The organism is Ornithinibacillus sp. 4-3 (assembly GCF_040958695.1).
Taxonomy (GTDB): domain Bacteria; phylum Bacillota; class Bacilli; order Bacillales; family Amphibacillaceae; genus CALAMD01.
On record NZ_CP162599.1, the window covers coordinates 57,672 to 115,342 of the forward strand.

Genomic DNA, 57,671 nt, shown 5'->3' on the forward strand with positions numbered 1-57,671 from the left:
AGCTTTATTTCAAGCTTTACAGCATGTTTCGAATGATAATGCACAAGGTGAATACTATTTGCCTGATGTAATTGAAATTTTAAAGGATGCATCAGAATCTGTATCCGCATATTTAACACCAGATTTCGAAGAGACATTAGGTGTAAATGATCGAGTTGCATTAGCGCAAGCAGAAAAAACAATGAAGAAGCGCATTAATGAATCTCATATGCGTAATGGCGTAACGATTATTGATCCAGATAATACATACATTGGTTTAGATGTAATCATTGAATCGGATGTTGTAATACACCCTGGAACTGTACTTCATGGAAAAACAACGATTCATGCAGATGCAGAGATAGGTCCATATGCTGAAATTACAAATAGTACAATTGGTGAAGGGTCTGTGATTAAGCAAAGTGTGATTACAGATAGTCAGATTGGAGAGCAAGCAGAGATAGGTCCATATGCTCGTATTCGTCCTGAATCTATACTCGGCAATAATGTGAAGATAGGACATTTTGTAGAAGTAAAAAAATCAACTATTGGAAATGATAGTAAGGTACCACATTTAAGTTACATAGGCGATGCAAAAATTGGTACAGGAGTTAATATTGGCTGTGGAGCAATTACAGTAAATTATGATGGTATGAATAAGTTTGAAACAAAAATAGAAGATAATGTATTTGTTGGCTGCAACTCAAATTTAATTGCACCCGTAACTATTGGAAAAGATTCGTATATAGCTGCAGGTTCAACAATTAATCAAGATGTACCAGAAGAATCTTTATCTATTGCTCGTGCAAGACAATTGAATAAAGAAGGCTACGCATCAAAAATAAAGAAAAGAAAATAAATCTATTGGAGGTCTTTTACTCATGACATCTGTTTGTAAAGATGACAAATTAAAAGTAATTACATTAAATTCTAACCGTAAGTTAGCTGAAGAAATCGCTGCTCACATCGGTGCACCATTAAGTAAGTCTATCGTCACGGCATTTAGTGATGGAGAAATTCGAATTAATTTAGAAGAAAGTGTTCGTGGATATGATGTATATGTTGTACAATCCACTAGTGATCCAGTGAATCAGCATACAATGGAACTCCTAATTATGATTGATGCGTTAAAGCGAGCTTCTGCAAGATCAATTAATATAGTAATGCCATATTATGGTTATGCTAGACAAGATCGAAAAGCGCGAGCGCGTGAGCCAATTACAGCGAAACTAATTGCAAACTTATTAGAAACAGCTGGAGCAACTCGTGTTATTGCACTTGATTTACATGCACCACAAATTCAAGGATTCTTCGATATGCCAATTGACCATTTACAAGGTGTGCCAATTATAGCAGACTATTTAAAAACAAAAGAACTAGAAGATGTTGTTGTAGTTTCTCCTGATCATGGTGGAGTAACGCGTGCACGTCGTTTAGCAGAGCGATTAAAAGCACCAATTGGAATTATTGATAAAAGAAGACCACGTCCAAATGTAGCAGAAATAATGAATATTATTGGTAATATTGAAGGTAAAACAGCAATTTTAATTGATGATATTATTGATACAGCTGGAACAATTACATTAGCTGCTAATGCATTGATAGAGAATGGTGCTACAGCGGTATATGCATGCTGCACACATCCTGTATTATCAGGACCAGCTATAGAGCGTATTGCTGATTCGGCAATCAAAGAATTAATTGTTACTAATACAATTCCATTACCAGAAGAAAAGAATATTGATAAAGTGACACAGCTCTCTGTTGCACCATTAATTGGTGAAGCAATTATGCGTGTTCACAATAAAGAGTCAGTTAGTAGTTTATTCGATTAAGAAAAAGGGTATAGTACTTTATTATAATCGAAGAATGGTGCGATAAAGTGGAATCTTCCATTTTATTATCCATCGTCAAATGAGAGTAATACATGGCAATGGTAGAACTGTTCTCAGAAATGAGTTGGAGGTATTTATGATGTCATTAAAACTGAAAGCGTCATTGAGAGAAGATCTAAGAAGTTCAGCAACAAAGGAATTAAGAAATAGTGGACTAGTACCAGCAGTAGTATATGGAAAAGGTGAAGAAGCGAAGGCTGTATCTGTCGATAGTATTGAGCTAGTGAAATTGATTCGCGATCAAGGTAGAAACGCAATTTTTTCATTAGATATCGAGGGAGGTAAACCTTTACAGGTAATGTTGCATGATTATCAAGCTCATGCTTTGCGTGATCATTTAGTACACGTTGACTTTTTCAAGGTGAATCTGACTGAAGAGATGGATGTTCAAGTGCCAGTACAATTAGATGGAGAGCCAGAAGGAGCTAGAGAAGGCGGAATTCTGCAGCAATCATTATACGAATTACAAGTACGTGCTATGCCAAATGATATTCCAGAGGAAATTAGCATAGATATTTCTGCACTAAATATTGGTGATAGTATCAGCGTCGAAGATTTACCAAAAGCAGATCTTTACACAGTGTTAGATGAACCTGATGCAACCATAGCAAGCGTTCTTCCACCAGCATTAGAAGAAGAGGAAGAAGAAGCTCCAGAAGCAGGGACTGCGGAACCAGAGCTTGTAGATGCAGAATCTGAAGAAAATGAAGAAGGATAATCCTTTTCAAAAGTGAATCCTTACTATATACAGAAACCCTCCTTACAAGATGCTTTATCTTAAAGGAGGGGTTATTGTATTGTTTACAGAAAAATTTTCGATGTGCTAGTATTGGTGTTGCAATAGGATGTTGCGAACTTAACCGATGATAGTCCTTTTATCGAACTTTTTGAACATATACTTAAATATAAATAATAGAGGAAGAATACTATGAAATGTATTATTGGTCTAGGCAATCCAGGTAAAAAATATGAAAATACTCGTCATAATATTGGGTTTATGGTGATGGATGCATTAGCAAAGCGTCATCAATGGGACTTCAATCAATCTAAATTTAATGGAGTTTATGCATTAGAACACTTCAATCAAGAAAAGGTTGTTTTATTAAAGCCACAAACATATATGAATCTATCGGGAGAATCTGTACGACCATTAATCGATTTTTATCAGATTGACGTAGAAGATATCCTTGTTATTTATGATGATCTTGATTTACCATTAGGGAAAATTCGCTTGCGTCAAAAGGGTGGTCATGGTGGACATAATGGAATTCGTTCTCTGATTGATCATTTAGGGACAAAGGATTTTAAACGAATTCGTATTGGTGTAGGCAGACCAACTAGCTCTATCCCTGTTGTAAAGTATGTATTAAATCCATTTGCTAAAGAAGAACAAGAAGATGTAGAGATTAGTATTCAACAATCGGCAGATGCGTGTGAAGCATGGTTAGAAAGAAGCTTTGTTGATGTTATGAATGATTTTAATAAATAAAGGTCTCTCACTAATATTCATGTTCTTTATATACATATGCGCATATAATAGATAAAGCAGATGATAAAGTATAAAAGAATTTTTTTAGGTTAAACTGAAGGATACTTCGCATGCTTTAGCTTAAGGAGGATTCTATAAAATGCTTATCTATCAATGTGTTCATTGTCAGCATGTTCTTGCTGAAATAAATCAATTATATTGTGATATGAGTGATTTGGGGATCAAACAGCTATCTGAATCAGAGAGAAAAACAATGGTAAAACAGCGTGATAATGGTGATATTATTGTTCAGACGATTTGTGAGAGTTGTGAAGAGACATTGTCAAAAAATCCAGAGTATCATGGATTAGATTATTTTATACATTAACAATTAAATAGCCTAAATGATTTACTATGCCAATTCTAAAGGTAGAATGCTTAGAGTAGGCAAGCTTTGGTTTGAACAACCAAGGCGTTTTTTGGCGTATAAGGAATTATCTTTATTTAGTAGAATACTCCCATCCCTCTAGGTGATGAGATGACTATTTTCCCTGTTTGTTTTAAACTCATGGAATACTGAAAATAGAAAGAAGCCTGAAGTTGGTATACAAAAGATGAATTTGAAGAGACTGAGACAAAAGGAAAAACTAAGTTTGAAATCGAACAATATTCAAATGAAGCGTAGGAAATATGCGTAGACCTCGTTGGCTAAAGTCGGTCACGTCCTGTGACCAACGCTGACACTAGGACATCGTGTCCGTCGTGGGAGGAAGGCCTAGGTGAGACCCCGCAGTGCGTAGCACGAGGCAGACAAGTACGCCACGTCACGAGAGCAACGTCTGCATTAGGACGTCCTGTCCGTCGAGGCTCTCCAGCTACCCATGGAAAGCGAAGTATATTTACGAAGCGGTTATTTGCACAATTTATGTTTGGAATTAGCCAAGTAATAAATCCTTTTGTTCCAATCTCATAGCTGTAATAATGACAAAGAAAATGTGTTCGATACGTACACATGGGGGTTTTTTTAGATGAAGGGTATTCATAATTTTTTGAAATCACAGGAAGATGTGCAATCTATAATTAGTGGCTTTACAAATGGGATGCAGGAACAGCTTGCATCAGGGTTATCAGGATCTGCAAGAAGTCTGCTTATTTCTGTTATCAATGAATCAATCCGCAGGCCAATATTGCTTGTTACGCATCAGCTTATTCAGGCGCAACAGTTATATGATGATCTAACAGAATTTTCGACGGATGTATATTTATATCCAGTAAATGAGTTAATTTCATCAGAAATGGCTGCACAGAGTCCAGAATTAAGAGGTCAACGAATTGATGCGTTAACAGAATGGTCAAATAGAGAAAAAGGTATTTTAATCGCTCCAGTAGCGGCATTACGGCGTATCCTACCGCCAAGGCATTATTGGAATAAATATCAATTGCCATTTACAGTCGGTGAAGAAATAAATATTAAACAGTATTTAACTGCACTTGTTGATATGGGCTATGAGCGTGCAACAATGGTTACATCTCCTGGAGAGTTTAGTCAACGTGGTGGAATCATAGATATATACCCAGTAACAGAGGAGCATCCTATTCGAGTGGAGTTGTTTGATGAAGAAGTAGATTCCATTCGTTATTTTGATGCGAATACACAGAGATCATTAGATCAAAAAGAGCAGATTTCTATTGGACCAGCAAAGGAGTTATTATTAACCTCTGAGGATATGATGGCTGGAGCCAATCGTATAGATACAGCATTAGCAGAAGCACTGAGTAAGATGAAAGATGATGAAGCAAAAGAACAATTATTACAATCGAGTCAATATGATCTAGATCGTCTAAAGCGTTTAGAGCATTTTCAAGAAATGAACAAATATATCGGTTATTTTTATGAACAACCTGCTAGTTTATTAGATTACTTACCAAAAGACGGATTAATTATTTTTGACGAGATGAGTAGGATTCAAGAAACAGCATTGCATTTGGATAAGGAAGAAGGCGAATGGTATAGCGACTTGCTTCTTGCTAACCAGGTGATTCGTGATAGTAAGTTTTCATTTGACTGGCATACTGTCTGGGGAAATATGGAACATGCACGTCTTTACCTATCTGTCTTCTTAAGGCATATTCCAAATACACAGCCTCAAAATATCGTTAATTTTTCTACACGTGATATGCAGGAATTTCATGGACAAATGAACTTGTTTCAAAATGAATTACAGCGCTGGGAGAAAAGTGGTTTTTCTGTCATTCTTCTAGCTCCTAATGCGGAACGTGCGGAGAAAATCCAATCTATTTTGGCAGATTACCATATGGGGGCTAACGTTACTACAGAGCTTCAATTACCTGTGCAGCAACCAACAATTGTTGTTGGTAATTTACAAAATGGTACAGAGTGGCCAATGCATAAACTGGCTATTTTGACAGAAAAGGAATTATTTAAGAAAAGCGCAGCTCGGGCTCGCAAGGGAAGGCAAAAGCTATCTAATGCGGAACGGATTAAAAATTACCAAGAGTTAAAAGTTGGTGATTATGTTGTGCATGCAAGTCATGGAATTGGAAAATACCTCGGCATTGAGACAGTCTCTGTAAATAATTTGCATAAAGATTACATGCTGATCAAATATGCTGGTGATGATAAATTATTTGTACCTATTGATCAAATTGATTTAGTACAAAAATATGTAGGCTCTGAAGGCAAAGAACCTAAGTTATATAAGCTTGGTGGAACAGAGTGGACAAAGGTTAAAAGAAAAGTACAGTCCTCTGTGGAGGATATTGCAGATGATTTAATTAAGCTATATGCAGAGCGGGAAGCAAGAAAAGGATATGCTTTCTCAAAAGATACAGAGTTACAGCAAGAATTCGAAGCGACTTTCCCGTATCAGGAAACAGACGATCAATTACGCTGTATTGAAGAAATTAAGCAAGATATGGAAAGAGAACGTCCTATGGATCGTCTCTTATGTGGAGACGTAGGATATGGGAAAACAGAAGTTGCCATTCGTGCAGCATTTAAAGCAGTAGCAGATGGGAAGCAGGTTGCAGTACTAGTACCGACAACTATACTGGCACAGCAGCATTTTCAAACCTTCCAAGAGCGTTTTCAAGATCAGGCGGTGGAAATTGGCTTGTTAAGCCGTTTCCGAACAAGAAAGCAACAAACGGAAACGATTGAAAGAATAAGAAAAGGTCAGGTAGATATTGTTATTGGTACACATCGCTTATTATCTAAGGATGTTCAATATTATGATCTAGGATTACTTGTTGTCGATGAGGAGCAACGTTTTGGTGTAAAGCATAAGGAAAAGGTAAAACAGATCAAAACAAATGTAGATGTATTAACCTTAACAGCAACACCAATCCCAAGAACGCTACATATGTCTATGCTTGGAGTTCGTGATTTATCTGTAATTGAAACACCACCAGAAAATCGCTTTCCGATTCAAACCTATGTACTTGACTATAATCCTATGTTTATGCGTGAAGTTATTGAACGAGAAATGGCAAGATCAGGGCAAGTATTTTTCCTTTATAATCGTGTTCATGATATTGATAAAATGGCTCGAGAATTACATGCACTTGTTCCAGAGGCTCGAGTGGCAATAGCACATGGACGTATGAGTGAGGTAGAGCTGGAAAATATTATGCTCGGATTCTTAGAAGGTGAATACGATGTTTTAGTAAGCACGACGATTATTGAGACAGGTGTAGATATTCCTAATGTTAACACGTTAATTGTGTACGATGCAGATCATATGGGACTTAGTCAATTATATCAATTACGTGGTCGTGTAGGCCGTTCTAATCGTGTGGCTTACGCATATTTTACGTATAAAAAAGATAAGGTACTTACAGAGGTATCCGAAAAACGTTTACAAGCAATTAAAGAATTTACAGAGCTTGGATCTGGATTTAAGATTGCAATGCGTGATTTGTCCATTCGTGGCGCAGGAAATTTACTAGGATCGCAGCAGCACGGATTTATTGACTCTGTTGGTTATGATATGTATACACAAATGTTAAAAGATGCTATTGAAGCAAAACAAGCAGGTAAGGATATAGAAGAGACAGAACGATTTGAGCCGAAACTTGGCTTAGATGTAGATGCCTATATTCCAGAAACGTATATTAAAGATGAGAAGCAAAAAATTGATATGTATAAGCAATTCCATTCTTTAAGGTCAGAGGAAGATATGCAGGAGTTACAGGATGAATTAATCGATCGTTTTAGTGATTATCCAAAAGAAGTAGAAGCATTATTCTCCGTTTCCATGATGCGTATGTATGCAGTGCGTGAACGCGTAGAATCGATTCAGGAAGATAAACAAAAAATAGAATTATTGCTTGATGAAAAGCGTAGTTCAGCAGTAGACGGATCAAAATTATTTGATTTAGCTACTTCTTTTGGCCGAGCTGTCCAGCTTGGCACAGAACAAAGCAAATTAAAAATTACATTTCGTAAATCAGAATTAAAGAGTGCGAAGTACAAAGCGGTAGAAACGTTCCTAAGTAAACTGCATGCAGTAAATCGTACAGAATAAAATACGTCTTTTATGTATAGTTCTTTCATGATGATTCATACTAATCGATAACTTGGTGATTTTTACAGGAAAAGTAAAAAGAGGAAAGAAATTTCTTTTTTCTTTTAAAATAAGAGAGCATATTTTTGATTGAATCAATTCTCAAGCAGAGGATAGTGCTGTCTAGTTTTGATCTAAGTGCTAAAACGGAAGAGATTTGATGTTTTAAACAGGCACTCCGTACTTTTCCTTGAAATAACCAATGGTTAAATCATCAAAGGAAAGAGAGGATTTATAGAGATGAAAGCAACAGGAATTGTACGTCGTATTGATGATTTAGGTAGGGTTGTAATACCGAAAGAAATAAGACGAACACTACGGATTCGTGAAGGGGACCCATTAGAAATATTTGTTGCCCGCGATGGAGAGGTTATTTTGAAAAAATATTCTCCTATTAGTGAACTCGGTCATTTTGCAACTGATTATGCAGAGGCGCTGTTCACTTCTTTGCAAATTCCAGTTCTCATTTGTGATCGTGATGAAGTGATTGCAGTAGCTGGAGGTTCTAAAAAGGATTATCTAAATAAACAAATTAGTGCATTCATCAGTGAGGTTATTGAAAAAAGAAATGTAACATTAGTTGATGAGCCTGGTGAAATAGCAATTATTGCTGACCATGAGGAAGAATTTAGCTCCTACTGTATCAGCCCAATTATTGCTAATGGTGATCCAATAGGTTGTGTCATGGTTTTATCCAAAGATGGTACACAAATCAGTGAAGTAGAACAGAAGGTAGCTGAATCAGCAGCAAATTTTTTAGCAAAACAAATGGAATAAAACAAAGGATTAAGAAGGATGGGGCTAGGACAAAACTAGTCCCATCCTTTTTTTGAATATATTACTTGAGGTTATTTATCACCTAGCGAGCAATCAATGAACGCATATATTAAAATGGTGAAATAAACCCTAACCTCACGCATGTAGAGGGATGTAACGTAGTAAAAACAGCAGTAGGACTGGAGATTGCCGGATGGATATATTCATTTGACAATCTTTTTTAATTGCTTTTAATCATGAATCCTATTTTATCAATATAAATTTTCGTTTTTATCGCTGAGTTTAATGAGGAACGGGAAAATAGCTATAAATGCTAGGCTAAGGAACCCTAATGTTAGCCATTTTTGTGTATCGAGAGAAATATATTGCTTTGTATGACAATAGGGACATGTTTTCCCTTTATTTGAAAAGCCGACAGCCATTACTTCCTTCCATGACCATTTATAGTTGCACATGCTACATCTTACCATAATGAATTGCCTTCCTTCGTTTGATATGAATGTTGAACATAGTCGTCTTAGTAGCTAGAAACCAAGAATCTCCTTCCACTTATTATTTTTCATTGTAACTAATTCGTATTTTTACTGTCTATTAAAAGGAGAGGACTAGAAGACAATTGCTATAGATAAGAGGGAATTACTAAAAAAGAAATAGCGATATCCATCATGCTCATGTAGTATGATTATTGTATATGTTATGGGGTAGAGGGGTTTATGCGAGTGAAAGATAATCAATTCATAAAGGGTGCGATGCTACTTACATTAGCTGGTTTGCTAAGTAAGATATTGGGGGCAGCCTACCGTATTCCCTTGCAAAATATTACTGGGGATTTGGGTTATTATATTTATCAGCAAATTTATCCATTTATTGGATTTGTAATGATTTTGTCTTTATATGGGTTTCCAACAGCTATATCCAATTTAACAGCAGCAATGCAGAAAAAGGGATTAGGAATTTCTCTTCGCAGTTTTTATATTCCGATTTTTATCATTTTATTAGGAATCAATGGCTTCTTATTTGTGGGATTATATGTCAGTGCAGGTTTTATCGCGAATTTTATTGGGGACCCACAGCTAGTATTTGCTTATCGAATGGTCGCATTTACTTTCTTGCTTATTCCATTCACTGTTTTATTGCGTGGCGTTTTTCAAGGTATACAGGATATGAAGCCAACTGCCTATTCTCAGCTTGGGGATCAATTCATACGAGTTGGAATGATTATTTTTATGGCATATTTCATTGTCACAAAAGGAATGGATATGTATTTAATTGGTGAGGCAGCAGCACTTGCTTCTATATGTGGAGCAATTTTTGCAATTATTATTCTTAGTATTTTTCTGATGCGAAGAAAGCTATGGACATATGAAGCTTATCCTGTTCCATGGAAGCATTATGTTATGACATTGCTCACTTTTGGTATCGTAGCTTCTTTAAATCATTTGGTGCTAATCATACTTCAATTTGCAGATGTATTTTCATTGGTTCCAAACTTGAAAACATATGGCCTCAACACATTAGCGGCGATGGAGGAAAAGGGGATTTTTGATCGTGGCCAACCATTGATTCAGCTTGGCTCTGTTCTTGGTTCATCCCTTGCAATTGCAGTTATACCAGCAATTTCAAAGATAAGCGGTAGACAGAATATCCAGGAATTAAAATCGCATGTAGAAAGCGCCTTAAAGGTATGCTTCTATTTATCTGCAGGAGCTACCATTGGTTTAATCGGGATTTTTCCAGAAGCAAATATTTTATTATTCCAAAATGATAAAGGTACAATCAGCTTACAAGTTTTAGCTGTGGCTATTTTATTTAGTTCTTTGGCGATTACAGGAATGTCCATCCTACAAAGCTTAGGAAAATACTTCATAACGATTGTTTACCTGTTTATTGTATTTATGGTGAAGCTACTTGCTAATCATTTACTTGTTCCAATGTTTGGAATTACAGGGAGTTCTATAGCGACAATATTTGCTTTATTCATACTGTGTTTACTTATTTATGTTGCATTGAAGCGTAATATTCCAGCTTTACAATTAGGAAGGCATATGAAGATCCGCTCGTTTCTGTTTGCTGGGGGATTGATGCTTGGCTATTTATTACTTGTGCGCTATGTGTACTTATTGCTCCCTGCATTTTCGCGATCCGGTCTTTTGTTTTATATCCTATTTGTTGTTGGGACAGGCGCAATGCTATATATTTATATGTTAATAAGGAGAAAAGCTTTTACAGAAGAAGAATTACATACTTTACCGCTGGCTTCGCTTTGGCTGCGAATCTATCGGTATTAAGAGATAGAAAAGGTGATTTTATTGGTAAATAAGATAGAGATAATTGGCTTAGGGGCAGGCGATCTGGACCAGCTTCCTTTAGGTATTTATCGAAAGTTAATACAAGCGGAAAATAAGCTGTTTTTACGAACAGCAGACCATCCAGTTGTTCCTGCATTAGAAGCAGAGGGAGTAACATATACTTCTTTTGATGCGCTATATGAGCAGGAAGAACAATTTGGCGATGTGTACGTGAAAATTGTGGATAAGTTATTGAACCATGCAGAAGAGCAATCAATTATTTACGCAGTACCCGGCCATCCGATGTTAGCAGAACAAACGGTGCAATATTTATTGAATCAGAATAAGGTAGAAGTAAAAGTACTTGGTGGGCAAAGCTATTTAGATGATTTATTCACGGCTTTGAAAATAGATCCCATTGAAGGTTTTCAATTTGTAGATGCAACATCCTTCAAGCGAAACGAACTACAATATCGTCAGCATCTTATTTTCTGCCAGGTATATGATCGTTTTATTGCTTCAGAGGTCAAGTTAGCTCTACTCGAGGATTTGCCTCCTGAGCATTTAGTGACCATTGTAGAGGCAGCAGGAAGTACAGAAGAGAAGATTACCACTGTTCCACTAGCAGAGCTTGATTTCGACTTGCAAATTGGTAATTTAACAAGTGTATACATCCCGCCAGTTGAGGAAGAACAACTAAATCACACTTTTAATCGTCTACGTGAGGTGGTAGCAACATTACGTGGCCCAGAAGGATGTGAATGGGATAAAAAACAAACACATGAATCACTGCGGCCATACTTAATTGAGGAAATATATGAATTAATCGATGCCATTGATACAGAAGATGATGAAGGAATAATTGAAGAATTAGGTGATGTATTGCTGCAGGTGATGCTGCATAGTCAGATTGGAGAAGATGAAGGGTATTTCTCCGTTGATGATGTGATCAGGAGCATTACAGAAAAAATGATTCGACGTCATCCTCATGTGTTTATGCAACAGGAAGTTGATTCTGTAGATGAAATTATGATGAACTGGGAAGCGATTAAACAGAAAGAAAAAGGGGCAGAACGTCCATCTATTCTTTCTGGAGTTGCGGCTAGTTTACCAGCATTGGCAAAAGCATATACTTTGCAGAAAAAGGCAGATAAAGTAGGGTTTGGCTGGGAAAATGCAGATGGAATTTGGGAAAAGCTAGAAGAAGAACTAACGGAATTGAAGGAAGCTATTAAGGAGGATGTTACTACTTCGATGGAGCAGGAGCTTGGAGATGTATTATTTGTCATCGCTAATCTTGCCCGTTTCTATCATATTCAACCAGAGACAGCTTTACATCAAACAAATCGAAAATTTATAACAAGATTTCAATATGTAGAGGAACAAATTCGTAAGGAACAAAAAGATTTTTCCAAAATGGACTTAGCTGAAATGGATGTCTATTGGAATGAAGCAAAACAAAGGGAGGAATTATAATGCGTTTAGATAAATTTTTGAAGAATGCTCGAATTATTAAGCGACGTACTTTAGCAAAGCAAGTCGCTGAGCAAGGGCGTATTAAATTGAACGGCAATGTTGCAAAAGCATCGACTGTTGTTGGAGTTGGAGATGAATTAGAAATTCAATTTGGTCAGAAGATTTTAGGTGTGAAAGTGAATGCTATTCGAGATATTGTGAAAAAAGAAGAAGCAGAAACATTATATACGGTTGTTCGTGAGGAAAGAATCGAACAAGAAAAATAGCTGGTAAGTTCTAAACTTGTCCTTCGTCACATAAACTAGCTGTGAAGAAGGAGGGTGATGGAAATTATACCATATAAAAATGAGCAACCAATACGCACAACAGAACAAGAACATCATTTGAAAATTATTAATCGGAATCAAATAGAAATTACTGGAGTAAAAGAAGTTGATAGCTTTGATAATGAAGAGTTTTTATTAGAAACAACACTAGGATATTTAATTGTCCGTGGACAAAACCTCCAATTGAAAAATTTAGATGTGACAGAAGGGCTTGTGTCTATAAAAGGGAGGATTTATGAGCTTTCTTATGTAGACGAACATCATCAGGAGAAGGCTAAAGGGTTCTTTAGCAAGTTATTCCGATGACACTTCATGTACAGTTACTTACAATGATCACGATGATCTGTGGCGGTTTTTATATTGGTATCGCATATGATACTTTTCAGCGATTTTCAAGCTATTGGAAGCGGATCAGTATCCTTTCCTATACGCTGGAAATCGCTTTTTGGTTGATCCAGACATTTATTTTATTTTTTGTATTAGTACAAGTAAATAATGGGCAATTAAGAATATATGTATTTGCAGCTTGTTTACTTGGTGTTAGTCTATATCACTTTTTTATTGCAAATACGTATCGAAAAATATTAAATTGGGTAGTTCGATTATTCACCACTTTGCTGCGTTGGATCTGGTATATCATCATGAAGCCGTTAGCGTTAATTATCCATATACTACGAACTATCATTATATATTTAGTTAAGTTATTGTATGGGATATTACGATTCTGCTTACGTCTGATTTGGTTTCCCATTTATTGGTTTCTCCGTCTGCTTTATCATTGTTTACCGCAAAAAATACAAAACTATCTGCACACACTAGCAGGCTTTTATTGTATAATAGAGAATAAATGTAGAACATGGCTGATTTGGTTCAGGACATTTTTGCAAAGGAGGAAATAGCCTTGTCGAGGAAAAAGACGGTTACGAAAATCCAATCTGATTATGTGAAGAAGTATGATGCCCAACAGCAAAGACAACAGAAAAAGAAGCAGCGGTTGATTCGTCGTCTCGTGCTATTTTCAATTGTTGTAGTTGTTGCAGTTGGAGTAATGACGATGTATCATATGAAACAGCGCGCACAATACGCAAGTAAACAAGAAGAATATAATCAACTAGAAGAACAATTAACAGTACTTCAGGAAGAAAAGAATAGCTTCTTAGAAGAAATTGAATTATTGAATAACGAGGATTATGTGTTGGAAATTGCTCGCACAAATTATTTTTTCTCGAAAAAGGGAGAACTTATTTTTAAAATTCTCGATGAAATTCCATCCTATTGACACTTTTCAGTTTTCTTAGCTATACTATAGAAAGGAAATAGTGTATTATTTTTTAAACTTTTAAGGAGGAGCATTGTTTTTATGGCAATCGAAGTAGGCAGCAAGGTTAAAGGAAAGGTAACAGGTATCACTAATTTTGGAGCTTTTGTTGAGTTAGACGAAAAAACGACAGGACTTGTTCATATTAGTGAAGTTGCTGATACCTATGTAAAAGACATTAATGAGCATTTAACAGTAGGGGATGAAGTTACTGTTAAAATTATTAATGTTGAAGATGATGGCAAAATTGGCTTATCAATAAAAAAAGCGATTGAGAAAAAGCCAGAGCGTCAACAAAGAAATCCAAAAGAGCGTACAGAAACGTTTGAAGCGAAAATGAATCGATTTTTAAAAGATTCTGAAGACCGCTTAGCCTCGTTAAAGAAGCACACGGAATCTAGACGCGGAGGTAGAGGTGCTAAACGAGGATAGCAATTGCTGTCTACGGAGAAGAGAAATGCTCGTAATGAGAATATAATGAAAGAGGCTATAGAAAGAGTAGCCCCAAAAATGGTTTCGATTATTAAAAATTAATCGAAACCATTTTTATTTGAATGGTGCAGGAGGGCGTCTAATGAAATCTAAAAAGGCTATAATTTCATTTTTATTAATAATCTTGCTACTATTTGCTTGTTCTACAGACTCAAATTTTGATATTGATGAGAATGAGATTGATCAAGTTAAGATTTCATACTTTGAGGACTTTGGCTTTTTAAATGAAGATTTCCATAGGACTATTGAAAAAGAAGTAGAGGTTAAAGATTTTGTCTATGCTATCAGCACTGCTAAACGGCAACCTGGTTCCGTAGATATGCCTGAAGCTGACTTTAATTTACATTTTATTTCTAGTAATGGTGATTCAGAAGCTTTTCACCTTTGGATCTCCGAAGCGTATGCAACTGCAACTATAGTGAAAATAAATGAGACAGATATTGCGTATGAGTTAACAGAGAAAAGCAGAAATAAAATTAAATCCATGCTAAGATAGCTTACATAAAGCAAAAAACGGCTATGTTTATCGAAAAAGGATAAACATAGCCGTTTTACTTCATTTTAGGATAGCGGCGGAGGGGATCGAACCCCCGACCTTACGGGTATGAACCGTACGCTCTCGCCAGCTGAGCTACACCGCCACGATATATGTATAAGTACTTCTAAATGAAGTACAGAAATCATCATACAACAGGAAAATTAATCTGTCAATAAGATTTCAGAAGCCGATTTTATGCTAAGTATTTTATAGTTAAGCTGTTTCCTTTTGTAGAATAGTGTAAATTGTCTCAAAAGTCGTCGAACGATTCATCTATTTACTTACTTTCTTTTGACAAAAAGCAAAAAGCATTTGTGCTTTAATGGTACAAAGAAGGGATGGATGATGATGAGCATGTCACTAGATAAGCATCAAAAAAAATTAATGAATGCAGATATTTCTTTAATCACTAGATTACAGCAACGTATATTTCATCAAGCACAATACTGGCTTATTGTAAAAGGTTGGCTCTTTATTTTAATAGGCTTTTTATTAGGACGAGCAGTAATTTTGACGATGGTTTCCCCATTTGCCGTTGCCTTCCTAGCAACAATGTGGATGATGGATAAAGGAAAAGGGAAGAAAGTTCTGTTTGCAACGGTTCTCGGTGGGCTCACATATTCTGTTGAGCAGGGCCTATGGCTATCACTTGTTATGGTTATTTTCCTGTTCTTATTCCATACTTTACAAAGCTTGCGTGTGCAATGGAAATTACCAATGATTGTTTTTGCCTCTACGATAACTTCTCGAATTATTCAATATACACTCACTTCTGAACTGACTACTTATGAATGGATGCTGCTCGGTGTTGAAGGTGTCCTTGCGGTTATTCTTGTATTATTATTTATGCAAAGTATTCCTATTATAGAACCAGATCGTTATCGACCCGCTTTAAAAAATGAAGAAATTATTTGTATGATTATCCTGATTGCTTCAATATTAACGGGAACAATAGGTTGGGCTATTTTTAATGCTTCTATGGAACAAATATTAGCCAGATATTTTGTGTTAATCTTTTCTTATGTTGGCGGAGCGGCAATTGGATCAACAGTAGGTGTCGTAGTTGGATTAATTTTATCACTCGCCAATGTGGCTAATATTTATCAAATGGGCTTGCTTGCATTTTCTGGTTTACTCGGTGGTTTGTTAAAAGAGGGGAAAAAGGTAGGAGTTAGTGTAGGTTTAATTGTTGGAACCTTTCTTGTTGATATGTATGGAGGATCTTCAACATGGCTACAATCTATGACAGAATCCATTTTAGCAATTGGGTTGTTTTGGATAACACCTGTCACATTCCTTCAACAGCTTGCTAAATATATTCCTGGAACAGAAGCATATATGAAAGATCAGCGGCAATATTTACAAAAGGTTCGCGATGTTACAGCAAGGCGAGTAGAACAATTTTCTCAAGTATTCGGTGCACTTTCTAAGAGTTTTTCAGAAACCGAAATCGTTCCACTTGGCGAGGAACAACAAAGACAGGAGACGGATTTCTTCTTAAGTCAGGTAACAGAACGGACATGCCAACGGTGCTTTATGAAGGAACATTGCTGGAAAAATAATTTTCAGCGCACATACAGTACGATGGAAGAAATGAAGGATCAATTGGCGAGTCGTAAACAAATCAATCTCCAATTAAAGCGTGAGTTTGAAAATATTTGTGTTCGCTCGAATAAAGTTATCGACGTAATGAAAGAAGAAATGTCCTTTTTTGATATAAACCAAAAGCTTAAGCAACAGATGATAGAAAGCAAACAAATAGTAGCAGACCAATTACAAGGTGTCTCAGATATTATGGATGATTTTGCAAAGGAAATTGTACAAGAGCGTAAATATCATGAAAAACAGGAAATTGAAATTCTCCTTGCACTAGAGAAACTAGGCTTAGAAATTATTAAATTAGATATTTTCCGTTTGGACAAGGGAAATGTAGATATTGATTTAACCTTATCTGTTTATGATTATCATGGTGAAGGTCCGAAACTAATTGCTCCTTTGTTATCAGATTTATTAAATGAGTTAATTGTTGTTCATGAGGAAAAATTATCACCATATCCAAATGGCTATTGTTATTTATCTTTTCGTTCAGCAAAAGAATATGTCATTAAAACAGGTATTGCAACAGCTGCAAAGGATGGTGGTTTTATATCTGGTGATAGTTTTACGATGATGGAGCTAGGAACAGGGAAATTTGCTATGGCTATTAGTGATGGAATGGGGAATGGCGAACGTGCACGAGAGGAAAGTGAAGAAACATTACGACTGCTTCAACAAATTTTACAAACTGGAATTGCAGAAAAAGTAGCTATTAAAACAATTAATTCTATATTAGCATTGCGTTCAACAGATGAAATTTTTGCGACGCTTGATTTAGTGGTGGTCAACCTACATAATGCCTATGCTCGCTTCCTGAAAATAGGTTCATCACCTAGCATCGTAAAACGTGGTAACGAGATATTCCAAGTAGAAGGACATAATTTGCCAATCGGTATTATTCAAGAAGTAGATGTAGACATCGTAACAAAACAATTAAAAGTCGGAGATTTACTTATCATGATGAGTGATGGCCTGCTAGATGGTTTGATTTATGTTACAAATGCTGATCTTTGGATAAGAAGAAAGCTCCGTGAAATCCAAACAGATCACCCACAAGAAATTGCAGACCTTTTATTAGAAGAAGTGATTAGAGAACGTTCTGGTGTCATTGAAGATGATATGACAGTATTAGTAGCTAAAGTAATGAAAAACACTCCAGAATGGGCAACTATCCCCTTTTATGGAGAAAGGGCACAATAAAATTCCCACAAGAAGAAAGTTTTCCATGAATTACCTCATAATATTTGGCGAGTGACTTTATTTCACATAAAATAGAAGATAAATAAATAAGTGATGAAGAAAGGGGGTTAATAGTGAGACAGAAGGTGCTGCAATTTATGAAACAACACCAGCTACTCAAAAAAGATACAACAGTACTTGTCGGTGTTTCTGGAGGACCAGATTCCATGGCATTGTTACATTTATATAAAAGCTTCAGCAAAGCATGGAATATTCGTCTTATCGCACTTTCTATTGACCATCAGCTTCGGGGGGAAGATTCCATTGCTGATGTAGCATATGTTCGTGCTATTTGTGCAGACTGGGATATCCCATTTGAGGCAGGGACTTTGGATGTTCCTGCTTATCATAAAATGTATAAAGTTAGTACACAAGTAGCAGCACGAACACTGCGCTATCAATTTTTTCTAGAAAAGATGCAGGAATATGATGCAGACTATTTGGCATTAGGGCACCATGGGGATGATCAAGTGGAGACGATTTTGATGAATTTAACTCGCTCATCTAATCCAGCAGCACTTGCAGGAATCCCTGTGAAACGAAGCTTTGCTGATGGAGAAATTGTACGTCCATTATTATGTGTTGAGCGAAAGGAAATTGAGGAATACTGTGCGGCACATCAAATTATACCAAGATTGGATGCTTCGAATGAAGAGGTGACTTATACAAGAAATTATTTTCGGAAATATATATTACCACTATTAAAAGAGAAAAATGAGCGTATACATGTAACAACCCAGCGATTAAGTGAAGCGCTCCAAGAAGATGAAAGCTTTCTAGAAGCAGAAGCAAAAAAGGCAGCAGAAAAGATTATATCAGAGAAAATAAAGGGTGAAAAAGTAACGATAGATAGCATGGAACTGAAAAGTTTTCCCCGTGCTTTACAAAGGCGAATCTATCATCTAATATTAAGCTATCTATATAAAAAAACACCTAAAACTTTGTCTTCTGCGCACGAAGCATCCTTTTTGGATTTATTAACTAAATCAGGTTATCGACAGCTTGATTTCCCTCATGGTTTAAAAATCGAAAAATCATATGATTTTATTCGCTTTTCTTTTAAAAATTCAATGCAGGAAGAAAATGCTTTCCAACAAAAGCTTTTGATTCCAACAGATATCACTCTTCCAGATGGGGCGACATTACAGGTAAAGTATGTAAATGAAATAGATAAGTTAGGGAAACATATTATTTATATTCATCCTGAAGATGTTAGCCTTCCTTTACAGGTCCGTTTCAGACAAACAGGCGACGCAATGAGCTGGAAAGGTTTAAATGGTAGTAGAAAGCTAAAGGATATTTTTATTGATGAAAAAATACCTTTAAAAGAACGCGATAATTGGCCAATTATTACAGATGATTCTGATGAAATTATTTGGTTAGTAGGGATTAAAAAAGGGAAAAAGGCTATAGAGCAGCAAGATAAGAGAACTTTATTTGTTCAGCTAAGATATGAACAAGCGGCATGTAGGAGGAAGAATGATGCATAATGATATTGAAAAAGTTCTAGTTACAGAAGAAGAAATTGCGAAAAAATGTGCAGAAATCGGCAAGCTATTAACGAGTGAATATGCTGGGAAGTTTCCACTTGTCATTGGAGTATTAAAAGGTGCGACACCTTTTATGTCTGATCTTATCCGCCATATCGATACACATGTTGAAGTAGATTTCATGGATGTATCTAGCTATGGAAGTGGCACAAAATCTTCTGGAGAAGTAAAAATTGTGAAGGACTTAGATACAAAGGTAGAGGATCGTGATCTTCTTATTATCGAAGATATTATTGATAGTGGGTTAACCCTTAGTTATTTAGTTGATCTTTTCAAATATCGTAAGGCAAAGTCGATAAAAATTGTTACATTATTAGATAAACCCGCAAGACGTACAGCGAAGATTAAAGCAGATCTAGTTGGTTTTGAAATACCAGATGCTTTTGTTGTAGGATATGGATTAGACTATAATGAAAGATATCGGAATTTACCTTATATCGGGATTTTAAAACCAGAAGTATATGGTGGATAATTAGACTAGAAATTCATTCTTGTTTTAACTTTGTACATATATTGTAAAATAAATGTTTTTCTAAGGTAATTTCGTTGTACTTGAACTTTTCTGTATGGTAATATGTAATATAGTTTTTCCCGCCCGGGAGGAGGTTATCAATGAACCGAGTGTTTCGGAATTTATTCTTTTACGGGATTATTTTCTTAGTATTAATCGCAGTAATAGGATTGTTCAACGGACAAAATAAAGAGGTGAAGGAATTCACCGTCCATGAGTTTACACAAGCTTTAAGCAATGGCGAAATCAAAGAAATGACGATGCAGCCAGTCAATAAAATAATGAGATTTACAGGGACCTTGAATCAAGATAATGCAGAATTTGTTTCACAAGTTCCAGATAACACAGAGATCATTGCAGAAATTACAAAGCAAGCCTCTGATCAAGATGTGTTGAAGGTAGCACAAGAGGAGCAGCCAAGTGCATTTGTTAGCTTCCTAACAATGATGTTACCTTTCCTGATCATCGGATTAATTTTCTTCTTCTTCCTTACTAGAGCACAAGGCGGCGGCGGGGGCGGCGGCCGAGTGATGAATTTTGGTAAGAGTAAAGCGAAGCTATACAGTGAAGAAAAGAAAAAGGTTCGTTTCTCAGATGTAGCTGGTGCTGATGAAGAGAAACAGGAGCTTGTAGAAGTAGTAGACTTCTTAAAGGATCCTCGTAAGTTTACTAAAGTCGGTGCCCGAATACCAAAAGGAGTTCTCTTAGTAGGACCTCCAGGTACAGGTAAAACATTACTTGCGAAAGCAGTAGCTGGAGAAGCTGGTACACCTTTCTTCTCAATTAGTGGTTCTGATTTCGTAGAAATGTTTGTCGGAGTCGGTGCGTCCCGAGTACGTGACTTATTTGAAAACGCGAAGAAAAATTCACCATGTATCATCTTTATTGATGAGATTGATGCAGTAGGTAGACAGCGTGGAGCAGGTCTTGGTGGAGGTCATGATGAGCGTGAACAGACGTTAAACCAGTTATTGGTTGAAATGGATGGATTTGATGCAAATGAAGGAATCATCATGATTGCGGCTACTAACCGCCCTGATATTCTAGACCCAGCATTATTACGCCCAGGACGATTTGACCGTCAAATTACAGTAGACCGTCCAGATGTAAAAGGACGCGAACAAATTTTACATGTACATGCACGTAATAAACCAGTCGATGATTCGATTGATTTAAAAACGATTGCTATGCGTACACCAGGATTTTCTGGAGCTGATTTAGAAAATCTATTAAACGAGGCAGCGCTTGTTGCTGCAAGACGCGATAAGAAGCAAATTACAATGGAAGAAGTAGATGAAGCCATTGATCGTGTCATTGCAGGGCCGGCGAAGAAGAGCCGAGTGGTCTCACAGAAAGAACGCGAAATTGTTGCATATCATGAAAGTGGTCACACAGTTATAGGAATGGTATTAAACGATGCAGATACCGTGCATAAGGTAACTATTGTTCCTCGTGGCCAAGCTGGTGGTTATGCAGTAATGTTACCGAAAGAAGATCGTTATATTGTTACAAAACCAGAGTTGTTTGATAAAATTACAGGTCTCTTAGGTGGACGTGTAGCAGAGGAAATCATCTTTGGTAAAGGTAATGTAAGTACTGGAGCTTCCAACGACTTCCAACGTGCAACTGCAATTGCGAAAAGAATGATTACTGAATTTGGTATGAGTGAAAAAATTGGTCCAACACAATTTAGTGGTGGAGGCGGCGAAGTGTTCTTAGGCCGTGACCTACACAATGAGCAAAATTACAGTGATGTTATTGCACATGAAATTGATACAGAAATGCAAAACTTTATTGGTTATTGCTATGAGCGTGCAAGAACAATTTTAACGGAAAACCGTGATAAATTAGAGCTTATTGCACAAACATTGTTAGACGTGGAAACACTTGATGAAGAACAAATCAAATCACTCTTTGAAACAGGTGTTCTTCCTGAACCAACAACAAATGAAGATGGTGAAGTGGTTGTAAATATTCAATCACAAGAAAACAAACCAGATTCATTTGAAGATGCCAAGGCAAAAGCTGATGCAACTAAGCAAGAAGAGTCTTCTGAAGAAGTAGAAGAAGATACAGAGCAAACAGAACAAAGAACAGATGATTCAGACAATCCGTCATCTAAAAATAATAACGAAAAAGAATAATGATATATGGCAAAAGCAGTCTCTACACGCAGAGGCTGCTTTTCTTGTCTCACTATAGTGTATAGTTGATGAAATTATAGTAAAGGGTAAATAATAGATTGGTTTGGCGAGCTTCTTGAAAATACATGTAATTTATTGGTTTGTGAATAGATGATTTTAGGCTATTATTAGTGGTAAGAGAACTGCAGAGCAGGAAGGTTGGTAAAAATGATCTTTGTTATTGATATTGGAAATACAAACACAGTGCTAGGAGTTTTTGAGGAAGAGCAGTTAAAATATGAATGGCGTATTAAAACAGATCGCTATAAAACAGCAGATGAGTTTGCGGTATTAATCAAATCATTATTTGATTATAAAGGAGTATTGTTTTCTGATGTTACGGATATTATTATCTCCTCCGTTGTTCCGCCTATTATGGCTTCACTGGAAATGATGTGTAAGAATTATTTTCAAATAAAACCAATGATTATCGGAAAAAATATGAAAACAAATTTAAAAATGCTATATCCTAATCCGCAAGAAATCGGTGCAGATCGAATTGTTAATGCGGTCGGAGCTATTGAAAAATATGATGGTCCAATTGTTATTATAGATTTTGGAACAGCAACAACGTACTGTTATATTAATGAAAACAAGGAGTATGTCGGTGGAATTATTTCCCCAGGAATTACGATATCCATGGAAGCATTATATCAAAAGGCAGCAAAGCTTCCGAAAATTGATATTCAACGACCGGATCGTATTATTGGGCAATCGACGATTGAAGCAATGCAATCTGGGGTATTTTATGGATATATTGCTCAAGTTGATGGAATAGTTCAACGTATTAAAAAAGAGTGGAAGACAGAACCTACAGTTATCGCAACAGGAGGATTAGCACCTCTTCTAGTCAAAGCATCAGAAACGATTGATGTTGTTGATCAGTATTTAACATTAAATGGTCTCTATTTGATTTATAAAAATAATAAATAAGGGAGTAATAGTAAGATGAGTGATTATATTGTAAAAGCAACAGCATATGATGGAAAAATCCGAGCATATGCCATTCATTCAACAAATATAGTAAAAGAAGCTCAGCGCCGTCATGATTCATGGGCGACAGCATCTGCGGCATTAGGAAGAACATTGACTATCTCAGCAATGATGGGTGCAATGTTAAAAGGTAAGGATTCCTTAACAGTAAAAGTAGAAGGAAATGGACCAATTGGTGCAATTATTGTAGATAGTAATGCAAAAGGAGAAGTCCGAGGTTTTGTAAAGAATCCACATGTCGATTTTGAATTAAACGAACAGGGCAAATTAGATGTTCGTCGTGCAGTTGGAACAGAAGGAAATATGAGTGTAGTAAAAGATCTAGGCTTGAAGGATTATTTTACTGGCCAAGTACCGATTGTGTCAGGGGAAATAAGCGAGGATTTTACCTATTATTTCGTAACCTCTGAACAGATTCCATCAGCAGTAGGAGCAGGAGTATTGGTGAATCCAGACCATTCCATTAAGGCAGCAGGTGGATTTATTATCCAAGTAATGCCTGGTGCAGATGAGGAAGTTATAACAAAATTAGAAAACCAGATCAGTAAATTTCCAGCGATATCTAGCTTAGTAGAACAAGGGCATACACCAGAACAAATTTTACTAGAGCTATTCGGAAAAGATGAAATAAATATTTTAGATCGTCAAGATGTGTCCTTTACATGTAATTGTTCGAAGGAAAGATTTGAGCGTGCCATTATCGGACTAGGGAAAGAAGAAATTGTACAAATGATTGAAGAAGATCATGGAGCAGAAGCAACTTGTCATTTTTGTAATGAAGTATATTATTTCACAGAAGAAGAATTGCGTAGTTTATTATAAGAGAATGTAAAGATACATTTTAAACAAAAATGTTGTACGCTTGATGCTAGTATAGTTTCATGGACACAACTTAGTTAAGTCTTTAAAATTATTACTAGGGGGTTGTGTCCAATGGCAAATCACAAACATGGTAAACGTTACAATGATGATTTTAGGAAGATGGTTGTTGATTTATATCGTTCAGGTCAATCAGCTAGGGAATTAAGCAGTGAATATGGCGTTTCAGAAGTAACTATTTATGCATGGATAAAAAAATTCAATCCAGTAGAGCTAGAAGATGGATCATCCGTAACACCAGATGATTACGCAAAGATGCAAAAAGAAATGCTTAAGTTACAACAGGAGAACGAAATATTAAAAAAAGCTATGGCCATATTCGCAAAAAAGTAACCGACAACGATATTACGGATTTCATCGAGCAAGAAAGAGAATATTACCCTGTTCATACATTGTGTGAAGTGCTTGGTGTTCCTAGGAGCACGTACTATCAATCATTAACGTTTTCTATCTCAAAACAAGAACAGGAAAATCGACAACTAACAAAAGAAATCATCCGAATTTTTAACGACAGTAAACAACGTTATGGTGCACCAAAAATCCACCATTTATTAGAGTTGGCCGGATATCATGTAAGTTTAAAACGTGTGCAACGCCTGATGAAAAAGGCAAATATCAGGTCCATCACAACGAAGAAATTCCGTCCGACACCGAGTAAAGAAAAGATAATAGAACGTGAGAATATTTTAGAGCGTGATTTTGAGACGAAAACAATCAATGAAAAATGGGTTGGAGATATTACTTATATCCACACCTTAAAGCAGGGTTGGTGCTATCTGGCAACTGTTTTGGATTTGCATTCAAGAAAGGTTGTTGGCCATTCTTTTGGACGCACAATGACAACGGAATTAATAAGCACCGCATTACGAAATGCATATGAAACGCAACAACCCTGTGAAGAACTTATCTTTCATTCAGACCTTGGTAGTCAATATACAAGCGATGAATTCGCATTTTTGATCACCGAATTTAACATAAAGCATTCTTTTAGCTATAAAGGTAGCCCTTATGACAATGCTTGCATTGAATCGTTCCATGCCATTTTAAAAAAGGAAGAAGTCAATCATGTTCAGTATCTAGATGAATATTCAGCGAAAATAGCGTTATTTCAGTATATTGAAGGTTGGTATAATCGCAAAAGAATTCATGGGAGTATAAATTATATGACACCACAAGAGGTAGAAAATATCTGCCGAAATATCAGCTGAAAATATCATTAAAAACTTAAGCTATTTGTGTCCAAGATATTGACATAGGTCCAGCTCTTTATTCTAATTAAGAAGTAATAAGTGTTTATATTTATTCAACAGAGGCTAAAATAAAGAAAAATAGTTGCATCATTGACAGCAACTGGAATAAAATGTATAATTCACATAAGAAAACTCGGAATTAAGAGAGGTGTGTATAACATGAAAGTTGTAAATAATATTACAGAATTAATTGGAGAAACACCTATTGTAAAACTAAATGGAAATACAGATGAAAATGAAGCAACAATTTATTTGAAACTAGAATTTTTTAACCCAGGAAGCTCTGTAAAAGATCGTATCGCGTTAGCAATGGTGGAAGCTGCGGAAGCAGAAGGTGTATTGAAAGCAGGAGATACTATTGTTGAACCTACAAGTGGAAATACAGGAATTGGTCTTGCGATGGTTGCAGCAGCAAAAGGTTATCGTCTAGTTGTTGTAATGCCTGATACGATGAGCATGGAACGCCGTAATTTACTTCGTGCATATGGAGCAGAATTAATATTAACTCCAGGTGCTGAAGGGATGAAGGGTGCTATTGCAAAGGCGGAAGCATTACAAAAGGAACATGGTTATTTTATTCCTCAACAATTCAGTAACCCAGCAAACCCAATAGTACATGAGAAAACAACAGGGCGAGAAATTGTTAATCAGTTAGAATCATTAGATGCTTTTATTTCTGGAATTGGTACAGGAGGTACGATTACTGGTACTGGAAAAGTATTGCGTGAACATTTTAAAGGGATTCAAATTTTTGCAGTAGAGCCAGAGGATTCTCCAGTATTATCTGGCGGTAATCCAGGGCCGCATAAAATTCAAGGAATTGGTGCAGGTTTCGTTCCGGAAGTATTAAATACGGATATTTATGATGAAATTATTAAAATTTCTAATGATGAATCCTTTAAAGCTTCTCGCGAAACAGCAGTAACCACAGGAATCTTAGGTGGAATTTCTGCAGGAGCAGCGATTGCAGCAGCGAAAAAGGTTGCAAAACGTTTAGGTAAAGGCAAAACAGTATTAGCTGTTTTACCAGATAATGGAGAAAGATATTTATCAACGGCATTATTTCAATATGATGAAGAGAATAAATAAGCAGCCAAAGAAGTAGCATCATTGCTACTTCTTTTTTCATGGATAGAAGAAGATAAAGGCTGAATTTTAAAATGAAATTGAAAATTACTTTGTCCATAAAATTTATGAACAACTATGGTAGGATAGATAAGGAAAGATTTAGTTTGGAGGATGCATGAAGATGAAATTAATCACAGAAACGAAAACTTATGATTTAAATAGACGTACTCATGTGATGGGTATTTTAAATATTACTCCAGATTCCTTTTCAGATGGCGGTTCTTATACAGAGGTAGAAAAAGCTGTTGATCAAGCTGTTAAAATGGAGCAGCTTGGTGCAGATATTATTGATATCGGTGGTGAATCCACACGACCGGGGCATAGAGTCTTATCAGTAGATGAAGAACTTCAACGTATTTTGCCAGTTATAGAAGCCGTAAGAAAAAAAGTTAAAATTCCTATTTCGGTGGATACATATAAAGCTAAAACGGCAGAACATGCAATTCGTGCTGGTGCAGATATAATTAATGATGTATGGGGAGCGAAGAGAGACCCAGAAATTGCAGATATTGCTGCGAAATATAATGTGCCGATTATTTTAATGCATAACCGGGAAAATAAAAATTACACAAACCTCATTGAAGATATGAAGCATGATTTACAAGAGAGTATTGATATTGCATTACGAGCAGGTGTGAAGCAGGAAAATATTATTTTGGATCCTGGCATTGGTTTTGCGAAATCATTGGAAGATAATTACGCAGTGCTGAATCATTTAGAGGAATTTACAAGCTTAGATTATCCTGTGTTATTAGCGACTTCTCGTAAATCATTTATAAGCAAGATTGTAGATGCTCCACCTGAGGAACGAGATAATGCCACAGGTGCTACCACTTGTCTAGGTATTACGAAAGGTGTGCAGATGATTCGTGTACATAATGTGGCCTTGCATGTGGAATTAACGAAAATGATGGATGCTATGCTTAGAGGGGTTGGCTTAGATGGATAAAATTATCTTAAAACAGATGCAATTTTATGGTTACCATGGTTTATTTTCAGAAGAGAATAAGCTCGGACAGCGATTTTTCGTCGATGCTGTCTTATACCTTGATTTAGAACCAGCAGGCAGGGCAGATGAAATGGAAGCATCTATTGATTATGGAATGGTTTTTAAATATGTACAACAAATTGCTGAAGGGGCACCGAAGCATTTAATTGAGGCAGTTGCCGAAGCGATAGCAGAGAAATTGCTTCTTTCCTTCCCATTACTCCAAGCCTGTGAAATAAAGGTAGTAAAACCAGATCCACCAATTCCTGGACATTATCATTCTGTCGCTGTTGAAATATATCGGGAGAGAAAACAATGAAAAAAGTATGGATTGGATTAGGGACGAATATTGAACCTCGTCAAGAACATATACAACAAGCTTTAGAACTGCTTGCGAAAAATTCGTGTATTACGATAAGAAAGCAGTCATCTATTTATGAAACAGCACCTGTAGGTTATACAGACCAGGCAGATTTTTTGAATATGGTCTTAGAAATAGAGACATCTCTTTCTGCTGAAGCATTGCTTGATTTTTGCCAAGGAATTGAGCAGCAATTAGGTAGAAAAAGAACAATTCGTTTTGGACCAAGAACGATAGACCTTGACATTTTGATCTATAATAATGAAAATATAAAAACGGAAAGATTAATTATTCCACATCCACGCATGCACGAGCGCGCATTTGTGCTTGTTCCGTTAAGTGAGATCGCTAATGAGCTTCTGTTAGAAAAACAGAACAAACGGGTGGGGGATTTGATTGCAGAATTACCAGATGCTCATGATGTTAAAAAATGGTCATCAGAATAGATAAATAAAGCTGATTCATGAGCTATGATGTAGTATGATATGAAGAGAAACAAACCTATCTTAAGGTGAAAACACAAGATAAAAAGCCGAAGCAACATGATAAATTATTTAATGGAGTGATCATTGTGTCAGAAGAATTAAATGAGCAAATGCTAGTACGACGAGAAAAATTAGCGACATATAGAGAAAAAGGATTAGACCCATTTGGTGATAAATTTGAAAGAACAAGTGAAGCAAAAGAGCTACAAGAAGCTTATGGGGAGTTCACTAAAGAAGAATTAGAAGAGAAAAATGCTCAAGTGATAATAGCTGGACGGATTATGACGAAGCGAGGAAAAGGTAAGGCTGGTTTTGCTCATATTCAAGACGCAACTGGACAAATTCAAATATATGTAAGAAAAAACGATGTTGGCGATGATGCATATGATGTCTTTAAAACAATTGACATAGGTGATATCGTAGGCGTAAAGGGAACAGTTTTTAAAACCAATGTAGGGGAACTATCTGTTCATGCAGCGGAATTTTATATTTTAACAAAGGCTTTGCGTCCACTACCAGATGAATATTATGGACTAAAAGATGTAGAATTGCGCTATCGTAAACGTTATTTAGATTTAATTACAAATGCAAAGAGCCGTGAAACATTTATTTTACGTAGTAAGATTATAGATTCAATGCGTCGTCATTTAAACGAGCAAGGCTTTTTAGAAGTAGAAACACCAATGATGCATGCAATTCCTGGTGGAGCATCAGCGCGACCATTTGAAACACATCATAATGCATTAGATATTCCTTTATATATGCGGATTGCTATTGAATTACATTTAAAACGTTTAATTGTTGGTGGTATCGAAAAGGTGTATGAAATTGGCCGTGTATTCCGTAACGAAGGTGTTTCAACACGTCATAATCCTGAATTCACCATGATTGAATTGTATGAGGCATATGCAGACTATCAAGATATTATGACATTAACAGAGAACTTAATTGCAAATATCGCTGAAGATGTATTAGGAACAACTACAATTACATATGGCGAAGATGTCATTGATTTAAAACCACAATGGAAAAGACAACATATGGTTGATGCGATTAAAGAAAAAACAGGTGTTGACTTCTGGAAAGAAATGACTACAGAAGAAGCGCGGGAACTTGCAAAAGAACATGGTGTGAAAATAGAAAATGGTATGGTCTATGGACATATTGTAAATGAATTCTTTGAACAAAAGGTAGAAGAAGAGCTTGTTCAACCTACATTTATATATGGTCATCCAGTGGAAATTTCTCCTCTTGCGAAACGTAATAAGGAAGATGAGCGTTTTACAGACCGTTTTGAATTATTTATTGTTCGTCGTGAGCACGCAAATGCATTTAGCGAGTTAAATGATCCAATTGAACAGCGTGCACGTTTTAAGGCGCAAGTCGAAGAAAGAGAGCAAGGAAATGATGAAGCACATCTAATGGATGAAGATTTCTTAGAAGCATTGGAATATGGAATGCCTCCAACAGGCGGCTTAGGAATTGGTATCGATCGTTTAGTAATGCTATTAACGAATGCATCATCTATTCGTGATGTTCTCCTATTCCCACAAATGCGTAATCGATAATTAGATAAAAATAATAATGGGTGCTTTACTATTTTAGTAAAGTACTCTTTATATTTTTACTTGAAAAACGTAAACAATGTTTAATTTGAATAAAAAAGGTATATAAGAAGAATAATAGACGGGAAGGTCTTTAAACTAGGCTAAAATTGTATCGGAATAAAGATATTTTCTTTTTTTGAAAAAGACTATTGCTTTATCTAAATAAACATGGTAGATTATTAAATGTTGCTCAAACAACAAAGCAAGTTAAAAAAATATTTCAAAAGTTTAAAAAACATGTTGACTTCATTTCATTAACGTGTTAAATTTATAAAGTCGCTAAAAACGAAAGCGACAAAACATTTGCTCTTTGAAAACTGAACAGAACAACCAGTAATGTCAAGAAAAGCGTAAAGTTTTTCTTTTACAACGTAACAAAGCTAAGAAACACAAACTTTTTTGGAGAGTTTGATCTTGGCTCAGGACGAACGCTGGCGGCGTGCCTAATACATGCAAGTCGAGCGCAGGAAGCAGACTGACCCCTTCGGGGTGACGTTTGTGGAATGAGCGGCGGACGGGTGAGTAACACGTGGGCAACCTACCTGTAAGATTGGGATAACTCCGGGAAACCGGTGCTAATACCGAATAATCTTTTCCATCGCATGAAGGAAAAGTGAAAGATGGTTTCGGCTATCACTTACAGATGGGCCCGCGGCGCATTAGCTAGTTGGTGGGGTAAAGGCCTACCAAGGCAACGATGCGTAGCCGACCTGAGAGGGTGATCGGCCACACTGGGACTGAGACACGGCCCAGACTCCTACGGGAGGCAGCAGTAGGGAATCTTCCGCAATGGACGAAAGTCTGACGGAGCAACGCCGCGTGAGTGATGAAGGTTTTCGGATCGTAAAACTCTGTTGTTAGGGAAGAACAAGTACGAGAGTAACTGCTCGTACCTTGACGGTACCTAACCAGAAAGCCCCGGCTAACTACGTGCCAGCAGCCGCGGTAATACGTAGGGGGCGAGCGTTGTCCGGAATTATTGGGCGTAAAGCGCGCGCAGGCGGTCCTTTAAGTCTGATGTGAAAGCCCACGGCTTAACCGTGGAGGGTCATTGGAAACTGGAGGACTTGAGTGCAGAAGAGGAGAGTGGAATTCCATGTGGAGCGGTGAAATGCGTAGAGATATGGAGGAACACCAGTGGCGAAGGCGACTCTCTGGTCTGTAACTGACGCTGAGGCGCGAAAGCGTGGGGAGCGAACAGGATTAGATACCCTGGTAGTCCACGCCGTAAACGATGAGTGCTAGGTGTCAGGGGGTTTCCGCCCCTTGGTGCTGCAGTTAACGCATTAAGCACTCCGCCTGGGGAGTACGGCCGCAAGGCTGAAACTCAAAAGAATTGACGGGGACCCGCACAAGCGGTGGAGCATGTGGTTTAATTCGAAGCAACGCGAAGAACCTTACCAGGTCTTGACATCCCGCTGACCGTTATGGAGACATAGCTTTCCCTTCGGGGACAGCGGTGACAGGTGGTGCATGGTTGTCGTCAGCTCGTGTCGTGAGATGTTGGGTTAAGTCCCGCAACGAGCGGAACCCCTAACCTTAGTTGCCAGCATTAAGTTGGGCACTCTAAGGTGACTGCCGGTGACAAACCGGAGGAAGGTGGGGACGACGTCAAATCATCATGCCCCTTATGACCTGGGCTACACACGTGCTACAATGGATGGAACAGAGGGCAGCGAAGCCGCGAGGTGAAGCAAATCCCATAAAACCATTCTCAGTTCGGATTGTAGGCTGCAACTCGCCTACATGAAGCCGGAATCGCTAGTAATCGCGGATCAGCATGCCGCGGTGAATACGTTCCCGGGTCTTGTACACACCGCCCGTCACACCACGAGAGTTGACAACACCCGAAGTCGGTGAGGTAACCTTTTAGGAGCCAGCCGCCGAAGGTGGGGCCAATGATTGGGGTGAAGTCGTAACAAGGTAGCCGTATCGGAAGGTGCGGCTGGATCACCTCCTTTCTAAGGATAGAAACGGAACATCTAACAAGGTTTAGATGAAAACATTACTGAGTTGTTCGGTTCAGTTTTGAGGGAGCAAATCTCTCAAAACCGATAAAATTTCTGCTTCAGCGTGTTGTGATAGCTGACAGGGCAGAATTTTTACATTTGTACCTTGAAAACTAAATAAGAGTAAAGTAACAACGACATCAAACCGAAAAAGTCATGTACGTTCGTACATGCAGATGAAAAAGAAACAAAGCTTATTCATTAAGTAGCTAGTTAAGTGAACAAGAGCGCACGGTGGATGCCTTGGTACTAGGAGCCGAAGAAGGACGGGACTAACACCGATATGCCTCGGGGAGTTGTAAGTAAACATTGATCCGGGGATTTCCGAATGGGGAAACCCACTACTCGTAATGGAGTAGTACATCTAACTGAATAGATAGGTTAGATGAGGCAGACCTGGGGAACTGAAACATCTAAGTACCCAGAGGAAGAGAAAGCAAAAGCGATTTCCCAAGTAGCGGCGAGCGAAACGGAAACAGCCCAAACCAGAAAGCTTGCTTTCTGGGGTTGTAGGACATTCCAATAGGAGTTATCAAGAAGTGTTTTAAACGAATCGATCTGGAAAGATCAGCCAAAGAAGGTAACAGCCCTGTAGTTGAAAAGACATTTCCTCCGGAATGTATCCTGAGTACGGCGGAACACGTGAAATTCCGTCGGAATCCGGGAGGACCATCTCCCAAGGCTAAATACTCCCTAGTGACCGATAGTGAACCAGTACCGTGAGGGAAAGGTGAAAAGCACCCCGGAAGGGGAGTGAAATAGAACCTGAAACCGTGTGCTTACAAGTAGTCGGAGCACGTTATTGTGTGACGGCGTACCTTTTGTAGAATGGACCGGCGAGTTACGATTGTATGCAAGGTTAAGTGGAAGACACGGAGCCGTAGCGAAAGCGAGTCTTAATAGGGCGAATGAGTATGCGGTCGTAGACCCGAAACCGTGTGATCTACCCATGTCCAGGGTGAAGGTCAGGTAACACTGACTGGAGGCCCGAACCCACGTACGTTGAAAAGTGCGGGGATGAGGTGTGGGTAGGGGTGAAAAGCCAATCGAACACGGAGATAGCTGGTTCTCTCCGAAATAGCTTTAGGGCTAGCCTCAAAGGAAGAGTACTGGAGGTAGAGCACTAATTGGGCTAGGGGCCCCCACCGGGTTACCAAACCTAGTTAAACTCCGAATGTCAGATACTTATCTTTGGGAGTCAGACGATGGGTAATAAGTCCATTGTCGAGAGGGAAACAACCCAGACCACCAGCTAAGGTCCCCAAGTATACGTTAAGTGGAAAAGGATGTGGAGTTGCACAGACAACCAGGATGTTGGCTTAGAAGCAGCCACCATTTAAAGAGTGCGTAATAGCTCACTGGTCGAGTGACTCTGCGCCGAAAATGTACCGGGGCTAAACGTATCACCGAAGCTGTGGATTGTTCCGTAGGAACAATGGTAGGAGAGCGTTCTAAGGGCAGAGAAGGTTGACCGAGAGGACAGCTGGAGCGCTTAGAAGTGAGAATGCCGGTATGAGTAGCGAAAAAAGAGTGAGAATCTCTTTCACCGAAAGCCTAAGGTTTCCTGAGGAAGGCTCGTCCACTCAGGGTTAGTCGGGACCTAAGCCGAGGCCGAAAGGCGTAGGCGATGGCCAACAGGTTGATATTCCTGTACCACCTCATATCCGTTATGAGCAAAGGGGGGACGCAGGAGGATAAAGAATCGCACGGATGGAAGAGTGCGTCCAAGCAGTAAGAGAGTCAGATAGGCAAATCCGTCTGACAAGTATCTTGAGCTGTGATGGGGAGGGAAATATAAGTACCGAAGTTCTTGATTCCACACTGCCAAGAAAAGCCTCTAGCCAGGATATAGGTGCCCGTACCCTAAACCGACACAGGTAGGCAAGAAGAGTATTCTAAGGTGAGCGGGAGAACTCTCGTTAAGGAACTCGGCAAAATGACCCCGTAACTTCGGGAGAAGGGGTGCTTCTTGCATGAGAAGCCGCAGTGAATAGGCCCAAGCGACTGTTTATCAAAAACACAGGTCTCTGCGAAGCCGTAAGGCGAAGTATAGGGGCTGACACCTGCCCGGTGCTGGAAGGTTAAGGGGAAACGTTAGTACTTCGTACGAAGCGTAGAACTGAAGCCCCAGTAAACGGCGGCCGTAACTATAACGGTCCTAAGGTAGCGAAATTCCTTGTCGGGTAAGTTCCGACCCGCACGAATGGTGCAACGACTTGGGCACTGTCTCAACGAGAGACCCGGTGAAATTATACTATGCGTGAAGATGCGCATTACCCGCGACAGGACGGAAAGACCCCGTGGAGCTTTACTGCAACTTGATATTGAATGTTTGTGCAGCTTGTACAGGATAGGTGGGAGCCATTGAAACCGGAGCGCTAGCTTCGGTGGAGGCAACCGTGGGATACCACCCTGGCTGCACACACCTTCTAACCCAGGACCGTGATCCGGTTCGGAGACAGTGTCAGGTGGGCAGTTTGACTGGGGCGGTCGCCTCCTAAAGAGTAACGGAGGCGCCCAAAGGTTCCCTCAGAATGGTTGGAAATCATTCGAAGAGTGTAAAGGCAGAAGGGAGCTTGACTGCGAGACCTACAAGTCGAGCAGGGACGAAAGTCGGGCTTAGTGATCCGGTGGTTCCGCATGGAAGGGCCATCGCTCAACGGATAAAAGCTACCCCGGGGATAACAGGCTTATCTCCCCCAAGAGTTCACATCGACGGGGAGGTTTGGCACCTCGATGTCGGCTCATCGCATCCTGGGGCTGTAGTCGGTCCCAAGGGTTGGGCTGTTCGCCCATTAAAGCGGTACGCGAGCTGGGTTCAGAACGTCGTGAGACAGTTCGGTCCCTATCCGTCGTGGGCGCAGGAAGTTTGAGAGGAGCTGTCCTTAGTACGAGAGGACCGGGATGGACACACCTCTGGTGTACCAGTTGTTCCGCCAGGAGCATAGCTGGGTAGCTACGTGTGGCAAGGATAAGTGCTGAAAGCATCTAAGCATGAAGCCTCCCTCAAGATGAGACTTCCCATCATTTTAAATGAGTAAGATCCCTTAGAGACGATAAGGTTGATAGGTCCGAGGTGGAAGTGTGGTGACACATGGAGCTGACGGATACTAATAGATCGAGGACTTAACTAACACATTTCGGTTGTCACACGTTACGATGCACTCTTATTTAGTTTTTAGGGTACAAATTAGACACAACCAACGGTTGTAAAATAACCCTAAAAAGTTTTTAAAAAGTGCTTGCATTTTAAAATGAATAAGCATATAATAAAACTTGTCCTTCAAAAACGGAGGAGCTATTTTTTAGCAAAATATTGGTCTGGTAGTAATAGCAGAGAGGTCACACCTGTTCCCATGCCGAACACAGTAGTTAAGCTCTCTAGCGCCGATGGTAGTTAGGGGTTACCCCCTTGTGAGAGTAGGACGCTGCCAGGCTAGTATCAATTACATACCGGAGGATTAGCTCAGCTGGGAGAGCACTTGCCTTACAAGCAAGGGGTCGCAGGTTCGAGCCCTGCATCCTCCACCATTGTATGCCGGTCTAGCTCAATTGGTAGAGCAACTGACTTGTAATCAGTAGGTTGGGGGTTCAAGTCCTCTGGCCGGCACCACTTTAACGAGCCATTAGCTCAGTTGGTAGAGCATCTGGCTTTTAACCAGAGAGTCGAAGGTTCGAGTCCTTCATGGCTCACCATTTGCGGGTGTGGCGGAATTGGCAGACGCGCTAGACTTAGGATCTAGTGTCTTACGACGTGGGGGTTCAAGTCCCTTCACCCGCACCAAGCAAACATAATCAAGCGGAAGTAGTTCAGTGGTAGAACATCACCTTGCCAAGGTGAGGGTCGCGGGTTCGAGTCCCGTCTTCCGCTCCAAACGAACATTGCCGGGGTGGCGGAACTGGCAGACGCACAGGACTTAAAATCCTGCGGTAGGTGACTACCGTACCGGTTCGATTCCGGTCCTCGGCACCATTGTTTTTTGCGCCCGTAGCTCAATTGGATAGAGCGTTTGACTACGGATCAAAAGGTTAGGGGTTCGACTCCTCTCGGGCGCGTTTTATATCGGGAAGTAGCTCAGCTTGGTAGAGCACTTGGTTTGGGACCAAGGGGTCGCAGGTTCGAATCCTGTCTTCCCGACCATTTTTAAAACTAAATGCTTTTTTGTTTTGGGGCCTTAGCTCAGCTGGGAGAGCGCCTGCCTTGCACGCAGGAGGTCAGCGGTTCGATCCCGCTAGGCTCCACCATTTTTTTGCTCTTTGAAAACTGAACAGAACAACCAGTAATGTCAAGAAAAGCGTAAAGTTTTTCTTTTACAACGTAACAAAGCTAAGAAACACAAACTTTTTTGGAGAGTTTGATCTTGGCTCAGGACGAACGCTGGCGGCGTGCCTAATACATGCAAGTCGAGCGCAGGAAGCAGACTGACCCCTTCGGGGTGACGTTTGTGGAATGAGCGGCGGACGGGTGAGTAACACGTGGGCAACCTACCTGTAAGATTGGGATAACTCCGGGAAACCGGTGCTAATACCGAATAATCTTTTCCATCGCATGAAGGAAAAGTGAAAGATGGTTTCGGCTATCACTTACAGATGGGCCCGCGGCGCATTAGCTAGTTGGTGGGGTAAAGGCCTACCAAGGCAACGATGCGTAGCCGACCTGAGAGGGTGATCGGCCACACTGGGACTGAGACACGGCCCAGACTCCTACGGGAGGCAGCAGTAGGGAATCTTCCGCAATGGACGAAAGTCTGACGGAGCAACGCCGCGTGAGTGATGAAGGTTTTCGGATCGTAAAACTCTGTTGTTAGGGAAGAACAAGTACGAGAGTAACTGCTCGTACCTTGACGGTACCTAACCAGAAAGCCCCGGCTAACTACGTGCCAGCAGCCGCGGTAATACGTAGGGGGCGAGCGTTGTCCGGAATTATTGGGCGTAAAGCGCGCGCAGGCGGTCCTTTAAGTCTGATGTGAAAGCCCACGGCTTAACCGTGGAGGGTCATTGGAAACTGGAGGACTTGAGTGCAGAAGAGGAGAGTGGAATTCCATGTGGAGCGGTGAAATGCGTAGAGATATGGAGGAACACCAGTGGCGAAGGCGACTCTCTGGTCTGTAACTGACGCTGAGGCGCGAAAGCGTGGGGAGCGAACAGGATTAGATACCCTGGTAGTCCACGCCGTAAACGATGAGTGCTAGGTGTCAGGGGGTTTCCGCCCCTTGGTGCTGCAGTTAACGCATTAAGCACTCCGCCTGGGGAGTACGGCCGCAAGGCTGAAACTCAAAAGAATTGACGGGGACCCGCACAAGCGGTGGAGCATGTGGTTTAATTCGAAGCAACGCGAAGAACCTTACCAGGTCTTGACATCCCGCTGACCGTTATGGAGACATAGCTTTCCCTTCGGGGACAGCGGTGACAGGTGGTGCATGGTTGTCGTCAGCTCGTGTCGTGAGATGTTGGGTTAAGTCCCGCAACGAGCGGAACCCCTAACCTTAGTTGCCAGCATTAAGTTGGGCACTCTAAGGTGACTGCCGGTGACAAACCGGAGGAAGGTGGGGACGACGTCAAATCATCATGCCCCTTATGACCTGGGCTACACACGTGCTACAATGGATGGAACAGAGGGCAGCGAAGCCGCGAGGTGAAGCAAATCCCATAAAACCATTCTCAGTTCGGATTGTAGGCTGCAACTCGCCTACATGAAGCCGGAATCGCTAGTAATCGCGGATCAGCATGCCGCGGTGAATACGTTCCCGGGTCTTGTACACACCGCCCGTCACACCACGAGAGTTGACAACACCCGAAGTCGGTGAGGTAACCTTTTAGGAGCCAGCCGCCGAAGGTGGGGCCAATGATTGGGGTGAAGTCGTAACAAGGTAGCCGTATCGGAAGGTGCGGCTGGATCACCTCCTTTCTAAGGATAGAAACGGAACATCTAACAAGGTTTAGATGAAAACATTACTGAGTTGTTCGGTTCAGTTTTGAGGGAGCAAATCTCTCAAAACCGATAAAATTTCTGCTTCAGCGTGTTATGATAGCTGACAGGGCAGAATTTTTACATTTGTACCTTGAAAACTAAATAAGAGTAAAGTAACAACGACATCAAACCGAAAAAGTCATGTACGTTCGTACATGCAGATGAAAAAGAAACAAAGCTTATTCATAAGTAGCTAGTTAAGTGAACAAGAGCGCACGGTGGATGCCTTGGTACTAGGAGCCGAAGAAGGACGGGACTAACACCGATATGCCTCGGGGAGTTGTAAGTAAACATTGATCCGGGGATTTCCGAATGGGGAAACCCACTACTCGTAATGGAGTAGTACATCTAACTGAATAGATAGGTTAGATGAGGCAGACCTGGGGAACTGAAACATCTAAGTACCCAGAGGAAGAGAAAGCAAAAGCGATTTCCCAAGTAGCGGCGAGCGAAACGGAAACAGCCCAAACCAGAAAGCTTGCTTTCTGGGGTTGTAGGACATTCCAATAGGAGTTATCAAGAAGTGTTTTAAACGAATCGATCTGGAAAGATCAGCCAAAGAAGGTAACAGCCCTGTAGTTGAAAAGACATTTCCTCCGGAATGTATCCTGAGTACGGCGGAACACGTGAAATTCCGTCGGAATCCGGGAGGACCATCTCCCAAGGCTAAATACTCCCTAGTGACCGATAGTGAACCAGTACCGTGAGGGAAAGGTGAAAAGCACCCCGGAAGGGGAGTGAAATAGAACCTGAAACCGTGTGCTTACAAGTAGTCGGAGCACGTTATTGTGTGACGGCGTACCTTTTGTAGAATGGACCGGCGAGTTACGATTGTATGCAAGGTTAAGTGGAAGACACGGAGCCGTAGCGAAAGCGAGTCTTAATAGGGCGAATGAGTATGCGGTCGTAGACCCGAAACCGTGTGATCTACCCATGTCCAGGGTGAAGGTCAGGTAACACTGACTGGAGGCCCGAACCCACGTACGTTGAAAAGTGCGGGGATGAGGTGTGGGTAGGGGTGAAAAGCCAATCGAACACGGAGATAGCTGGTTCTCTCCGAAATAGCTTTAGGGCTAGCCTCAAAGGAAGAGTACTGGAGGTAGAGCACTAATTGGGCTAGGGGCCCCCACCGGGTTACCAAACCTAGTTAAACTCCGAATGTCAGATACTTATCTTTGGGAGTCAGACGATGGGTAATAAGTCCATTGTCGAGAGGGAAACAACCCAGACCACCAGCTAAGGTCCCCAAGTATACGTTAAGTGGAAAAGGATGTGGAGTTGCACAGACAACCAGGATGTTGGCTTAGAAGCAGCCACCATTTAAAGAGTGCGTAATAGCTCACTGGTCGAGTGACTCTGCGCCGAAAATGTACCGGGGCTAAACGTATCACCGAAGCTGTGGATTGTTCCGTAGGAACAATGGTAGGAGAGCGTTCTAAGGGCAGAGAAGGTTGACCGAGAGGACAGCTGGAGCGCTTAGAAGTGAGAATGCCGGTATGAGTAGCGAAAAAAGAGTGAGAATCTCTTTCACCGAAAGCCTAAGGTTTCCTGAGGAAGGCTCGTCCACTCAGGGTTAGTCGGGACCTAAGCCGAGGCCGAAAGGCGTAGGCGATGGCCAACAGGTTGATATTCCTGTACCACCTCATATCCGTTATGAGCAAAGGGGGGACGCAGGAGGATAAAGAATCGCACGGATGGAAGTGTGCGTCCAAGCAGTAAGAGAGTCAGATAGGCAAATCCGTCTGACAAGTATCTTGAGCTGTGATGGGGAGGGAAATATAAGTACCGAAGTTCTTGATTCCACACTGCCAAGAAAAGCCTCTAGCCAGGATATAGGTGCCCGTACCCTAAACCGACACAGGTAGGCAAGAAGAGTATTCTAAGGTGAGCGGGAGAACTCTCGTTAAGGAACTCGGCAAAATGACCCCGTAACTTCGGGAGAAGGGGTGCTTCTTGCATGAGAAGCCGCAGTGAATAGGCCCAAGCGACTGTTTATCAAAAACACAGGTCTCTGCGAAGCCGTAAGGCGAAGTATAGGGGCTGACACCTGCCCGGTGCTGGAAGGTTAAGGGGAAACGTTAGTACTTCGTACGAAGCGTAGAACTGAAGCCCCAGTAAACGGCGGCCGTAACTATAACGGTCCTAAGGTAGCGAAATTCCTTGTCGGGTAAGTTCCGACCCGCACGAATGGTGCAACGACTTGGGCACTGTCTCAACGAGAGACCCGGTGAAATTATACTATGCGTGAAGATGCGCATTACCCGCGACAGGACGGAAAGACCCCGTGGAGCTTTACTGCAACTTGATATTGAATGTTTGTGCAGCTTGTACAGGATAGGTGGGAGCCATTGAAACCGGAGCGCTAGCTTCGGTGGAGGCAACCGTGGGATACCACCCTGGCTGCACACACCTTCTAACCCAGGACCGTGATCCGGTTCGGAGACAGTGTCAGGTGGGCAGTTTGACTGGGGCGGTCGCCTCCTAAAGAGTAACGGAGGCGCCCAAAGGTTCCCTCAGAATGGTTGGAAATCATTCGAAGAGTGTAAAGGCAGAAGGGAGCTTGACTGCGAGACCTACAAGTCGAGCAGGGACGAAAGTCGGGCTTAGTGATCCGGTGGTTCCGCATGGAAGGGCCATCGCTCAACGGATAAAAGCTACCCCGGGGATAACAGGCTTATCTCCCCCAAGAGTTCACATCGACGGGGAGGTTTGGCACCTCGATGTCGGCTCATCGCATCCTGGGGCTGTAGTCGGTCCCAAGGGTTGGGCTGTTCGCCCATTAAAGCGGTACGCGAGCTGGGTTCAGAACGTCGTGAGACAGTTCGGTCCCTATCCGTCGTGGGCGCAGGAAGTTTGAGAGGAGCTGTCCTTAGTACGAGAGGACCGGGATGGACACACCTCTGGTGTACCAGTTGTTCCGCCAGGAGCATAGCTGGGTAGCTACGTGTGGCAAGGATAAGTGCTGAAAGCATCTAAGCATGAAGCCTCCCTCAAGATGAGACTTCCCATCATTTTAAATGAGTAAGATCCCTTAGAGACGATAAGGTTGATAGGTCCGAGGTGGAAGTGTGGTGACACATGGAGCTGACGGATACTAATAGATCGAGGACTTAACTAACACATTTCGGTTGTCACACGTTACGATGCACTCTTATTTAGTTTTTAGGGTACAAAACCTAAAAAAATATGGAAATTCTTTTGAAGCAGAAAAGAATGACCAACAGAAGTTGGTCTGGTAGTAATAGCAGAGAGGTCACACCTGTTCCCATGCCGAACACAGCAGTTAAGCTCTCTAGCGCCGATGGTAGTTAGGGGTTACCCCCTTGTGAGAGTAGGACGCTGCCAGGCCATATTAAAAACTTGTTAGGTATATTTTACTTAACAAGTTTTTTTGTTGTTTATAAATTTTATTTAAATTATCCTCTTTAAAATAATTACAATTCCAATGTTTATTATGTTTTATAGAATATATTGTTCCCCTATTTTAGCAGTATAAAAGGACATTATATAAAAAATAAATGGGTAGTAGATAGTTAGAGAAAAATGAATACCTTATATTTAGCTGATTGTATTGCTAAGGGATTATTTCGCTTTTGAAAAAGGTTCATTTCACCTATTTTCGTCGCTCAGTTCCCAGGTGTTATAAACATCAAAGGTTAAAACACAGAAAGATTGTTTATAATATTTAGTCATGATGGTTGCAAATAAAAGTCAAAATAACGTATAATAAAGTCAAATATAGTCAAAGTCAAAAGAGTTTCATATATGGGCATTGGCTATAAAATGGTAATGTTATTTCAAGAGGTGATATTTTATGAGTAATATTACAGATATTATTGAGCGCTACTTAAAACAGATATTACAGACACAAGGGAAAAACATGATTGAGATTAAAAGAAGCGAAATTGCAGACCAATTTCAATGTGTCCCTTCGCAGATTAATTATGTTATTAAAACACGCTTCACGTTAGAAAAGGGTTATATCATTGAAAGTAAACGTGGTGGAGGAGGATATATTCGCATTTTCCGTATTGAACACCAAGATGAATCAGAATTAATTGATGAATTAATTAGTATGATTAATCCAACAGTTTCACAACAAACAGCGATAAATGTTGTAGAACGGTTATTTGAAAAAGAAATTATTACAAAACGAGAAGCTAAAATTATTTTAAGTGCAATGGATCGAACAGCTATAGCGATTGATTTACCATATCGTGATGAAGTAAGAGCTAGAATATTAACTGCTATTCTTACTTCATTGAAGTTTAATGATAGGTGAGGAGGGAATGAAATGGAATGTCAAGAATGCCATAAACGACCTGCTACCGTTCGCTTTACACAGGTCATAAATGGTACAAAGAAAGAAGTGCATATTTGTGAAGTATGTGCCAAGGAAAAAGGTTATATAACACATAGCGATGATGCATATTCTCTCCATGACTTATTAGCTGGATTATTCAATTTTGATTCCTCACCATTTAAGAAACAGGAATCAACATTCCATGATGTTGATGAAATGGAATGTCCGAAATGTAAAACAACATTTGCAGAATTTAAACGGACAGGTAAGTTTGGTTGTGCAACATGTTATGAGACGTTTGCTCCTCGTCTAGATTCTATTTTTCGCCGAGTGCATAGTGGTAATACAAAACATGATGGGAAAATACCTAGACGTAAGGGCGGAGATTTGCATGTGAAAAAACAAATCGAAGTGTATAAATTGCAAATGCAGGATTTAATTGAAAAGGAAGCTTTTGAAGAAGCTGCTAAGATAAGAGATAAAATTAAAGAATTAAAGACAGCATACATTAAGAAAGATGGTGATCAATCATGAGTTTAAAAGACTTTATGAATGAAGCCATTAGTCCGTGGATGCGTGAATCAGGTCCAGATAGTGATATTGTCTTAAGTAGTCGTATTCGTTTAGCACGTAATTTTGCACAGGAAACTTTTCCACTTGCTGCAAATCAGGGAGAACTAGCTCAAGTATGCAATTTTTTTGAAAATGAATTCGCAATGACATCCCTTGATGAATACGAAGATTTTCAATTTATTTCTATACAGGACTTAACAACAATTGAACGACAAGTGCTTGTAGAGAAACATTTAATTAGTCCGCATTTGGCAAAGCAGTCAAATGCCGCAGCTATATTAATTTCGAAGAATGAGCAAGTCTCTATTATGATTAATGAAGAGGATCATATTCGCATCCAGCTATATTTCCCAGGATTACAGGTGAAAAAAGCGCTAGATGAGGCTTTTAAAATAGATGATTGGTTGGAAGAGAAGATTGATTATGCTTTTGATGAGGAAAAAGGATATTTAACAAGTTGCCCAACAAATGTTGGAACTGGCTTGCGTGCGTCGGTAATGATGCATCTTCCTGCTTTGATGTTAACAAAACAACTAAACCGAATGATTCCAACGATTAATCAGCTAGGCTTTGTTGTTCGTGGTATCTATGGTGAAGGTAGTGGGGCAGTTGGCAATATATTTCAAATCTCTAACCAAATTACATTAGGTAAATCAGAAGAAGATATTGTAGAAGATTTACAAAGCATCGTTACACAATTGATTGAGCATGAAAGAAGAGCACGAAAAGTATTAGTGGAGCAATCAACGGTTAGCTTAGAAGATAGAATTTTTCGCTCTTATGGGACATTAGAACATAGTCGTGTTATTGAATCAAAAGAGGCTGCATCTTGTTTATCAAATGTTCGCCTAGGAATTGATTTAGGAATGATTAATGAGATTCCAAGAAATATTTTGCACGAATTAACAGTACTGACTCAACCAGCGTTTTTACAGCAATATGCGAAAAGAATTTTAAGTGCAAATGAGCGAGATATATTACGTGCAACGCTTATTCGTGAGCGATTGCAATTGGAGAAATAAGGTAAAGATAGGAGGAATTATATATGATGTTTGGGCGCTTTACAGAAAGAGCACAAAAGGTGTTGGCATTATCCCAGGAGGAAGCAATTCGTCTCAATCATAATAATATTGGAACTGAACATATTTTATTAGGCCTGATTCGTGAGGGAGATGGAATTGCAGCAAAGGGTTTACAGGCATTAGGGTTAGAAACAGAAAAAATTCAAGAAGAAGTAGAAAAACTAATTGGTGTAGGCAATCAACCAATGCAGACGATTCATTATACACCACGTGCTAAAAAGGTTGTAGAATTATCCCAAGATGAAGCGCGTAAGCTTGGTCACTCCTATGTAGGTACAGAGCATATTTTGCTTGGTCTTATTCGTGAAGGTGAGGGTGTCGCTGCACGTGTGTTAAATAACCTTGGAATTAGCTTAAATAAGGCCCGTCAGCAAGTGTTACAGTTATTAGGTACAAATGAGTCGCAAGCTGCTAAACATGGCCGCAATCAAGCTTCTAGTGCAAGTACACCGACATTGGATTCTTTAGCGAAGGATTTAACAGCGAGTGTAAGTGAAGGAAAGATTGATCCAGTTATTGGTCGTGATATAGAAATTCAACGTGTTATCCAAGTATTAAGTCGTCGTACGAAAAATAATCCAGTATTAATAGGGGAGCCAGGAGTAGGGAAAACAGCGATTGCTGAAGGATTGGCTCAACAAATTGTAAATAATGAGGTTCCAGAAATCTTACGTGAAAAGCGTGTAATGGTTTTAGACATGGGGACAGTAGTAGCTGGTACGAAATATCGTGGTGAATTTGAAGACCGTTTAAAAAAGGTCATGGATGAAATTCGTCAGGCGGATAATGTTATTTTATTTATTGATGAATTACACACTTTAATTGGTGCTGGTGGCGCAGAGGGTGCTATTGATGCATCAAATATTTTAAAACCATCCTTATCTCGTGGTGAACTTCAATGTATTGGAGCAACGACATTAGATGAATATCGTAAATATATTGAAAAAGATGCTGCACTAGAGCGTCGTTTTCAGCCAATTCAAGTAGATGAGCCTACTGCTGAAGAGGCAGTTCAAATTTTACATGGTTTACGTGATCGTTATGAGGCACATCATCGTGTGACTATTACTGACGAGGCGATTGAAGCAGCTGTGAGCTTATCTAATCGTTATATTTCTGATCGTTTTTTACCGGATAAGGCAATTGACTTAATTGACGAAGCAGGATCTAAGGTTCGTTTGCAATCTTACACTATTCCACCTAATTTAAAAGAGCTAGAAGAACAATTAGAGGAAGTTCGTAAGGAAAAGGATGCAGCGGTGCAAAGCCAAGAGTTTGAAAAAGCAGCATCTCTTCGTGATTCTGAGCAAAAATTACGTGATGAATTAGATAAGATGAAGAATAAATGGCAAGAAACGCAAGGGCAAGAGGACGCAGAGGTAACAGTAGATGATATTGCCGCTGTCGTTTCCATCTGGACAGGAATTCCTGTATCGAAAATGACAAAAGGTGAATCTGTAGAACTACTGAATTTAGAGAAAACACTTCATGATCGCATTATTGGTCAGGAAGAAGCAGTCACAGCAGTAGCAAAAGCGATTCGTCGTGCTCGTGCAGGCCTAAAAGATCCAAAACGTCCTATCGGTTCATTTATCTTCTTAGGTCCAACAGGAGTTGGTAAAACAGAGCTTGCTAGAACGTTGGCAGAAGCTATGTTTGGTGAAGAAGATGCGATGATTCGTATTGATATGTCTGAATATATGGAGAAGCATTCTACCTCTCGTCTTGTGGGATCTCCTCCAGGCTATGTTGGTTATGAAGAAGGCGGTCAGTTAACGGAAAAGGTAAGAAGGAAACCGTATTCTGTCATTCTTCTAGATGAAGTGGAAAAGGCACATCCAGAAGTATTCAATATTTTATTACAAGTATTAGAAGATGGACGTTTAACAGACTCCAAAGGAAGAGTAGTTGATTTCCGTAATACAGTTATTATCATGACTTCAAATGTCGGTGCAAGTGAATTGAAGCGTAATAAGTATGTTGGCTTTAACCTTGGCGAAGAAGGCCGAGAGCATACGGATATGAAGAAGAAAGTAATGAATGAAATGAAAAAGGTGTTTCGTCCGGAGTTTTTAAACCGTATTGACGAAACAATTGTTTTCCATTCTTTAGAGAAGAAGCATATGAAAGAGATTGTTGTGCTTATGGTTGCGGAATTGAAGAAGCGCTTAAATGAATTAGATATTGATTTTTCTATCACAGATAAAGCGATAGAAAAGATTGCTTCTGAAGGCTTTGATCCAGAATATGGTGCTAGACCATTACGTCGCTCGATTCAGAAGAATGTAGAAGATCTATTATCTGAAGAATTGTTGAAAGGTACGTTTACAAAAGGACAAAAGGCTAAAATTGGTTTAAATAGCAAGGGAGACTTTATTGTTTTATCATAAAAGTCAAAGAGACTGGGACAAAAGGAAAAACTAAGCTTGAAATCCGAACAGTATTCAAATGAAGCGTAGGAAAAATACGTAGACTCCTCGTCGGCTAAAGTCGGTCACGTCCTGTGACCAACGCCGACACTAGGACATCGTGTCCGTCGTGGGAGAAAGGCCTAGGCGAGACCTTGGAGTGCACAGCACGAGTCAGACGAGTACGCCACATCACGAGAGCAACGTCTGCATTAGGACGTCCTGTCCGTCGAGGCTCTCCAGCCGCCCATGGAAAGCGAAGTATATTTCCGAAGCGGGTATTTGCTCAATTTGTTTGGAATTAGCTAAGTAATAAAACCTTTTGTCCCAGCCCCTTTTTAACAAATAAAATTTGCCCTTCTAAAAGAAATGTGGCATATTTAAGGAATTTTGCCAAGAAATTGATAGATGGCTGTAACCAAACAACTTATAAAATTTAGTAAAATAGAAGATATATACCGTCAGGAGGAGAATTTAGGAGTGGCCAAGCGAAAAGTGAAGTTTGTTTGTCAGGAATGCGGGTATATTTCACCTAGATGGATGGGAAAGTGTCCTGGCTGTAATCAATGGAATACATTACATGAAGAAATAGAAGTATCAAGTCGTAGTGGTCATGTTGTAGGTGGTGAAGGATTTAGTAAGCCTGAGAAAATCACAGCAATTGAATCAGAGAAGGAACCACGAATGGGAACTTCCATGCGCGAATTTAATCGTGTGCTAGGTGGAGGTATTGTTCCAGGCTCCCTTGTATTAATTGGTGGAGACCCGGGAATCGGGAAATCTACTTTATTACTTCAAGTATCCTCACAAATTGCTGAAAAACAATTGCCTGTGCTATATGTTTCTGGAGAGGAGTCTGTCCAACAGACAAAATTACGGGCAGATCGTTTACAAGTAGCTTCAAATTCCCTTTATGTAGTTTCTGAAACGAATTTAAATATGATCCGTCAGCATATTGAGTCTTTAAAACCCTCCCTTGTTATTATTGATTCGATCCAAACAATATATCGTGAAGAAGTAACAAGTGCACCAGGAAGTGTAACACAAGTACGTGAATGTACGTCTGAATTAATGAAGCTTGCAAAAAATAATGGGATTCCAATATTTATTGTGGGGCATGTGACAAAGGAAGGAGCAATTGCTGGTCCCAGAATGCTAGAGCATATGGTGGATGCAGTGCTCTACTTTGAGGGAGAGAGACATCATACATATCGAATTCTACGGAGCGTGAAAAACCGTTTTGGTAGTACGAATGAGATGGGAATCTTCGAAATGAAAGAGCAGGGACTACGCGAGGTGTTAAATCCGTCAGAAATCTTTTTAGAGGAGCGTTCTCAAGGGACGTCAGGTTCAACCGTAGTTGCTTCGATGGAAGGGACAAGACCTGTACTAGTAGAGATTCAAGCGTTAATTTCTCCATCTAGTTTTGGTAATCCGCGCCGAATGGCAACAGGAATTGATAATAACCGTATTTCCTTATTAATGGCGGTACTCGAAAAACGTGTTGGATTAATGCTTCAAAACCAAGATGCTTATATCAAAGTAGCAGGTGGTGTGAAATTAGATGAACCTGCCATTGATTTAGCCATTGCAATTAGTATCGCCTCGAGCTTCCGTGACCAATCAACAAGACCAGATGATATTTTTATAGGCGAAGTTGGTTTAACTGGTGAAATTAGAAGGGTTTCTCGTATTGAACAAAGAGTGCAGGAAGCGGCTAAGCTTGGGTTTAAGCGAGTAATATGCTCTCAAAATAATTTAGAAGGGTGGAGTCCACCAAAAAACATACAAGTAATAGGTGTTAAAACAGTACAAGAAGCATTGAAAATGAGCATGGATTCACAAAAATAAAAAGAATGAATTTTACTGAAATACGAATTTTGGATAATTTTGTCGAAAGAGCTCATTGACTTTAGGTATTCAGTATGGTAAAATTTTACCTTTTTGACTGAAAATTTCCACTATGTTATGATTTATTAGTGAAAGGGGAATGAGATTGAGAAAAAAAGGTAATAATAATGAATGGAGGTGTCAGGCATGTTGAAAAAAATTGTAAGTATATTTTTTATTATTAGTGGGTTAACACTAGGTTATTTATATGGTCCAAGACTATTTAGCTTATTAAACATTACTAGCCCAGAGTGGTTAACTTCGCCTTATATTGGCGCAATAATTGGTGGACTCATATTTTTTATTATTTCATATTTAATAGCAGATTATATTGTAGGTTTTTTACGCTGGATAGAGGATGGACTGATTAAAGTTCCAGTAGTGGACTTGTTTTTTGGTAGCTTAGGACTCATTCTTGGTTTAATTATTGCCTATTTAATTAACTTACCAATCCAAGATATTAATATACAATTTGTATCACAGGTAATTCCTTTATTTTTAACTATTGTATTAGGTTATTTAGGTTTTCAGGTTGGCTTTAGACGTCGGGAAGAGTTTGCAACATTAATCTATTTAAATCGTCGAGAAAAAGAGAAGCGCAAGCCTGTATCTGGAGAGAAGAATAAGGAGAAAACTTCTTCATCATCTAAACCAAAAATCTTAGATACAAGTGTTATTATTGATGGAAGAATCGCAGATATTTGTCAAACTGGATTTTTAGAAGGTACGATTGTTATTCCGCAATTTGTTTTAGGAGAATTGCAGCATATTGCAGATTCATCTGATGTGTTAAAACGTAATCGTGGGCGCCGGGGACTTGATGTCTTAAATCGTATTCAAAAGGAAATTCCGGTAAAAGTAGAAATCTTTGAAGGTGATTATGAAGATATTCCAGAAGTAGATAGTAAGTTAATTAAGCTAACAAAGGATTCTGGCGGAATATTAGTGACGAATGATTATAACTTAAATAAAGTAAGTGATTTCCAGGGAATACCTGTTCTTAATATTAATGATTTAGCAAATGCTGTGAAGCCAGTAGTGCTTCCTGGAGAAGAGCTTGTTGTACAAGTAATTAAAGATGGTAAGGAACAAAAACAAGGAATTGCTTATTTAGATGATGGTACAATGATTGTTGTAGAAGATGGACGAGACTTCATTGGTCAAACGATTGAAGTAGTAATTACAAGTGTCCTACAAACTTCTGCTGGACGGATGATCTTCGCAAAACCAAAATCACTTGAAAAAGCATTATAAAAAGGGTATAAATTAAAGAGGATAAAAAAGAGGCAGGGATATAACTGAAGTTGTTCTTGGAAAAGGTTGATGAAGCTTATATGATCAAGTATTGTACAAGCTTCATCACTTTCCCATTATTTTTAACTCGTTATTTCCCGGCCTTTTGTTAGTATAAAGATTTCAAAATCTGATCGTAAACCTTTATTTAAAGGGAAGGGGACTAATCATGGGGAACACAGAAGTTCGCGTACGTTATGCACCAAGTCCGACAGGTTATTTACATATCGGAAATGCACGTACAGCATTATTTAATTATTTATTTGCAAAGCATTTTGATGGGAAATTTATTCTTCGTACAGAAGATACAGATTTAAAGCGAAATGTAGAAGGTGGAGAAGAAAGTCAATTTCTCTTTTTGAAATGGTTAGGAATCCAGTGGGATGAAGGTGCGGATATTTCAGGTAATTATGGTCCGTATCGTCAAACAGAACGCTTAGATATTTATAGAAAGTATTTGGATGAACTTTTAGCTAGAGATCTGGCATATGAATGCTTTATGACGGAAGAGGAGCTAGAAGCAGAGCGTGAGGAGCAGCGCGCGAATGGACAAGTACCAAAATATTCTGGTGCACATAGCAATCTAACGCCTGAGCAAATTGCTGAATTCCGTGCAGAAGGTAGACAACCAAGCATTCGTATTCGTGTGCCAAAGAATAAAACATATACGTTCCAAGATATCGTACGAGGAAGAATTTCATTTGATTCTAATGATATTGGGGACTGGGTAATTGTAAAGAAAGATGGTTATCCTACATATAACTTTGCTGTAGCAATTGACGATCATTTAATGGAAATTACTCATGTATTACGTGGAGAAGAGCATATTTCAAATACACCAAGACAGATGATGATTTATGATGCATTTGATTGGAAAGCACCACAATTTGGACATATGACATTAATTTTAAATGAAGATCGTAAAAAGCTAAGTAAACGTGACCAGCATATCATTCAGTTTATTGAACAATATCGTGATTTAGGTTATTTGCCAGAGGCATTATTTAATTTTATTGCTTTACTTGGTTGGTCTCCAGTGGGAGAAGAAGAGATCTTCGATAGAGAAACATTAATTAAAATTTTCGATCCAGAACGTCTATCTACTTCTGCAGCGATTTTCGATGTGAAGAAGCTACAATGGATGAATGGTGAATATTTAAAAGCAGCAGACTTACAAACGGTAATTGATCTTGCGCTACCACATTTAATTGAAGCAGGCAATTTACCAGCAGATATGGATGAAACACAACGAGCTTGGGCGGAGGAAGTTATTTCACTTTATAAAGAGCAGTTATCATACGGAGCAGAGATCGTTGAATTAACAGAGCTTTTCTTTAAAGAGGAAATTAACTATGATGAAGCGGCTCAGGCTGTATTACAAGAAGAACAGGTGCTTGAAGTATTACAAGTACTTACAGATAAGTTAATCCATTTAGACGAATTTACAGCTGCTAATATTAAAGATCAAATAAAAGCTACACAAAAAGAAACAACACATCGTGGTAGAAAATTATTTATGCCAATTCGTGTAGCGACTACTGGCCAAACAAATGGACCGGAGTTACCAAAGGCTATTGAATTATTAGGAAAAGAAGTTATCCTAAAGCGTCTAGATACAGTATTAAAAAATTTAGAAGCTTAATTGATTCACAGGTTATAGAAAATATAATATAGTATAGGTAATATGATATTCGTTTCTAAGGACAAGTAAAAAGTTTGAACTTATACAGAGAGAATCACATTGGCTGGAAGTGATTTTAAGGGCTGCTTTTGAAATGCACCTTATTTATAAAACGACGGTATACTCTACCGATAACAAGAGTAAAAAGTCGGGAGAACCTAAGTGTCTCCAATCAGAGTGGAACCGCGCGATATGAGCGTCTCTGTGTAAAATTTTACACAGAGACGCTTTTTTTAAAGCAAAAATAAATAAGAAAGGCTGTATATGAGCATGTTTAAACGAATGAAAGAGGATATGGATAATATCTTTGACCAGGATCCCGCTGCACGTTCGTACGTAGAAGTCTTTTTGACATATTCTGGTTTACATGCGCTATGGGCCCATCGAGTGGCACATGTTTTCTATCGATGGAAGCTATATTTTATTGCTCGTGTTATTTCGCAAATCAGTCGCTTTTTAACGGGTATTGAGATCCATCCTGGAGCAAAGATTGGTAGGAAGTTTTTTATTGATCATGGAATGGGTGTAGTTATCGGAGAAACATGTGAAATAGGAGATAATGTAACCATTTATCAAGGTGTAACACTTGGTGGTACAGGTAAAGAAAAGGGAAAACGTCATCCAACCATTAAAGATAATGTTTTAATTGCAACAGGAGCAAAAGTGCTTGGTTCGATAACGATTGGCGAGTATTCTAAAGTGGGTGGAGGTTCTGTTGTACTAAAAGATGTACCAGATCATGCTACTGTCGTTGGTATTCCTGGTCGAGTCGTTGTTAAAGATGGTGAGAGGGTAACTCATAATTTAGACCATCATATCTTGCCAGACCCTATTGCTGATCGTTTTAAACGGCAACAAGAGGAGATTGAGCTTTTGAAAGCAGAAATAGAAAAATTAAAGGGAGATAGAGAGTAATGACAATCAATATTTATAATACATTGACACGTCAAAAGGAAGCATTTAAGACAATTGAACCAAATAAAGTACGAATGTATGTCTGTGGTCCAACTGTTTATAATTATATTCATATTGGAAATGCACGTCCTGCAATTGTGTTCGATACAGTTCGTCGTTATTTAGAGTATCAAAAATTTGAAGTGAAGTATGTATTAAATTTCACAGATGTAGATGATAAGATAATTGATGCTTCTCAAAAATTAGGTGAGAGTGTTAACACATTAACCAATCGTTTTATTGATGCTTATTTAAATGATGTTCGTGCACTTGGCGTGAAAAAGGCAACATATCACCCGAGAGTGACAGAAACAATGGATGAAATCATTGAATTTGTTAAAGGATTAATTGATAAGGGCTATGCGTATGAAATAGAAGGAGATGTCTATTTCAAACCACGTGCATTTGATGAATACGGGAAACTTTCTGATCAATCCATTGATGAATTGCGTTCTGGTGCGCGTATTCGTGTAGGGGAAATTAAAGAGGATCCACTTGACTTTGCATTATGGAAAAAAGCAAAGCCTGGCGAAATTGCATGGGAATCACCTTGGGGAGAAGGGCGTCCGGGCTGGCATATTGAATGTTCTGCAATGGCAAAAAAATATTTAGGAGAAACCATTGATATTCATGCTGGAGGTCAAGATTTAACATTTCCACACCATGAGAATGAAATTGCGCAGTCAGAAGCATTAAATGAAAAGCCATTTGCTAATTACTGGATGCATAATGGATATATGAACATTGATAATGAGAAGATGTCAAAATCACTCGGTAACTTTATTTTAACGAAGGATTTATTAGCAAATCATGACCCACAAGTATTACGATTCTTTATGCTAAGTGTGCATTATCGTAATCCGATTAACTTTACAGAGGATTTACTCGAAAGTGCGAAAAATAGCTTTGAACGAATTAAAACAGCGTATTTTAACTTGTCACATCGCAAGGAAACAAGCACAAACTTACCTCAAGATAATACAGAATGGTTTGCGAAAATAGATGATCTCCGTAAGCAATTTGAAGAAGCGATGAATGATGATTTCAACACAGCAAATGCAATTTCTGTGTTATTTGATATTGCAAAGGAAGCAAATGTTTATTTAAATGAAAAGCAAACATCTGAAGAAGTTATTGAAGCATTCCAAGCATTGCTTCGTACCTTCTTAGGTGTACTAGGGATTGAGCTACAAGAAGAAGCAGAATTGCTAGATGATGAAATCGAAGCATTAATCGCAGAGCGTGAGGATGCTAGGAAGAATCGTGATTTCGCACGTGCAGATGCTATTCGTGATGAATTACGCAGCCAGGATATTATTTTAGAGGATACGGCACAAGGGGTTCGTTGGAAGAGAGGTTCCTAATGGCAATTGATGTAAAACAAATGAAAAGCTTAGCTTTAGCCTATATGGGAGATGCCGTATATGAATTATATGTCCGAAATCATTTAGTGCAAATAGGAGAAGTGAAACCAAATGAATTACATCAACGAGCTATATCCTTCGTTGCTGGTAAAGCACAAGCTGAAATTGTACGTCACTGGATAAGCACAAAGTTTTTGACAGAAGAAGAGGAGGCAGTTTTTCGCAGAGGTAGAAATGCGAAATCTGCCTCTATCCCAAAAAACTTAGATGTACAAACATATAGACATAGTACAGGCTTTGAGGCAGTTATTGGATATCATTATTTATTAGGTAATGAGGAAAGATTACAAGAGCTACTTGCTGAAGCAGTTGCTTATGTTGAACAACGCTAAACCTATCATTTTTCTTCACTTGCTCTACATTTTTATACAAAGGAGGAATTTTAGTGGATGAAGAACTGATTATTGGAAAAAATCCTGTTTTAGAAGCATTGAAATCTGGGCGTTCTGTGAATAAAGTGATGATATCTGATCAAGTGAATCAAAATTTTGAACGACAAATTCAACAAGCAGGTAAAAAAGCAGGAACAATTGTACAGAAGGTACCAAAAAATAAATTAAACCAACTGACATCAGAGAACCATCAGGGTGTAGTTGCTTATGTCGCTTCTTATCAGTACGCATCATTAGAAGATTTATTCCAAGCGGCAGAACAAAAAGACGAGTTACCTTTCTTTATTTTATTAGATGAACTGGAGGATCCACATAATCTTGGCTCCATTCTTCGGACGGCTGATGCAACAGGCGCGCATGGTGTAATTATCCCTAAGCGACGTTCTGTTGGTTTAACGGCGACAGTAGCGAAAACGTCAACAGGTGCGTTAGAATATGTTCCTGTTGTCCGTGTGACAAACATGGTAGATACGATTAATGAACTAAAGGAACGAAATGTCTGGGTTGTTGGGACAGATGCTGAAGGTTCCGAGGATTATCGTAATTTAGATGGTGAAACAGCGCTTGCTCTCGTAATTGGTAGTGAAGGAAAAGGCATGAGTCGACTTGTCAAAGAGTCTTGTGACTGGACAGTAAGTCTTCCAATGAAAGGACAAGTTACATCCTTAAATGCATCCGTTGCTTGCGGATTACTGCTTTATGAAGTATATAGAAAACGACATCCGGTTGGGAACTAGCAATGAATGTGTTGATTGTTGATGGGTATAACATCATTGGAGCATGGAGGGGATTTCATGAGGTCAATGATTTAGCATTGGCACGTGACCATCTTCTTAATTTAATGGCAGATTATCAAGCATTCTCTGGATTTCGTGTCATCGTTGTGTTTGATGCTCATCATGCAGATGGACCAGAAAGTAAAATGGAGCAATATAAAATAGAAATAATTTATACGAAAAAAGATGAGACAGCAGATGAATGTATAGAGCGGTTAATATTAAAATATAAAAACATTCAAAATGAAGTTTATGTAGCGACATCAGATTACTTAGAACAACGCATCATCTTTGGAAAAGGTGCTTTGAGGAAGTCTGCACGAGAGTTGCTTTTAGAGATAGAGGAATTTTCCAAAGAAGTGGAATCGAAAATGGAAGAGCATAAAAAGGAAAAGCCTCCATCTACTATTAATTTAAATGATGACATTCGTGCGGTATTTGAAAAATGGCGCCGAGGTGTCAAATAAAAAAATCTTAACAAAAAATTCTACATGAAGCGACATGTGGAATTTTTTGTTGTATAGGATCTATTGATGGCTGAAAAGACTTATCTCTATTCTATCTAGCTAATAAATATCTTTTGAAAATAATAGAAAAGAAAGAATGATAAAGTTGTTATATCTCTCTATTTTCGTCAGGATATGATGTTTTTTTACTTCATGATAAATTCAGTATATTGAGTTATGGAAGCGCTTACTGTATAATCTGTAAATAATTACAAAAGCGGATTGGGGGAGTACAGTTGGGTGTTAGCCAATTAGAAATAGAGAATAGAAGCTTGCACATGTTAGTAGATGATGAATTAGTACAATTAATCCGTCGTGGTCATGCTGAGGCCCTCGATTTTATGATTGAAAAGTACAAGAAATTCATTTGGTCAAAGGCGCGTACGTATTTTATTATTGGAGGAGATAGAGAGGATATTATCCAAGAAGGCATGATTGGCTTGTATAAGGCGATTTGTGATTATGATCAGGACAAGCTAGCATCGTTTAAGGCATTTGCAGATCTGTGTATTACTAGACAAATGATTACTGCAATTAAAACAGCAACTCGCCAGAAGCACATTCCTTTGAATTCTTATGTATCACTAGATAAGCCTGTCTATCATGAAGAAGAGTCAGAGCGTACATTATCTGATGTACTTCCTGGAACAAAAGATGTAGATCCTCAAGAATTACTTGTTAATCAAGAAAAATATGGACAAATGGAGCTAAAAATGTCTGAATTATTAAGCGATTTAGAGCAGAAGGTATTGCAATTATATCTAGATGGTTATTCTTATCAAGAGATCTCAGAGCGGTTGAAGCGACATGTGAAATCGATTGACAATGCTCTTCAACGAGTGAAAAAGAAATTAGAGGATTTTGTAAAAAAGAGTGATTTTATTTTTTAAAATGGACAAGAACTAATAAATGATTGACACGTTTCTTTGCCCATGCTACATTAATAAAGTATAAAACCCTGATTTGGGGTGAGATAATGAGTAATAAAGTGATATTAGCTTGTTCAGTTTGTCTAAACAGAAACTATTCGACATATAAAAATCAAACAACGACATTAGAACGCTTAGAAGTGAAAAAGTTTTGCAAACACTGCAATTCACATACGCTTCATCGTGAAACGAAATAGAGAGTATCCTTCTGGGGGAGTATGGTAAAATGGTTAAGTTTTTAAAAGACGTATCAAGAGAAATGAAAAAAGTAAGTTGGCCTAAAGGTAAAGAGCTAACAACATATACCATTACAGTTGTGGCAACAGTAGCGTTTGCGGCGGTTTTCTTTGCAGTGGTTGATTTCTTGATTTCACAAGTATTAAATAGATTATAAAATAATTGATTGAATAAATTGGATTTTTTTATGTTATAATGAAAATTAATATGCACGTTAGCAAAAACCCGAATGATTCCGGGTTTTTTAATATTGTTTTTAAAATTAATCGACAGAAGTCCTTAGCGTTTCAATTGAAAAGGTTCGGAGTAATCTTTTTAGTAGGAGATGGGACATAAGATCAAATAATTGATAAAAGATATGTTGTAGGAGGGAGAGGATAAAGCATGGAAAAGAATTGGTATGTTGTTCATACATATTCTGGTTATGAAAATAAAGTAAAAACAAATTTAGAAAAGCGCGTTGAGACAATGGGGATGCAAGACAAAATTTTCCGCGTGCTTGTTCCAGAAGATGAACAAACAGAAGTGAAAGACGGTAAAACAAAATTAACAAAGAAAAAAGTTTTCCCTGGTTATGTATTAGCTGAAATGGTTATGACAGATGACTCTTGGTACGTTGTTCGCAATACTCCAGGAGTAACAGGCTTTGTTGGTTCTAGTGGTCAAGGTGCAAGGCCAACAGCATTGCTTCCAGATGAAGTGGAGGTAGTACTCAAGCGTATGGGTATTAATGATGCTGCCGTTCAGATTGACTTCGAATTAAAAGAAAGTGTACGTGTTTCTGATGGTCCATTTGCTGATTTTGAAGGAACGATAGAGCATATTGATCATGACAAGAAAGTTGTACGTGTTCATGTTAATATGTTTGGTAGAGAAACACCTGTTGAACTAGACTTTTCACAAATTCAAAAATTATAAAATCAATAGAGCCTCAAAAAGATATGATCTAGCTTTTCACATATACTATCCATCCAGCTGAGGCAAGACATAAGTGATTTTCTGAAAATAAACAGAAAATCACTTGCTTTTTGTAGATATACGTGCTAGAATTCTCATGTTATTCATATGTGCTTACAAAAGTGAGTTTATGAATAAAAATGAGTGGGAGGGTCTCTAAAACTAAACAAGAGTCCCAATTTACCACATCACGGACTTTAAGGAGGTATGTCTCGTGGCTAAAAAAGTTATCAATATTGTAAAACTACAAATCCCAGCAGGAAAAGCAAATCCTGCACCACCAGTTGGACCAGCATTAGGTCAAGCGGGAATTAATATCATGGGATTTTGTAAGGAGTTCAACGCACAAACACAAGAACAAGCTGGTTTAATT

At 39.0% G+C, this 57,671-nt stretch carries 44 protein-coding genes, 10 tRNA genes and 6 rRNA genes (2 of these 60 cut by a window edge); 59 read left to right on the forward strand and 1 reads right to left on the reverse strand.

Annotated features, from left to right (window positions below):
- The 15 genes from glmU to AB4Y30_RS00360 form a co-directional block, all read left to right on the forward strand.
- Positions 1-838: the 3' portion of a bifunctional UDP-N-acetylglucosamine diphosphorylase/glucosamine-1-phosphate N-acetyltransferase GlmU gene (gene glmU / locus AB4Y30_RS00290; RefSeq protein ID WP_368653552.1), read on the forward strand. The gene continues 536 nt to the left of window position 1, outside the view; the window shows 838 of its 1,374 coding nt (coding positions 537-1,374); its start codon lies off the left edge, out of view; it ends in the stop codon at positions 836-838.
- 22 nt (positions 839-860) lie between these two features.
- The gene (locus AB4Y30_RS00295; protein ID WP_368653553.1) at positions 861-1,814 is read left to right on the forward strand and encodes a ribose-phosphate diphosphokinase; all 954 of its coding nucleotides are present in this window, start codon (positions 861-863) and stop codon (positions 1,812-1,814) included.
- Positions 1,815-1,953: 139 nt separating this feature from the next.
- Complete coding sequence (locus AB4Y30_RS00300; protein WP_368653554.1) at positions 1,954-2,592, forward strand: 50S ribosomal protein L25/general stress protein Ctc; 639 nt, start codon at positions 1,954-1,956, stop codon at positions 2,590-2,592.
- Positions 2,593-2,802: 210 nt separating this feature from the next.
- Positions 2,803-3,363 carry an aminoacyl-tRNA hydrolase gene (gene pth / locus AB4Y30_RS00305; protein ID WP_368653555.1) on the forward strand — a complete coding sequence of 187 codons (561 nt, stop codon included), beginning with the start codon at positions 2,803-2,805 and terminating at the stop codon, positions 3,361-3,363.
- A gap of 139 nt (positions 3,364-3,502) precedes the next feature.
- A complete protein-coding gene (locus AB4Y30_RS00310; RefSeq protein WP_368653556.1) occupies positions 3,503-3,730 on the forward strand; it encodes an anti-sigma-F factor Fin in 228 nt (75 codons plus the stop codon).
- A 640-nt stretch (positions 3,731-4,370) separates the two neighbouring features.
- Positions 4,371-7,889, forward strand: a complete 3,519-nt coding sequence (gene mfd, locus AB4Y30_RS00315; protein ID WP_368653557.1) for a transcription-repair coupling factor — start codon at positions 4,371-4,373, stop codon at positions 7,887-7,889.
- Between the two features lie 279 nt (positions 7,890-8,168).
- Positions 8,169-8,705, forward strand: coding sequence for a stage V sporulation protein T (gene spoVT, locus AB4Y30_RS00320; RefSeq protein ID WP_368653558.1), 537 nt, complete (start codon positions 8,169-8,171; stop codon positions 8,703-8,705).
- A gap of 719 nt (positions 8,706-9,424) precedes the next feature.
- The gene (locus AB4Y30_RS00325) at positions 9,425-10,993 is read left to right on the forward strand and encodes an oligosaccharide flippase family protein (RefSeq protein ID WP_368653559.1); all 1,569 of its coding nucleotides are present in this window, start codon (positions 9,425-9,427) and stop codon (positions 10,991-10,993) included.
- Positions 10,994-11,014: 21 nt separating this feature from the next.
- Positions 11,015-12,469 carry a nucleoside triphosphate pyrophosphohydrolase gene (gene mazG, locus AB4Y30_RS00330; RefSeq protein WP_368653560.1) on the forward strand — a complete coding sequence of 485 codons (1,455 nt, stop codon included), beginning with the start codon at positions 11,015-11,017 and terminating at the stop codon, positions 12,467-12,469.
- Positions 12,469-12,735 carry an RNA-binding S4 domain-containing protein gene (locus AB4Y30_RS00335; protein WP_368653561.1) on the forward strand — a complete coding sequence of 89 codons (267 nt, stop codon included), beginning with the start codon at positions 12,469-12,471 and terminating at the stop codon, positions 12,733-12,735. The genes mazG and AB4Y30_RS00335 overlap by 1 nt, the downstream gene beginning before the upstream one ends.
- A gap of 57 nt (positions 12,736-12,792) precedes the next feature.
- Positions 12,793-13,101, forward strand: a complete 309-nt coding sequence (gene yabP, locus AB4Y30_RS00340; RefSeq protein ID WP_368653562.1) for a sporulation protein YabP — start codon at positions 12,793-12,795, stop codon at positions 13,099-13,101.
- Positions 13,098-13,694 carry a spore cortex biosynthesis protein YabQ gene (gene yabQ, locus AB4Y30_RS00345; protein ID WP_368653563.1) on the forward strand — a complete coding sequence of 199 codons (597 nt, stop codon included), beginning with the start codon at positions 13,098-13,100 and terminating at the stop codon, positions 13,692-13,694. Before yabP ends, yabQ begins: the two co-directional genes overlap by 4 nt.
- Before the next feature lie 2 nt (positions 13,695-13,696).
- Positions 13,697-14,074, forward strand: a complete 378-nt coding sequence (locus AB4Y30_RS00350) for a septum formation initiator family protein (RefSeq protein ID WP_368653564.1) — start codon at positions 13,697-13,699, stop codon at positions 14,072-14,074.
- An 81-nt stretch (positions 14,075-14,155) separates the two neighbouring features.
- Entirely contained in the window at positions 14,156-14,545 is a 390-nt protein-coding gene (locus tag AB4Y30_RS00355) for a S1 domain-containing RNA-binding protein (RefSeq protein WP_368653565.1), read from the forward strand.
- 142 nt (positions 14,546-14,687) lie between these two features.
- The gene (locus AB4Y30_RS00360; RefSeq protein WP_368653566.1) at positions 14,688-15,101 is read left to right on the forward strand and encodes a hypothetical protein; all 414 of its coding nucleotides are present in this window, start codon (positions 14,688-14,690) and stop codon (positions 15,099-15,101) included.
- 71 nt (positions 15,102-15,172) lie between these two features.
- Here AB4Y30_RS00360 and AB4Y30_RS00365 read toward each other — a convergent pair.
- A tRNA-Met gene (locus AB4Y30_RS00365) sits at positions 15,173-15,246 on the reverse strand.
- Between the two features lie 251 nt (positions 15,247-15,497).
- On the opposite strand from AB4Y30_RS00365, the gene spoIIE reads away from it, so the two are divergent.
- The 44 genes from spoIIE to rplK form a co-directional block, all read left to right on the forward strand.
- A complete protein-coding gene (spoIIE, locus tag AB4Y30_RS00370; RefSeq protein WP_368655137.1) occupies positions 15,498-17,939 on the forward strand; it encodes a stage II sporulation protein E in 2,442 nt (813 codons plus the stop codon).
- A 113-nt stretch (positions 17,940-18,052) separates the two neighbouring features.
- Positions 18,053-19,468, forward strand: a complete 1,416-nt coding sequence (gene tilS / locus AB4Y30_RS00375) for a tRNA lysidine(34) synthetase TilS (RefSeq protein ID WP_368653567.1) — start codon at positions 18,053-18,055, stop codon at positions 19,466-19,468.
- A complete protein-coding gene (gene hpt / locus AB4Y30_RS00380) occupies positions 19,458-20,000 on the forward strand; it encodes a hypoxanthine phosphoribosyltransferase (RefSeq protein WP_368653568.1) in 543 nt (180 codons plus the stop codon). The genes tilS and hpt overlap by 11 nt, the downstream gene beginning before the upstream one ends.
- 140 nt (positions 20,001-20,140) lie before the next feature.
- Positions 20,141-22,183, forward strand: coding sequence for an ATP-dependent zinc metalloprotease FtsH (gene ftsH, locus AB4Y30_RS00385; RefSeq protein ID WP_368653569.1), 2,043 nt, complete (start codon positions 20,141-20,143; stop codon positions 22,181-22,183).
- Between the two features lie 207 nt (positions 22,184-22,390).
- Positions 22,391-23,155 (forward strand): type III pantothenate kinase, encoded by a 765-nt coding sequence (locus AB4Y30_RS00390; RefSeq protein ID WP_368653570.1) that lies wholly within the window; start codon positions 22,391-22,393, stop codon positions 23,153-23,155.
- 15 nt (positions 23,156-23,170) lie between these two features.
- Positions 23,171-24,037: an Hsp33 family molecular chaperone HslO gene (gene hslO / locus AB4Y30_RS00395; protein ID WP_368653571.1), complete on the forward strand. Its 867-nt coding sequence runs from the start codon at positions 23,171-23,173 to the stop codon at positions 24,035-24,037.
- A 111-nt stretch (positions 24,038-24,148) separates the two neighbouring features.
- A protein-coding gene (locus AB4Y30_RS00400) for an IS3 family transposase (RefSeq protein ID WP_368653572.1) occupies positions 24,149-25,302 on the forward strand; the annotation gives its coding sequence in 2 pieces (ribosomal slippage) (positions 24,149-24,401 and positions 24,401-25,302; 1,155 coding nt in all).
- 201 nt (positions 25,303-25,503) lie between these two features.
- Positions 25,504-26,433, forward strand: a complete 930-nt coding sequence (gene cysK / locus AB4Y30_RS00405) for a cysteine synthase A (protein ID WP_368653573.1) — start codon at positions 25,504-25,506, stop codon at positions 26,431-26,433.
- A gap of 160 nt (positions 26,434-26,593) precedes the next feature.
- Positions 26,594-27,421 (forward strand): dihydropteroate synthase, encoded by an 828-nt coding sequence (gene folP / locus AB4Y30_RS00410; protein ID WP_368653574.1) that lies wholly within the window; start codon positions 26,594-26,596, stop codon positions 27,419-27,421.
- Complete coding sequence (gene folB / locus AB4Y30_RS00415; protein ID WP_368653575.1) at positions 27,414-27,779, forward strand: dihydroneopterin aldolase; 366 nt, start codon at positions 27,414-27,416, stop codon at positions 27,777-27,779. Before folP ends, folB begins: the two co-directional genes overlap by 8 nt.
- Positions 27,776-28,267, forward strand: coding sequence for a 2-amino-4-hydroxy-6-hydroxymethyldihydropteridine diphosphokinase (gene folK, locus AB4Y30_RS00420; RefSeq protein ID WP_368653576.1), 492 nt, complete (start codon positions 27,776-27,778; stop codon positions 28,265-28,267). Before folB ends, folK begins: the two co-directional genes overlap by 4 nt.
- A 125-nt stretch (positions 28,268-28,392) precedes the next feature.
- Positions 28,393-29,874 carry a lysine--tRNA ligase gene (gene lysS / locus AB4Y30_RS00425; RefSeq protein ID WP_368653577.1) on the forward strand — a complete coding sequence of 494 codons (1,482 nt, stop codon included), beginning with the start codon at positions 28,393-28,395 and terminating at the stop codon, positions 29,872-29,874.
- Positions 29,875-30,309: 435 nt separating this feature from the next.
- Positions 30,310-31,874 (forward strand): 16S ribosomal RNA (locus tag AB4Y30_RS00430).
- Positions 31,875-32,133: 259 nt separating this feature from the next.
- Positions 32,134-35,056: ribosomal RNA gene (locus tag AB4Y30_RS00435) — 23S ribosomal RNA — on the forward strand.
- A gap of 186 nt (positions 35,057-35,242) precedes the next feature.
- Positions 35,243-35,359: ribosomal RNA gene (gene rrf, locus AB4Y30_RS00440) — 5S ribosomal RNA — on the forward strand.
- Positions 35,360-35,377: 18 nt separating this feature from the next.
- Positions 35,378-35,453: transfer RNA gene (locus AB4Y30_RS00445), tRNA-Val, on the forward strand.
- 6 nt (positions 35,454-35,459) lie between these two features.
- Positions 35,460-35,535 (forward strand) — tRNA-Thr (locus AB4Y30_RS00450).
- A 7-nt stretch (positions 35,536-35,542) separates the two neighbouring features.
- A tRNA-Lys gene (locus tag AB4Y30_RS00455) sits at positions 35,543-35,618 on the forward strand.
- 3 nt (positions 35,619-35,621) lie between these two features.
- Positions 35,622-35,706: transfer RNA gene (locus AB4Y30_RS00460), tRNA-Leu, on the forward strand.
- Between the two features lie 15 nt (positions 35,707-35,721).
- Positions 35,722-35,796, forward strand: a tRNA-Gly gene (locus AB4Y30_RS00465).
- Between the two features lie 10 nt (positions 35,797-35,806).
- Positions 35,807-35,895: transfer RNA gene (locus AB4Y30_RS00470), tRNA-Leu, on the forward strand.
- A 9-nt stretch (positions 35,896-35,904) separates the two neighbouring features.
- Positions 35,905-35,978: transfer RNA gene (locus AB4Y30_RS00475), tRNA-Arg, on the forward strand.
- An 8-nt stretch (positions 35,979-35,986) separates the two neighbouring features.
- A tRNA-Pro gene (locus AB4Y30_RS00480) sits at positions 35,987-36,063 on the forward strand.
- Between the two features lie 28 nt (positions 36,064-36,091).
- A tRNA-Ala gene (locus tag AB4Y30_RS00485) sits at positions 36,092-36,167 on the forward strand.
- A 98-nt stretch (positions 36,168-36,265) separates the two neighbouring features.
- Positions 36,266-37,830 (forward strand): 16S ribosomal RNA (locus AB4Y30_RS00490).
- A gap of 258 nt (positions 37,831-38,088) precedes the next feature.
- A 23S ribosomal RNA gene (locus AB4Y30_RS00495) occupies positions 38,089-41,011 on the forward strand.
- Positions 41,012-41,124: 113 nt separating this feature from the next.
- Positions 41,125-41,241 (forward strand): 5S ribosomal RNA (gene rrf, locus AB4Y30_RS00500).
- The 16S, 23S and 5S rRNA genes sit together here with 9 tRNA genes alongside, the layout of an rRNA operon.
- A 466-nt stretch (positions 41,242-41,707) precedes the next feature.
- Complete coding sequence (locus AB4Y30_RS00505; protein WP_368653578.1) at positions 41,708-42,175, forward strand: CtsR family transcriptional regulator; 468 nt, start codon at positions 41,708-41,710, stop codon at positions 42,173-42,175.
- A gap of 12 nt (positions 42,176-42,187) precedes the next feature.
- Positions 42,188-42,730, forward strand: coding sequence for a UvrB/UvrC motif-containing protein (locus AB4Y30_RS00510; RefSeq protein ID WP_368653579.1), 543 nt, complete (start codon positions 42,188-42,190; stop codon positions 42,728-42,730).
- Positions 42,727-43,791 (forward strand): protein arginine kinase, encoded by a 1,065-nt coding sequence (locus tag AB4Y30_RS00515; RefSeq protein ID WP_368653580.1) that lies wholly within the window; start codon positions 42,727-42,729, stop codon positions 43,789-43,791. Before AB4Y30_RS00510 ends, AB4Y30_RS00515 begins: the two co-directional genes overlap by 4 nt.
- Positions 43,792-43,814: 23 nt before the next feature.
- A complete protein-coding gene (gene clpC, locus AB4Y30_RS00520) occupies positions 43,815-46,241 on the forward strand; it encodes an ATP-dependent protease ATP-binding subunit ClpC (RefSeq protein WP_368653581.1) in 2,427 nt (808 codons plus the stop codon).
- Positions 46,242-46,739: 498 nt separating this feature from the next.
- Positions 46,740-48,110 carry a DNA repair protein RadA gene (radA, locus tag AB4Y30_RS00525; RefSeq protein WP_368653582.1) on the forward strand — a complete coding sequence of 457 codons (1,371 nt, stop codon included), beginning with the start codon at positions 46,740-46,742 and terminating at the stop codon, positions 48,108-48,110.
- A gap of 186 nt (positions 48,111-48,296) precedes the next feature.
- The gene (locus AB4Y30_RS00530; RefSeq protein WP_368653583.1) at positions 48,297-49,403 is read left to right on the forward strand and encodes a PIN/TRAM domain-containing protein; all 1,107 of its coding nucleotides are present in this window, start codon (positions 48,297-48,299) and stop codon (positions 49,401-49,403) included.
- 208 nt (positions 49,404-49,611) lie between these two features.
- Positions 49,612-51,084 (forward strand): glutamate--tRNA ligase, encoded by a 1,473-nt coding sequence (gltX, locus tag AB4Y30_RS00535; RefSeq protein ID WP_368653584.1) that lies wholly within the window; start codon positions 49,612-49,614, stop codon positions 51,082-51,084.
- Between the two features lie 309 nt (positions 51,085-51,393).
- A complete protein-coding gene (cysE, locus tag AB4Y30_RS00540) occupies positions 51,394-52,038 on the forward strand; it encodes a serine O-acetyltransferase (protein WP_368655138.1) in 645 nt (214 codons plus the stop codon).
- Complete coding sequence (gene cysS / locus AB4Y30_RS00545) at positions 52,038-53,441, forward strand: cysteine--tRNA ligase (protein ID WP_368653585.1); 1,404 nt, start codon at positions 52,038-52,040, stop codon at positions 53,439-53,441. Before cysE ends, cysS begins: the two co-directional genes overlap by 1 nt.
- Positions 53,441-53,833 (forward strand): Mini-ribonuclease 3, encoded by a 393-nt coding sequence (locus tag AB4Y30_RS00550; RefSeq protein WP_368653586.1) that lies wholly within the window; start codon positions 53,441-53,443, stop codon positions 53,831-53,833. The genes cysS and AB4Y30_RS00550 overlap by 1 nt, the downstream gene beginning before the upstream one ends.
- A gap of 53 nt (positions 53,834-53,886) precedes the next feature.
- Complete coding sequence (gene rlmB / locus AB4Y30_RS00555; protein WP_368653587.1) at positions 53,887-54,630, forward strand: 23S rRNA (guanosine(2251)-2'-O)-methyltransferase RlmB; 744 nt, start codon at positions 53,887-53,889, stop codon at positions 54,628-54,630.
- Positions 54,631-54,632: 2 nt separating this feature from the next.
- Positions 54,633-55,136 carry an NYN domain-containing protein gene (locus tag AB4Y30_RS00560; protein ID WP_368653588.1) on the forward strand — a complete coding sequence of 168 codons (504 nt, stop codon included), beginning with the start codon at positions 54,633-54,635 and terminating at the stop codon, positions 55,134-55,136.
- Positions 55,137-55,411: 275 nt separating this feature from the next.
- Positions 55,412-56,065, forward strand: coding sequence for an RNA polymerase sporulation sigma factor SigH (gene sigH, locus AB4Y30_RS00565; protein ID WP_368653589.1), 654 nt, complete (start codon positions 55,412-55,414; stop codon positions 56,063-56,065).
- An 86-nt stretch (positions 56,066-56,151) separates the two neighbouring features.
- Positions 56,152-56,301, forward strand: a complete 150-nt coding sequence (gene rpmG, locus AB4Y30_RS00570; RefSeq protein ID WP_368653590.1) for a 50S ribosomal protein L33 — start codon at positions 56,152-56,154, stop codon at positions 56,299-56,301.
- Positions 56,302-56,330: 29 nt separating this feature from the next.
- The gene (secE, locus tag AB4Y30_RS00575) at positions 56,331-56,498 is read left to right on the forward strand and encodes a preprotein translocase subunit SecE (RefSeq protein WP_368653591.1); all 168 of its coding nucleotides are present in this window, start codon (positions 56,331-56,333) and stop codon (positions 56,496-56,498) included.
- 227 nt (positions 56,499-56,725) lie between these two features.
- Entirely contained in the window at positions 56,726-57,259 is a 534-nt protein-coding gene (nusG, locus tag AB4Y30_RS00580) for a transcription termination/antitermination protein NusG (RefSeq protein WP_368653592.1), read from the forward strand.
- 253 nt (positions 57,260-57,512) lie between these two features.
- Positions 57,513-57,671, forward strand: the beginning of a protein-coding gene (gene rplK / locus AB4Y30_RS00585; RefSeq protein ID WP_368653593.1) for a 50S ribosomal protein L11. The gene runs 267 nt beyond the window's last position; 159 of the gene's 426 nt are visible here — the first part of the coding sequence; the start codon lies at positions 57,513-57,515; its stop codon lies off the right edge, out of view.

Excerpts from the sequence above, each read along its gene's own strand:
- AB4Y30_RS00295 (WP_368653553.1), top strand. The coding sequence starts at position 861 with ATGACATCTGTTTGTAAAGATGACAAATTAAAAGTAATTACATTAAAT.
- AB4Y30_RS00300 (WP_368653554.1), top strand. The coding sequence starts at position 1,954 with ATGTCATTAAAACTGAAAGCGTCATTGAGAGAAGATCTAAGAAGTTCA.
- pth (WP_368653555.1), top strand. The coding sequence starts at position 2,803 with ATGAAATGTATTATTGGTCTAGGCAATCCAGGTAAAAAATATGAAAAT.
- AB4Y30_RS00310 (WP_368653556.1), top strand. The coding sequence starts at position 3,503 with ATGCTTATCTATCAATGTGTTCATTGTCAGCATGTTCTTGCTGAAATA.
- mfd (WP_368653557.1), top strand. The coding sequence starts at position 4,371 with ATGAAGGGTATTCATAATTTTTTGAAATCACAGGAAGATGTGCAATCT.
- spoVT (WP_368653558.1), top strand. The coding sequence starts at position 8,169 with ATGAAAGCAACAGGAATTGTACGTCGTATTGATGATTTAGGTAGGGTT.
- AB4Y30_RS00335 (WP_368653561.1), top strand. The coding sequence starts at position 12,469 with ATGCGTTTAGATAAATTTTTGAAGAATGCTCGAATTATTAAGCGACGT.
- yabP (WP_368653562.1), top strand. The coding sequence starts at position 12,793 with ATGGAAATTATACCATATAAAAATGAGCAACCAATACGCACAACAGAA.
- yabQ (WP_368653563.1), top strand. The coding sequence starts at position 13,098 with ATGACACTTCATGTACAGTTACTTACAATGATCACGATGATCTGTGGC.
- AB4Y30_RS00355 (WP_368653565.1), top strand. The coding sequence starts at position 14,156 with ATGGCAATCGAAGTAGGCAGCAAGGTTAAAGGAAAGGTAACAGGTATC.
- AB4Y30_RS00360 (WP_368653566.1), top strand. The coding sequence starts at position 14,688 with ATGAAATCTAAAAAGGCTATAATTTCATTTTTATTAATAATCTTGCTA.
- spoIIE (WP_368655137.1), top strand. The coding sequence starts at position 15,498 with ATGTCACTAGATAAGCATCAAAAAAAATTAATGAATGCAGATATTTCT.
- hpt (WP_368653568.1), top strand. The coding sequence starts at position 19,458 with ATGATGCATAATGATATTGAAAAAGTTCTAGTTACAGAAGAAGAAATT.
- ftsH (WP_368653569.1), top strand. The coding sequence starts at position 20,141 with ATGAACCGAGTGTTTCGGAATTTATTCTTTTACGGGATTATTTTCTTA.
- AB4Y30_RS00390 (WP_368653570.1), top strand. The coding sequence starts at position 22,391 with ATGATCTTTGTTATTGATATTGGAAATACAAACACAGTGCTAGGAGTT.
- hslO (WP_368653571.1), top strand. The coding sequence starts at position 23,171 with ATGAGTGATTATATTGTAAAAGCAACAGCATATGATGGAAAAATCCGA.
- cysK (WP_368653573.1), top strand. The coding sequence starts at position 25,504 with ATGAAAGTTGTAAATAATATTACAGAATTAATTGGAGAAACACCTATT.
- folP (WP_368653574.1), top strand. The coding sequence starts at position 26,594 with ATGAAATTAATCACAGAAACGAAAACTTATGATTTAAATAGACGTACT.
- folB (WP_368653575.1), top strand. The coding sequence starts at position 27,414 with ATGGATAAAATTATCTTAAAACAGATGCAATTTTATGGTTACCATGGT.
- folK (WP_368653576.1), top strand. The coding sequence starts at position 27,776 with ATGAAAAAAGTATGGATTGGATTAGGGACGAATATTGAACCTCGTCAA.
- AB4Y30_RS00505 (WP_368653578.1), top strand. The coding sequence starts at position 41,708 with ATGAGTAATATTACAGATATTATTGAGCGCTACTTAAAACAGATATTA.
- AB4Y30_RS00510 (WP_368653579.1), top strand. The coding sequence starts at position 42,188 with ATGGAATGTCAAGAATGCCATAAACGACCTGCTACCGTTCGCTTTACA.
- AB4Y30_RS00515 (WP_368653580.1), top strand. The coding sequence starts at position 42,727 with ATGAGTTTAAAAGACTTTATGAATGAAGCCATTAGTCCGTGGATGCGT.
- clpC (WP_368653581.1), top strand. The coding sequence starts at position 43,815 with ATGATGTTTGGGCGCTTTACAGAAAGAGCACAAAAGGTGTTGGCATTA.
- AB4Y30_RS00530 (WP_368653583.1), top strand. The coding sequence starts at position 48,297 with ATGTTGAAAAAAATTGTAAGTATATTTTTTATTATTAGTGGGTTAACA.
- gltX (WP_368653584.1), top strand. The coding sequence starts at position 49,612 with ATGGGGAACACAGAAGTTCGCGTACGTTATGCACCAAGTCCGACAGGT.
- cysE (WP_368655138.1), top strand. The coding sequence starts at position 51,394 with ATGTTTAAACGAATGAAAGAGGATATGGATAATATCTTTGACCAGGAT.
- cysS (WP_368653585.1), top strand. The coding sequence starts at position 52,038 with ATGACAATCAATATTTATAATACATTGACACGTCAAAAGGAAGCATTT.
- AB4Y30_RS00550 (WP_368653586.1), top strand. The coding sequence starts at position 53,441 with ATGGCAATTGATGTAAAACAAATGAAAAGCTTAGCTTTAGCCTATATG.
- AB4Y30_RS00560 (WP_368653588.1), top strand. The coding sequence starts at position 54,633 with ATGAATGTGTTGATTGTTGATGGGTATAACATCATTGGAGCATGGAGG.
- rpmG (WP_368653590.1), top strand. The coding sequence starts at position 56,152 with ATGAGTAATAAAGTGATATTAGCTTGTTCAGTTTGTCTAAACAGAAAC.
- secE (WP_368653591.1), top strand. The coding sequence starts at position 56,331 with ATGGTTAAGTTTTTAAAAGACGTATCAAGAGAAATGAAAAAAGTAAGT.
- nusG (WP_368653592.1), top strand. The coding sequence starts at position 56,726 with ATGGAAAAGAATTGGTATGTTGTTCATACATATTCTGGTTATGAAAAT.